General features: G+C 59.4%; 49 protein-coding genes, 8 tRNA genes and 3 pseudogenes. 21 read left to right on the top strand and 39 right to left on the bottom strand.

Going from position 1 to position 56672, the window contains the following annotated elements:
• Nucleotides 1-17 precede the first annotated feature (17 nt).
• Complete coding sequence (locus tag BLU75_RS04530; protein ID WP_084381517.1) at nt 18-671, top strand: HAD family hydrolase; 654 nt, start codon at nt 18-20, stop codon at nt 669-671.
• Between the two features lie 150 nt (nt 672-821).
• Here BLU75_RS04530 and BLU75_RS04525 read toward each other — a convergent pair whose 3' ends face one another.
• The gene (locus tag BLU75_RS04525; protein WP_084381518.1) at nt 822-1784 is read right to left on the bottom strand and encodes a zinc-binding dehydrogenase; all 963 of its coding nucleotides are present in this window, start codon (nt 1782-1784) and stop codon (nt 822-824) included.
• A gap of 138 nt (nt 1785-1922) precedes the next feature.
• Here BLU75_RS04525 and BLU75_RS04520 point away from each other — a divergent pair, with 138 nt between their 5' ends.
• Both BLU75_RS04520 and BLU75_RS04515 read left to right on the top strand, forming a co-directional pair.
• Entirely contained in the window at nt 1923-4004 is a 2082-nt protein-coding gene (locus tag BLU75_RS04520; protein WP_172832062.1) for a carboxy terminal-processing peptidase, read from the top strand.
• Nucleotides 4005-4121: 117 nt separating this feature from the next.
• Nucleotides 4122-5897, top strand: a complete 1776-nt coding sequence (locus BLU75_RS04515) for a bifunctional diguanylate cyclase/phosphodiesterase (RefSeq protein ID WP_084381520.1) — start codon at nt 4122-4124, stop codon at nt 5895-5897.
• Between the two features lie 3 nt (nt 5898-5900).
• On the opposite strand, the gene BLU75_RS04510 is transcribed toward BLU75_RS04515, so the two are convergent.
• The 5 genes from BLU75_RS04510 to BLU75_RS04490 form a co-directional block, all read right to left on the bottom strand.
• Nucleotides 5901-6287 carry a tetratricopeptide repeat protein gene (locus BLU75_RS04510; protein ID WP_084381521.1) on the bottom strand — a complete coding sequence of 129 codons (387 nt, stop codon included), beginning with the start codon at nt 6285-6287 and terminating at the stop codon, nt 5901-5903.
• Between the two features lies 1 nt (nt 6288).
• A complete protein-coding gene (locus BLU75_RS04505; RefSeq protein ID WP_084381522.1) occupies nt 6289-6660 on the bottom strand; it encodes a hypothetical protein in 372 nt (123 codons plus the stop codon).
• Nucleotides 6657-6989 (bottom strand): helix-turn-helix domain-containing protein, encoded by a 333-nt coding sequence (locus BLU75_RS04500; RefSeq protein WP_084381523.1) that lies wholly within the window; start codon nt 6987-6989, stop codon nt 6657-6659. Before BLU75_RS04500 ends, BLU75_RS04505 begins: the two co-directional genes overlap by 4 nt.
• A 97-nt stretch (nt 6990-7086) precedes the next feature.
• Nucleotides 7087-7542 carry a YkvA family protein gene (locus BLU75_RS04495; RefSeq protein ID WP_084381524.1) on the bottom strand — a complete coding sequence of 152 codons (456 nt, stop codon included), beginning with the start codon at nt 7540-7542 and terminating at the stop codon, nt 7087-7089.
• Between the two features lie 369 nt (nt 7543-7911).
• Nucleotides 7912-8658 carry an FKBP-type peptidyl-prolyl cis-trans isomerase gene (locus tag BLU75_RS04490; RefSeq protein ID WP_084381525.1) on the bottom strand — a complete coding sequence of 249 codons (747 nt, stop codon included), beginning with the start codon at nt 8656-8658 and terminating at the stop codon, nt 7912-7914.
• A 257-nt stretch (nt 8659-8915) separates the two neighbouring features.
• Here BLU75_RS04490 and BLU75_RS04485 point away from each other — a divergent pair, with 257 nt between their 5' ends.
• Together BLU75_RS04485 and BLU75_RS04480 are read left to right on the top strand one after the other, a co-directional pair.
• Complete coding sequence (locus BLU75_RS04485; RefSeq protein WP_084381526.1) at nt 8916-10724, top strand: di-heme-cytochrome C peroxidase; 1809 nt, start codon at nt 8916-8918, stop codon at nt 10722-10724.
• A gap of 29 nt (nt 10725-10753) precedes the next feature.
• Nucleotides 10754-11914 carry a catalase family protein gene (locus BLU75_RS04480; protein ID WP_084381527.1) on the top strand — a complete coding sequence of 387 codons (1161 nt, stop codon included), beginning with the start codon at nt 10754-10756 and terminating at the stop codon, nt 11912-11914.
• 74 nt (nt 11915-11988) lie between these two features.
• Here BLU75_RS04480 and BLU75_RS04475 read toward each other — a convergent pair.
• From BLU75_RS04475 to BLU75_RS04460, 4 genes are all read right to left on the bottom strand, one after another.
• Nucleotides 11989-12065: transfer RNA gene (locus tag BLU75_RS04475), tRNA-Asp, on the bottom strand.
• Nucleotides 12066-12084: 19 nt separating this feature from the next.
• Nucleotides 12085-12160: transfer RNA gene (locus BLU75_RS04470), tRNA-Val, on the bottom strand.
• Between the two features lie 180 nt (nt 12161-12340).
• Nucleotides 12341-12417: transfer RNA gene (locus BLU75_RS04465), tRNA-Asp, on the bottom strand.
• A 19-nt stretch (nt 12418-12436) separates the two neighbouring features.
• Nucleotides 12437-12512: transfer RNA gene (locus BLU75_RS04460), tRNA-Val, on the bottom strand.
• Between the two features lie 160 nt (nt 12513-12672).
• On the opposite strand from BLU75_RS04460, the gene rdgC reads away from it, so the two are divergent.
• The 3 genes from rdgC (at nt 12673) to sugE (ending at nt 15086) form a co-directional block, all read left to right on the top strand.
• Nucleotides 12673-13593 (top strand): recombination-associated protein RdgC, encoded by a 921-nt coding sequence (gene rdgC, locus BLU75_RS04455; RefSeq protein WP_084381095.1) that lies wholly within the window; start codon nt 12673-12675, stop codon nt 13591-13593.
• A 93-nt stretch (nt 13594-13686) separates the two neighbouring features.
• Nucleotides 13687-14652: a bile acid:sodium symporter family protein gene (locus BLU75_RS04450; RefSeq protein WP_084381096.1), complete on the top strand. Its 966-nt coding sequence runs from the start codon at nt 13687-13689 to the stop codon at nt 14650-14652.
• Between the two features lie 119 nt (nt 14653-14771).
• On the top strand, nt 14772-15086 hold the full coding sequence (gene sugE, locus BLU75_RS04445; protein ID WP_084381097.1) for a quaternary ammonium compound efflux SMR transporter SugE: 315 nt from the start codon (nt 14772-14774) through the stop codon (nt 15084-15086).
• A gap of 142 nt (nt 15087-15228) precedes the next feature.
• Here the strand turns inward: sugE and BLU75_RS04440 are convergent.
• The 4 genes and pseudogenes from BLU75_RS04440 to BLU75_RS04425 form a co-directional block, all read right to left on the bottom strand.
• Nucleotides 15229-17104 (bottom strand): annotated as a pseudogene (locus tag BLU75_RS04440) (MFS transporter).
• Between the two features lie 67 nt (nt 17105-17171).
• Nucleotides 17172-18326, bottom strand: a complete 1155-nt coding sequence (locus tag BLU75_RS04435; protein ID WP_090221376.1) for a TDT family transporter — start codon at nt 18324-18326, stop codon at nt 17172-17174.
• Nucleotides 18327-18433: 107 nt separating this feature from the next.
• Entirely contained in the window at nt 18434-18745 is a 312-nt protein-coding gene (locus BLU75_RS04430) for a cupin domain-containing protein (protein WP_084381100.1), read from the bottom strand.
• A 45-nt stretch (nt 18746-18790) separates the two neighbouring features.
• A complete protein-coding gene (locus tag BLU75_RS04425; protein WP_084381101.1) occupies nt 18791-19984 on the bottom strand; it encodes an MFS transporter in 1194 nt (397 codons plus the stop codon).
• Nucleotides 19985-20074: 90 nt separating this feature from the next.
• Between BLU75_RS04425 and BLU75_RS04420 the strand changes: the two genes are divergently transcribed.
• Nucleotides 20075-20638, top strand: coding sequence for a TetR/AcrR family transcriptional regulator (locus tag BLU75_RS04420; protein WP_084381102.1), 564 nt, complete (start codon nt 20075-20077; stop codon nt 20636-20638).
• Between the two features lie 272 nt (nt 20639-20910).
• Here BLU75_RS04420 and BLU75_RS04415 read toward each other — a convergent pair whose 3' ends face one another.
• The 4 genes and pseudogenes from BLU75_RS04415 to BLU75_RS04400 all read right to left on the bottom strand — a co-directional run bounded on the left by BLU75_RS04415 (nt 20911) and on the right by BLU75_RS04400 (nt 24082).
• Nucleotides 20911-21690 (bottom strand): ABC transporter permease, encoded by a 780-nt coding sequence (locus BLU75_RS04415; protein WP_084381103.1) that lies wholly within the window; start codon nt 21688-21690, stop codon nt 20911-20913.
• On the bottom strand, nt 21687-22619 hold the full coding sequence (locus BLU75_RS04410; protein WP_084381104.1) for an ABC transporter ATP-binding protein: 933 nt from the start codon (nt 22617-22619) through the stop codon (nt 21687-21689). The genes BLU75_RS04415 and BLU75_RS04410 overlap by 4 nt, the downstream gene beginning before the upstream one ends.
• Nucleotides 22620-22754: 135 nt before the next feature.
• A complete protein-coding gene (locus BLU75_RS04405; RefSeq protein WP_084381105.1) occupies nt 22755-23378 on the bottom strand; it encodes a glutathione S-transferase family protein in 624 nt (207 codons plus the stop codon).
• Between the two features lie 43 nt (nt 23379-23421).
• Nucleotides 23422-24082 (bottom strand): annotated as a pseudogene (locus tag BLU75_RS04400) (transglutaminase-like domain-containing protein).
• 200 nt (nt 24083-24282) lie between these two features.
• Here BLU75_RS04400 and BLU75_RS04395 point away from each other — a divergent pair.
• Nucleotides 24283-26730, top strand: coding sequence for an acyl-CoA dehydrogenase (locus BLU75_RS04395; protein ID WP_084381106.1), 2448 nt, complete (start codon nt 24283-24285; stop codon nt 26728-26730).
• A 74-nt stretch (nt 26731-26804) separates the two neighbouring features.
• Nucleotides 26805-27212, top strand: a complete 408-nt coding sequence (locus BLU75_RS04390; RefSeq protein ID WP_084381107.1) for a PA2817 family protein — start codon at nt 26805-26807, stop codon at nt 27210-27212.
• Nucleotides 27213-27215: 3 nt separating this feature from the next.
• On the opposite strand, the gene BLU75_RS04385 is transcribed toward BLU75_RS04390, so the two are convergent.
• A complete protein-coding gene (locus tag BLU75_RS04385; RefSeq protein ID WP_084381147.1) occupies nt 27216-28175 on the bottom strand; it encodes a LysR family transcriptional regulator in 960 nt (319 codons plus the stop codon).
• 90 nt (nt 28176-28265) lie between these two features.
• On the opposite strand from BLU75_RS04385, the gene BLU75_RS04380 reads away from it, so the two are divergent.
• Both BLU75_RS04380 and BLU75_RS04375 read left to right on the top strand, forming a co-directional pair.
• Entirely contained in the window at nt 28266-28892 is a 627-nt protein-coding gene (locus BLU75_RS04380) for an alanyl-tRNA editing protein (protein WP_084381148.1), read from the top strand.
• 101 nt (nt 28893-28993) lie between these two features.
• A complete protein-coding gene (locus BLU75_RS04375) occupies nt 28994-30733 on the top strand; it encodes a dipeptidase (RefSeq protein WP_084381108.1) in 1740 nt (579 codons plus the stop codon).
• Between the two features lie 101 nt (nt 30734-30834).
• Here BLU75_RS04375 and BLU75_RS04370 read toward each other — a convergent pair.
• The 4 genes from BLU75_RS04370 to BLU75_RS04355 form a co-directional block, all read right to left on the bottom strand.
• A tRNA-Gly gene (locus BLU75_RS04370) sits at nt 30835-30910 on the bottom strand.
• Nucleotides 30911-30913: 3 nt separating this feature from the next.
• Nucleotides 30914-30989, bottom strand: a tRNA-Glu gene (locus tag BLU75_RS04365).
• A 105-nt stretch (nt 30990-31094) separates the two neighbouring features.
• Nucleotides 31095-31170: transfer RNA gene (locus BLU75_RS04360), tRNA-Gly, on the bottom strand.
• A gap of 2 nt (nt 31171-31172) precedes the next feature.
• Nucleotides 31173-31248: transfer RNA gene (locus BLU75_RS04355), tRNA-Glu, on the bottom strand.
• A 366-nt stretch (nt 31249-31614) separates the two neighbouring features.
• Here BLU75_RS04355 and BLU75_RS04350 point away from each other — a divergent pair.
• Both BLU75_RS04350 and BLU75_RS04345 read left to right on the top strand, forming a co-directional pair.
• A complete protein-coding gene (locus tag BLU75_RS04350; RefSeq protein WP_084381109.1) occupies nt 31615-32373 on the top strand; it encodes a hypothetical protein in 759 nt (252 codons plus the stop codon).
• 122 nt (nt 32374-32495) lie between these two features.
• Nucleotides 32496-33308, top strand: coding sequence for an alpha/beta fold hydrolase (locus tag BLU75_RS04345; protein ID WP_084381110.1), 813 nt, complete (start codon nt 32496-32498; stop codon nt 33306-33308).
• A gap of 35 nt (nt 33309-33343) precedes the next feature.
• Here BLU75_RS04345 and BLU75_RS28225 read toward each other — a convergent pair whose 3' ends face one another.
• The 4 genes and pseudogenes from BLU75_RS28225 to BLU75_RS04330 all read right to left on the bottom strand — a co-directional run bounded on the left by BLU75_RS28225 (nt 33344) and on the right by BLU75_RS04330 (nt 37820).
• The gene (locus BLU75_RS28225; protein WP_414860569.1) at nt 33344-34048 is read right to left on the bottom strand and encodes a methyl-accepting chemotaxis protein; all 705 of its coding nucleotides are present in this window, start codon (nt 34046-34048) and stop codon (nt 33344-33346) included.
• Between the two features lie 207 nt (nt 34049-34255).
• A pseudogene (locus BLU75_RS28220) lies at nt 34256-34366 on the bottom strand (HAMP domain-containing protein); the annotation flags it as partial.
• A 1062-nt stretch (nt 34367-35428) separates the two neighbouring features.
• On the bottom strand, nt 35429-36853 hold the full coding sequence (locus BLU75_RS04335; protein ID WP_090221375.1) for an aminotransferase-like domain-containing protein: 1425 nt from the start codon (nt 36851-36853) through the stop codon (nt 35429-35431).
• 205 nt (nt 36854-37058) lie between these two features.
• On the bottom strand, nt 37059-37820 hold the full coding sequence (locus tag BLU75_RS04330) for an SDR family oxidoreductase (protein ID WP_084381113.1): 762 nt from the start codon (nt 37818-37820) through the stop codon (nt 37059-37061).
• Nucleotides 37821-38045: 225 nt separating this feature from the next.
• Between BLU75_RS04330 and BLU75_RS04325 the strand changes: the two genes are divergently transcribed.
• Entirely contained in the window at nt 38046-39053 is a 1008-nt protein-coding gene (locus BLU75_RS04325) for an NADP-dependent oxidoreductase (protein WP_084381114.1), read from the top strand.
• A 35-nt stretch (nt 39054-39088) separates the two neighbouring features.
• Here BLU75_RS04325 and pyrF read toward each other — a convergent pair whose 3' ends face one another.
• The 10 genes from pyrF to BLU75_RS04275 form a co-directional block, all read right to left on the bottom strand.
• Complete coding sequence (gene pyrF, locus BLU75_RS04320) at nt 39089-39787, bottom strand: orotidine-5'-phosphate decarboxylase (RefSeq protein WP_084381115.1); 699 nt, start codon at nt 39785-39787, stop codon at nt 39089-39091.
• Nucleotides 39788-39922: 135 nt separating this feature from the next.
• The gene (locus BLU75_RS04315; protein ID WP_084381116.1) at nt 39923-40990 is read right to left on the bottom strand and encodes an AI-2E family transporter; all 1068 of its coding nucleotides are present in this window, start codon (nt 40988-40990) and stop codon (nt 39923-39925) included.
• Between the two features lie 70 nt (nt 40991-41060).
• Nucleotides 41061-41879 (bottom strand): DUF4892 domain-containing protein, encoded by an 819-nt coding sequence (locus BLU75_RS04310; protein WP_084381117.1) that lies wholly within the window; start codon nt 41877-41879, stop codon nt 41061-41063.
• 102 nt (nt 41880-41981) lie between these two features.
• Nucleotides 41982-42836 carry an alpha/beta hydrolase gene (locus tag BLU75_RS04305; protein WP_084381118.1) on the bottom strand — a complete coding sequence of 285 codons (855 nt, stop codon included), beginning with the start codon at nt 42834-42836 and terminating at the stop codon, nt 41982-41984.
• Complete coding sequence (locus tag BLU75_RS04300; RefSeq protein ID WP_084381119.1) at nt 42833-43636, bottom strand: alpha/beta fold hydrolase; 804 nt, start codon at nt 43634-43636, stop codon at nt 42833-42835. Before BLU75_RS04300 ends, BLU75_RS04305 begins: the two co-directional genes overlap by 4 nt.
• A gap of 97 nt (nt 43637-43733) precedes the next feature.
• Nucleotides 43734-44177 (bottom strand): hotdog fold thioesterase, encoded by a 444-nt coding sequence (locus BLU75_RS04295; RefSeq protein WP_084381120.1) that lies wholly within the window; start codon nt 44175-44177, stop codon nt 43734-43736.
• A gap of 30 nt (nt 44178-44207) precedes the next feature.
• A complete protein-coding gene (locus BLU75_RS04290; protein ID WP_084381121.1) occupies nt 44208-45875 on the bottom strand; it encodes an AMP-binding protein in 1668 nt (555 codons plus the stop codon).
• 104 nt (nt 45876-45979) lie between these two features.
• Nucleotides 45980-46429, bottom strand: a complete 450-nt coding sequence (gene sixA / locus BLU75_RS04285; protein WP_084381122.1) for a phosphohistidine phosphatase SixA — start codon at nt 46427-46429, stop codon at nt 45980-45982.
• A complete protein-coding gene (locus tag BLU75_RS04280) occupies nt 46426-46773 on the bottom strand; it encodes a DUF4389 domain-containing protein (protein ID WP_084381123.1) in 348 nt (115 codons plus the stop codon). The genes sixA and BLU75_RS04280 overlap by 4 nt, the downstream gene beginning before the upstream one ends.
• A gap of 10 nt (nt 46774-46783) precedes the next feature.
• Nucleotides 46784-47809, bottom strand: a complete 1026-nt coding sequence (locus BLU75_RS04275) for an NAD(P)H-dependent glycerol-3-phosphate dehydrogenase (RefSeq protein ID WP_084381124.1) — start codon at nt 47807-47809, stop codon at nt 46784-46786.
• Nucleotides 47810-48005: 196 nt separating this feature from the next.
• On the opposite strand from BLU75_RS04275, the gene BLU75_RS04270 reads away from it, so the two are divergent.
• The 5 genes from BLU75_RS04270 to fabB all read left to right on the top strand — a co-directional run bounded on the left by BLU75_RS04270 (nt 48006) and on the right by fabB (nt 54954).
• Complete coding sequence (locus BLU75_RS04270) at nt 48006-50126, top strand: TonB-dependent receptor plug domain-containing protein (protein WP_084381125.1); 2121 nt, start codon at nt 48006-48008, stop codon at nt 50124-50126.
• Between the two features lie 22 nt (nt 50127-50148).
• Nucleotides 50149-51060 carry an ABC transporter substrate-binding protein gene (locus BLU75_RS04265; RefSeq protein WP_373863669.1) on the top strand — a complete coding sequence of 304 codons (912 nt, stop codon included), beginning with the start codon at nt 50149-50151 and terminating at the stop codon, nt 51058-51060.
• On the top strand, nt 51057-52958 hold the full coding sequence (locus BLU75_RS04260) for an ATP-binding protein (protein ID WP_084381127.1): 1902 nt from the start codon (nt 51057-51059) through the stop codon (nt 52956-52958). Before BLU75_RS04265 ends, BLU75_RS04260 begins: the two co-directional genes overlap by 4 nt.
• A 248-nt stretch (nt 52959-53206) precedes the next feature.
• Nucleotides 53207-53722, top strand: coding sequence for a 3-hydroxyacyl-[acyl-carrier-protein] dehydratase FabA (gene fabA / locus BLU75_RS04255; protein WP_003172830.1), 516 nt, complete (start codon nt 53207-53209; stop codon nt 53720-53722).
• A gap of 11 nt (nt 53723-53733) precedes the next feature.
• Nucleotides 53734-54954, top strand: a complete 1221-nt coding sequence (gene fabB, locus BLU75_RS04250) for a beta-ketoacyl-ACP synthase I (protein ID WP_084381128.1) — start codon at nt 53734-53736, stop codon at nt 54952-54954.
• Nucleotides 54955-55039: 85 nt separating this feature from the next.
• Here fabB and BLU75_RS04245 read toward each other — a convergent pair whose 3' ends face one another.
• Together BLU75_RS04245 and BLU75_RS04240 are read right to left on the bottom strand one after the other, a co-directional pair.
• On the bottom strand, nt 55040-55504 hold the full coding sequence (locus tag BLU75_RS04245) for a DUF3859 domain-containing protein (RefSeq protein WP_084381129.1): 465 nt from the start codon (nt 55502-55504) through the stop codon (nt 55040-55042).
• A gap of 83 nt (nt 55505-55587) precedes the next feature.
• Nucleotides 55588-56637, bottom strand: a complete 1050-nt coding sequence (locus BLU75_RS04240; RefSeq protein ID WP_084381130.1) for an amidohydrolase family protein — start codon at nt 56635-56637, stop codon at nt 55588-55590.
• Nucleotides 56638-56672: the final 35 nt, after the last annotated feature.

Below are 56672 nucleotides of genomic sequence, written 5' to 3'. Positions count from 1 at the left end.
CTAAGGAAGCATGACTGATGGCATTGGTAATTTTTGATCTGGACGACACCTTGATTCACGGCGATTGCGCAAGCCTGTGGTGCGAACAGATGGGACGCTTGGGCTGGGTCGACGCCGAGTCGTTTATGCACCGCAACAATGAGCTGATGGACGCCTACAGTCAGGGCAAACTGGCCATGCAGGACTACATGGACTTCAGCCTCGAGCCAATGATCGGCCGCACGCCGGAAGAAATCGAGCATCTGGTGGAGCCGTGGGTGGAGGACATCATCGAACCGTTGATCTACAGCGACGCCACCAGGACCATCGCCCGGCACCGCGCCGAAGGCGACCGAATACTGGTGATCTCGGCATCGGGCACGCACCTGGTCAAGCCGATTGCGGCGCGGATCGGCATTGATGAAGTGCTGGCGATTGAGCTGGATGTCGTTCACGCGGTGTACAGCGGCAAGACCGTCGGGGTGCTGACGTACCGCGAAGGCAAGATCACCCGCCTGATGGAATGGCTGGCCCAGGAAGATCAAAGTCTGGAGGGCGCGTATTTCTACTCCGACTCACGCAACGACTTGCCGTTGTTGCTCAAGGTCGATCATCCGCAGGTGGTGAATCCTGATCCAGTGCTGCGCGAACATGCGCAAAAAGCCGGCTGGCCGATCCACCAGTGGACCTGACAGCCCTTCTCTGAGTTGACCCCCAATCAAATGTGGGAGCGGGCTTGCTCGCGATCGCGGTGGACCAGTGCCAGGTTGGTTGGCTGACACACCGCAATCGCGAGCAAGCCCGCTCGCACATTCTTGATCCGCTTCAACGTGGGATCGTGATCAGGCCAGCGTCTCGTCGATTACCAGCACCAGCTTGCCGGAAACCTGGTTAGTCGCCAATTCGGCAAAAGCCGCCTCGGCATCCAGGATCGGGAACGTCTTGGCCAACTGCGGGCTCAAGCGACCCTCGCTGAACAATGGCCAGACCTGCTGCCCCAAGTCACTGAGCAGATCGGCCTTGAACTGATCGTCGCGGCTGCGCAGGGTCGAGCCCAGCAGCTGCACTCGCTTGGCCAGCACCTGCGCCAGGTCGAGCTGCGCCTGGCGCCCGCCCATCAAGCCGATCAACACCCAACGGCCATCCTGCGCTATCAGCTTAAGGTTCTGCGTCGCGTAATTGCCGCCTACCGGGTCGAGAATCACGTCGAAGGGTCCAAAATCTCCCAGGACTTCGATGCCCTCAGTCCGCACCACGCCGCCCTGGGCGCCGAGTCCTTCGCAGTACGCCAGACGTTCCACCGAGCCGACACTGACCCAGCACGGGCTGCCGAACGCCTTGCACAACTGGATGGCCGCAGAACCCACGCCACTGGCGCCAGCATGCAACAGCACCTTTTCTCCGGGCTTGAGCGCCGCCAGCTGGAACACGTTCAACCAGGCCGTGCTGTACACCTCGGGCAATGCTGCCGCCTCGGCCAACGACAAACCTTCCGGCACCGGCAGCACGTGACGCGCATCGACTACCACTTCTTCGGCCATGCCGCCGCCTGCCAGCAGCGCGCAAACCCGATCCCCGACCTGCCAGGAAGAACCGGCCCCGACTTCACTGATCACCCCGGAACACTCCAGTCCAAGGACGTGGCTCGCCCCGGCCGGTGGCGGATAGAGCCCCGCACGCTGTAATAAATCGGCCCGATTCAGTCCCGCTGCCGCCACGCGAATGCGAACTTGCCCTACATCACATGTAAGACTTGGCTCTTCAAGCCACTCCACATGACCGTCAACGCCTTGCAATGCTTTCACAGTGCCTCCATAGTGAGTCTGGACTGAGCCCGTTGCTGTTGCGTCGGGCTTTTTGCATTATGCGACCGGCCCTCATGGAACCGGCGACTTCAAAGACGGCCTAATATGCGTTATCAATTGCCCCCGCGTCGAATCAGCATGAAGCATTTGTTCCCCAGCACCGCCCTCGCTCTTTTCATTGGTCTCGGCTTGACGTCGATGTCGACCAATACGTTCGCAGCCAATAGCTGGGACAAACTTCAGCCTGATCGCGATGAGGTGATTGCCAGCCTTAATATCGTCGAGCTGCTCAAGCGTCACCATTACAGCAAACCGCCACTGGACGATGCACGTTCGGTGATTATCTATGAAAGCTACCTAAAGTTGCTGGATCCTTCGCGCAGCTACTTCCTGGCAAGCGATGTCGCCGAGTTCGACAAGTGGAAGACGCAGTTCGACGACCTCCTCAAGAGCGGCGACCTGCAGCCAGGCTTCACCATCTACAAGCGCTATCTGGACCGCGTCAAGGCGCGTCTGGACTTCGCTCTGGCTGAGCTGGACAAAGGTGTCGACAAGCTCGATTTCAACCAGAAGGAAACCTTGCTGGTGGATCGCAAGGACGCGCCGTGGCTGACCAGCACCGCCGCGCTGGATGACCTGTGGCGCAAGCGCGTCAAGGATGAAGTCCTGCGCCTGAAGATTGCCGGCAAAGAGCCAAAGGCGATCCAGGAACTGTTGACCAAGCGCTACAAGAATCAACTCGTGCGTCTGAACCAGACCCGTGCCGAAGATATCTTTCAGGCCTACATCAACACCTTCGCAATGTCTTACGACCCGCACACCAATTATCTGTCGCCAGATAACGCGGAAAATTTCGATATCAATATGAGTCTGTCGCTGGAAGGCATCGGTGCCGTTCTGCAAAGCGACAATGATCAGGTCAAGATCGTGCGCCTGGTGCCGGCAGGCCCGGCGGACAAGACCAAGCAGGTTGCACCGGCCGACAAGATCATCGGTGTGGCTCAAGGCGATAAGGAAATGGTCGACGTGGTCGGCTGGCGCCTGGACGAAGTAGTCAAGCTGATCCGCGGGCCGAAAGGCAGTGTCGTGCGCCTGGAAGTGATTCCGCACACCAACGCACCCAACGATCAGACCAGCAAAGTCGTGTCCATCACCCGTGAAGCGGTGAAGCTGGAAGACCAGGCGGTGAAGAAGTCGGTGCTCAACCTCAAGCAGGATGGCAAGGACTACAAGCTGGGAGTGATTGAAATCCCGGCGTTCTATCTGGACTTCAAGGCGTTCCGTGCCGGTGATCCGGACTACAAGAGCACCACTCGCGACGTCAAGAAGTTGCTGACCGAGTTACAGAAAGAGAAAGTCGACGGCGTGGTCATCGACCTGCGCAACAATGGCGGGGGCTCGTTGCAGGAGGCCACCGAGCTGACCAGCCTGTTTATCGACAAGGGTCCAACCGTGTTGGTACGCAACGCTGACGGTCGCGTGGATGTGCTGGAAGACGAGAACCGCGGCGCCTTCTACAAAGGGCCAATGGCATTGCTGGTCAACCGTCTCTCGGCCTCGGCCTCGGAAATCTTTGCCGGTGCGATGCAGGACTATCACCGCGCGCTGATCGTCGGCGGACAGACCTTCGGCAAAGGCACGGTGCAGACCATTCAACCGCTCAACCATGGCGAATTGAAGCTGACCCTGGCCAAGTTCTACCGGGTTTCCGGCCAGAGCACCCAGCATCAGGGCGTATTGCCGGATATCGACTTCCCCTCGCTCATCGACACCAAGGAAATAGGCGAAAGCGCGTTGCCCGAGGCCATGCCGTGGGACACCATCCGCCCGGCTATCAAGCCCGCGTCGGACCCGTTCAAACCCTATCTGGCGCAGCTCAACAGCGACCACGATATTCGTTCCGCCAAAGATGCCGAGTTCGTGTTTATCCGCGACAAGCTGGCGCTGGCCAAGAAGTTGATGGCCGAAAAAACCGTCAGTCTCAATGAAGTGGAGCGTCGCGCGCAGCATACCGACATCGAAAACCAGCAGCTCGCACTGGAAAATATTCGCCGCAAGGCCAAAGGTGAAGACCCGCTCAAAGAGCTGAAGAAGGAAGACGAAGATGCGTTGCCGACCGAGTCTGAAAAGACCAAGCCGGAAGATGACGCCTACCTGGCCGAAACCGGTCGGATTCTGTTGGACTACCTGAAAATCAGCAAGACGGTAGCCAAGCAGTAAATGATGGCAATTTGATGTGATCACTGATCGGACAGTCATCAAATAGACATCATTCTGTCGTGAAATAAAGGACCGTGCGCCCCAGGCGCCCGGTCCTTTTTTTTGGCAGAGACCACCATGACCATGACCGAACAGCTGAATGCCCTGGGCTCCATTCTCGCCCAAGGCAGTTTGCACAGTCTGTTCCAACCGATTATCTCCATCTCCGAGCGGCGTATCGTCGGCTATGAAGCGCTGAGTCGCGGTCCGTCCAACAGCGCCCTGCACTCGCCTCTCGTACTGTTTTCAGTGGCCCGACACGCCGGACGTCTCAATGAGCTGGAAATGGCTTGCCGTCACAGCGCGTGTCGACGGTTCAGCGAACAAAAGCTGCCGGGCAAACTGTTTATCAACGTCTCTCCGGAGTCGTTGCTGGAGGCCGCCCATCAACCCGGACGAACCCTGCAAATGCTGCATGACGTCGGGATCACCCCCAGTCAGGTAGTGATCGAACTCACCGAGCAAAGTCCGACCGACGACTTTCAACTGCTGCAAACCGCGCTCCATCACTACCGTGCCATGGGTTTTTCGATTGCCCTGGATGACTTGGGTGCGGGCTATTCCAGTCTGCGGCTGTGGTCCGAGCTGCGCCCGGATTACGTGAAAATCGACCGACACTTTATCGACGGCATTCATCAGGACGCGCTTAAACGCGAGTTCGTCGGTTCAATCCTGCAAATTGCCCGGGCATCTCGCGCCCAGGTGATTGCCGAAGGCATCGAGTTGCAGGAGGAACTGGCGGTGCTGACGGAAATGGGTGTCGACCTGATCCAGGGTTATTTGCTCTGCCGGCCTCAAGAGCAACCGCCCCAGGAGGCACGGTTACTGCTGTCCAGACCGGACAACAGTAACGCCACGCTCAACGACGAAGCCAGCGACCTCAGCGCCCTGCTCAATGATCAGCCAGCCGTGGCGCAGGACACTGCCACCGCCCAGGTATTGGAAGCGTTCCGGCGCCAGGCCAATCTCAACTCACTGGCGGTGCTGGATGAGCGCGGCCAGCCCGTTGGCATCGTGCACCGGCATTCGTTGTCCGATGCCTTGCTCAAACCCTTTGCCACCGACCTATTTGCGCGCAAACCCATCAGTCGCTTGATGAGTGATGACTTTCTGGCGGTAGAGTTGAGCCAATCGTTGCAACAAGTCAGCCGCCTGCTCACCAGCCGTGCCCGGCAGCGCATCGAAGAAGACTTCATCATCACCCTCAACGGCAATTATCTGGGATTGGGTCGGGTGATCGACGTGCTCAAGTTGATTACCGAGCTGAAAATCCAGCAGGCCCGCTACGCCAATCCGCTGACCCTGCTGCCGGGGAACGTGCCGATTCAGCAGTGTCTGACACGGCTGTTGCAGCAGCAGCGCGAATCGGTGATTTGTTATGTGGATATCGACAGTTTCAAACCTTTCAACGATATCTACGGTTACGGCCGTGGCGATGAAGTGTTGCTCTGCCTGGCGCAATGCCTGACCGACCGGATAGACCCCAGCCGTGACTTTGTCGGGCACATTGGCGGCGATGATTTTCTGCTGGTGCTGGGCGCCCAGGATTGGCGCAAGCGCCTCAACCAGTTGGTGGATGATTTCCAGACCCAGTGTCGACGCTTCTATCGCAGCGAACACCTGGACGCGGGCTGCTTTGTCGCGCTGAATCGCCAAGGCGTGCGGCAGGAGTTTGCGTTGCTGTCACTGTCCATTGGCGTGGTGCATTTACACCCGCACAGCTGTGGACAACTGGATGCCAGCCAACTGGCCGAACTGGCGTCGCAGGCCAAGCACCACGCGAAGAATGTGGCGGGGTACAGCATCCATGTGATTGACAGCCGACAACGGCAAGCGGATCCCATCGACCTGTAGCGATCAGAGTTGTTCCAGGCGAATTTGCGCGAGCGGGTGTCCTGCCTTGGCCGCGATTTTCCACCAACGTGCGGCTTCTATCGGATCCGGAGCCTTGCCCAGGCTACCCGCCAGGCTCAACACGCCGACCTGATAGGCCGCCTTGCCGTCACCCGCCTGAGCAGCCAGACGCAGCAGGCGCACACCTTCCTCACGCGCCCCGAGGCCTTGACCACGAAAGGTCAGGATGTGCCCGTAAAAGCTCTGCGCTTGCACATTGCCCAGGTTGGCCATGCGCGCGAACTGACCTTCCATCCAGTGCCAGGCACGAGGTTGGCGCATGATCCAGGACCAGTGAAACAATTTGCGCGCCAACCAGTAACTGGCATACGCCCTGAGCTTCCAGAGCATGTCAGGCCTGCGCCGTTTCAGGGTAATCATACTCAAACACTCGGACCACCTCCGAGGCGTGCCATGACGCGGCAGCTACGCCATCGGACGGGCCGCAAAAACGCCCCAGGCGCTCCACACACTCGAAAAAACCCGTACGTGGCAAGCGGCTTGCCCCCTGGCTGATCACCAAGGAACTGCGCAGTGGCTGATCAGCCTTGGCATCCAGAGCCGCCAGGTGCTCCAGCGCCGCTGTCAGGGTCTGCATGGCCGGTGTTGGAAACTGCAGGCGCTCCAGCAACGCACGATAAGTCAAAAGGTGTCGCTGGCGCCGGGCCTGATCGAGTTCGTTGAGCAATCCCTCCCAATGTTGACGGCTGATGCGCAGACTCACACTTCTTCCCTCCAACCGGCGATTCCCAATTCCCAGGCCAGGCTGCGGCGAATGGCAGCGTCCGGCTGGCGCTCGCCACGCTCAATCAACCCCAGGTAAGACGGGCTGATGCCCACGGTGCGGGCCAGGGCTTCAATGGCCAGGCCCTTGGCTTCGCGCAAGCTGCGCAGTTGCGCCAAGGGGCGCAACTCCTGCTCGGCAACGGGACTTGAAGAAGGCTTCGACGCCTGATGATGCAGGCCGGCGGCGTTTAACAGCGCCTCGTACTGAGCCCATGGCAGTACCGCGTATTCGGGCTTGCCATCCCGTGAAATTATTTGAATATCCATGACCGCCCCGTAGGATTACAACACTTACTAAGTAAGTACTTTCCGCATGAGTGTAATCCTAACAGTCCTGAAGGGCGCAGGGGGATAGTTGGCGTCTTCAGTTTTTTTTCGGGCTTTCCGCCTGCAAGAGCTGAGGCGTGGCAGGTAAGCGCTCCACCACCACCAGCTTTTCCGGGCGCTGGCGCTCACGCCAAGCACGGAAAGCGCTCAGTTCGCCATCTAGGGTCTTCATGACCCAGGCCAATACCGCGATGTCGTCCAGCATGCCGAACATCGGCAGAAAGTCCGGAATCGCGTCAATCGGACTGAGGAAGTACATCAGCCCCGCCACCACTGACACCAGCGCCTTGGGACTGATCGCCCGATACTCGCCGCGCCAGTAGGCCAGGCACAGCGCCTGGAGTAATTTGAGATCATCCTTGAGCTTGCCCAACCGGTTACCCTGGCTGGAGCCTTTGGCGGCGACCGCGAACAATAACGTCGGCAAGCGTCCACGGCCGAGGAGGCGGGCGGCCAAGGGCAGGAAACGGGCGAAATTCCAGGGTGCTTTCATCATCACTCCAGTTCCAGTCGAGAGAAAAGGTTATCCACACAACTTGTGGATAACCTTGTGAACAGAGCGCATTTTCACGGCTGAAGGCCCCGATTTACAAGGCTCACAGTCAGATCGGGCGTTTTTTGCGCACATAAAAAAAACCCAAGATTTCATTGACTTGGAGCGCATCTGCGGCTAACCGTGCCCGACTCCTTATCTGACTGCTCTAACACGCGGGCGTTCGTTTGATTTTAAACCGACGCCCGCTGGATAGCACATCCCGTAGCCTCTGCCCTGCAAGGTTCCAGGCGGTATCGACAGAAAACACCGTCCTCCAGAAACCACAACGCCCCGTCGAGACGGGGCGTTGTGTGTTCAACCGCAGACTTACTTGGCAGCCGGTGCCTCGGGAGCTTCGGGTGCATCAGGTGCCTCAGCCTTGGCCGGGTCCTTGATAGCCAGCAGCTCCAGGTCGAACACCAGTACCGAATTGGCTGGAATCGCCGGGCTCGGGCTCTGGGCGCCGTAGGCCAGGTCAGCCGGAATGTACAGTTTGTACTTCTCGCCGACGTGCATCAGTTGCAGGCCTTCGACCCAACCCGGGATCACGCCGCTGACCGGCAGGTCAATCGGGCTACCGCGATCCACAGAGCTGTCAAAGGTGGTGCCGTCAGTCAGCTTACCGGTGTAGTGAACAGTCACTACGTCAGTCGGCTTTGGCTGAGCACCATCGGCTTTCTTCACAACTTCGTACTGCAGGCCGGAAGCAGTGGTGACAACACCGGCTTTCTTGCCGTTTTCCTCGAGGAATTTCTTGCCGGCAGCTGCCGACTCTTCGCTCAACTTGGTCATACGTTCTTCGGCACGCTTTTGCAGTGCGGCGAACGCTTCCACCAGCTCATCATCTTTCAGCTTCTGTTCTTTCTTGCCGACGGCATCTTCAATGCCTTGGGCAACCGCCTTGGAGTCCAGGTCATCCATACCTTCCTGAGCCAGGCTTTTGCCCATGTTCAGGCCGATACCGTAGGAAGCTTTCTGCGCCGGGGTTTTCAGCTCTACGCTGGTTTGCGAATCACAACCCGCAAGTACCAGGCTAACCAGGGCCACCGCCGCCGCCAACCGATGCTGTTTCATGCTATTTCCTTGTTCATGCGCCAAAAGGGCAATCGAATAAAGTCGCGAGCTTATCAGGCGGCCACGACCAATGGCTACCGGCATGAGAGCAGGAAATTTCTGATAAGTTCACGTGTTTAAAAGCATTTTCATCTATTCCAGGGCTCTGCGACGGCCTGCGGGACGGTTGAAACCGACTCAGCACGCCGATCATGGCTACTTGCCGCATACTGCGTTGAATGGCATAAGAACCTGACAATTCGACAAGGATAGTTATCTTGCGCATTTTTCTCCGTGTATTGCTGCTGATCGCGGCGTTGCTGGTACTGATACTGGCCGTGGTGCTCTATTACGTGGTCAATCCAAAACTGCCGGACTATGTGCCCGTGGAGCAAGTGCATTTCCAGGATCAGTGGAGCGCCGCCGACCGCCAGACGTACTATTTCACGCCTCAAGGTACCCAGGTCAAGGGCTTGCGTTATGAGTGGTTCACCGCCTTGGAACTGCCGTTCTCCGAACAGCGTTTTGCGGCGCCCGAGTACCTGGCGCGCTTCGGCTTTCTGGTAGAGCCCGGGCAGCGGGCCACACCCTCGAACCCCGGCAACCTGCCAGTGGGTTTTACCCGGCATCAAAACCCGGGCAGCAACCACGATTTTCTCGACATCACCTGCGCTGCCTGCCACACCGGCGAATTGCGCTTCAACGGCCAGGCCTTGCGCGTCGACGGTGGCGCGGCCCAACACGTGCTGCCTTCCAGTGTGCCGACCTTGCGTGGCGGCAGCTTCGGCCAGGCCCTGGTGGCCAGCCTCGCCTCCACCTATTACAACCCGTGGAAGTTCAAGCGTTTCGCCCACAACGTGCTGGGTGATCAGTACGACGCCCAATACGATCAACTGCGCGAGGACTTCAAGACGTCCCTGGATACGTTCCTCAAAGTCGCCTGGAATGACACGCATCGCGGCCTCTATCCCACCGAAGAAGGACCGGGCCGCACCGACGCGTTCGGCCGTATCGCCAATGCGAGTTTTGGCGATGCCATTTCCCCCGCTAACTACCGTATTGCCAACGCGCCGGTAGATTACCCGCAATTGTGGGACATGTGGACGTTCGACTGGGTGCAATGGAACGGCTCGGCCCAGCAGCCCATGGCCCGCAATATCGGTGAGGCGCTAGGCGTTGGCGCGACCCTGGCCTTTTTCGACAGCGCCGGCCAACCGCTCAAAGGCGACGCGCGCTACCCGTCCAGCGTGCGCGTGCGCGACTTGAACCTGATCGAGGAAACCCTGCAACGACTCAAGCCGCCGACCTGGCCGGAGCAATTGTTCGGTGCCGTTGACAAACCACTGGCCGCCCAAGGCCGCGCCCTGTTCAGCGAAAACTGCGCCGGCTGCCACGTGCCCAGCGTCACGCAGGAAAACGGCCGCCCGGTGCAACGCCTGAAAATGCTCCCGGTGGACGTCATCGGCACCGATCCCGGCACCGCCAACAACATTGCCGATTACCGCTACGACCTCAGCGCCCTGCAGTGGGATACGAGCGAGCTGGCGCAGTTGAACGTGGAACTGCATCCGACGCCCACGGAACCCTTGGACCTGCGCAACCTGTCGGTGGCCAAGGGCCTGGCATATGTCACAGCGTTTGTCGGAGAACATGCCTACCGCGCAGCAGGTGTGACGCCTGAAGAACGTCCGCGCCTGGACGGCTACGGTTTGCCGATTGGCGTGCGTGAACTGCGGGCCTACAAGGCTCGTCCGCTAGCCGGGGTCTGGGCCACCCCGCCGTTCCTGCACAACGGCTCGGTGCCAACGATCTACCAATTGCTCTCCCCTCAGGACGAGCGCAGCCGCACCTTCTATAAAGGCACCTTCGATTACGACCCGCGCCATTTGGGCTATCGTACCGAAGCCTTTAAAAACGCATTCCTGTTCGATACCGCAATCACCGGCAACCACAACAGCGGCCACGAGTTCCGTGCCGGCAAGCGTGGCAACGGGGTCATCGGTCGAGCGCTTGCGCCGCAGGAGCGCTGGGCGTTGCTGGAATACCTGAAAGTGCTGGGCGGCCCGCTGGAACAACAACTGCCATGACCTCCCCTCTTCGCCATAAGGATCGCCCAATGCTCGCTCGACTGTGGTTGCGTCTCGGCGCATTTCTCGGCAAAACCCTGTTGTGGCTGGTCGGCCTTGGTTTGCTCGGCTGGTTGCTCTCCACACTGTGGTTTGCCTGGCAGCACAGCGGCCCGGTGTCGCCGGACGAACAGATTCCCCCAGGGGAAGCCGCGATGACCCAAGGCATCATTCAGACCGCGGTACGCATCGTCGATCAGCACCGTGAAGGCACCCGCTACCTGCGTGATGCCCATGCCAAGGCCCACGGCTGCGTCAAGGCGCAAGTCAGTGTGCTGGCGGACCTCGACCCGGCACTGCGCCAGGGCGTATTCGCCGAACCGGGCAAGACCTGGCAGGCCATGATGCGCCTGTCGAATGGCAACGCGCATCCGCAGTTCGACAGCATCCGTGATGCGCGTGGCATGGCAATCAAGTTATTCGAGGTGCCAGGCAAACAACTGCTGGCCGATCAACAAGCGCGCACGGAACAGGATTTCGTGATGTTCAGTCATCCGAACTTCTTTGTCAGTGATGTGGCGGAATATGCGCAAAACGTCGGCGCCCAGGCCGATGGCAAAAAAGTCATGGCATTCTTCCCGAGCATCGATCCGCGCAGTTGGCAGATACGCCATCTGTTTATCGCCCTCGCGACCCTGGCACCCGCACCGGCCAGCCCGACGCAGACAACCTACTTTTCGGTATCGCCCTACAAATTCGGCACCGCCAACGCCAAGTTTCGCGTCGCCCCGGATCCGCAGAGCTGCCCGCGCTATGACCTGCCAAAACAGAATCAGGCCCTGCCGAATTTCTTGCGCAGCGCCTTGCACCAGCAGCTCTCCACCGACCGCATGGACGCGTGCTTCGTGTTGCAGATCCAGCGCCAGAATCCGCAAAAATACATGCCCATCGAAGACACTAGCATCGAGTGGAAGGAAAGCGATGCGCCCTACGAGACGGTCGCCAAGGTCCGCATCCCGGCTCAGGATTTTGATACACCCGCGCAGAACCTGGCCTGCGACAACCAGTCATTCAATCCCTGGTTCGGCCTGGAGGAACACCGGCCGATCGGCGGAATCAATCGCTTGCGCAAAGCGGTGTACGAAGCCGTCAGCGATTACCGGCATAGCCGCAATTCGCCTCCGCTATCCGACCGCGCGATGACGCAATGACAGGCACAAAAAAGCCCGCGATTAAGCGGGCTTTGCGTGGTGACCTGGCGTTCAGCGTTCCAGGTAACCGAATATGGCGCAGCGGACGGGACTCGAACCCGCGACCCCCGGCGTGACAGGCCGGTATTCTAACCGACTGAACTACCGCTGCGCGTAACACTGCAAGCGAATGGTGGGTGATGACGGGATCGAACCGCCGACCCTCTGCTTGTAAGGCAGATGCTCTCCCAGCTGAGCTAATCACCCTTCACTTTCGGTGTGGGCCGCATCATATACCAAAAAATCGTAATATGTTGATTTAAATGCAGTTTATTCAAAAAAACTTCAGAAGCCGACTGTTTGCTATTCCCCAGACAGCAAAAAGCCCGCGATTAAGCGGGCTTTCCGTGTGGTGACCTGGCGTTCAGCGTTCCAGGTAACCGAATATGGCGCAGCGGACGGGACTCGAACCCGCGACCCCCGGCGTGACAGGCCGGTATTCTAACCGACTGAACTACCGCTGCGCGTAACACTTGAAGCGAATGGTGGGTGATGACGGGATCGAACCGCCGACCCTCTGCTTGTAAGGCAGATGCTCTCCCAGCTGAGCTAATCACCCTTCACTTTCGGTGTGGCGCGCATTCTACGGAGCGCCCCAGACTCTGGCAAGCACTTTCTTTAATATTTTTTTCCATGCCTTCCAATGGCTTACGCGGGGTTGGCCTCGGGCGCTGCGAGGAGAATAATGCCCCCCTTTGTATAGAGGAGAGACTCACCCCATGTGGTTCAAGAACCTGCTTATCTATCGCCTGACCCAAGATCTGCCTGTTGATGCCGAGGCGTTGGAAACTGCACTGGCCACCAAACTGGCGCGCCCTTGTGCAAGCCAGGAGTTGACCACTTACGGTTTCGTCGCCCCGTTCGGTAAAGGCGAAGACGCACCGCTGGTACACGTCAGCGGCGACTTCCTGCTGATCGCCGCTCGCAAGGAAGAACGTATCCTGCCGGGTAGCGTCGTGCGTGACGCGGTGAAGGAAAAGGTCGAGGAGATCGAGGCCGAGCAAATGCGCAAGGTCTATAAAAAGGAACGCGACCAGATCAAGGATGAAATTATCCAGGCCTTCCTGCCACGCGCGTTTATTCGTCGTTCGTCGACCTTCGCCGCCATTGCGCCCAAACAAGGCCTGATCCTGGTCAACTCGGCCAGCCCGAAACGCGCCGAGGACTTGCTATCGACCCTGCGTGAAGTGATCGGCACACTGCCGGTACGTCCACTGACCGTGAAAACCGCACCGACGGCGATCATGACTGACTGGGTGACCACGCAGAAACCGGCCGATGACTTCTTTGTGCTCGACGAATGCGAACTGCGCGATACCCACGAAGACGGCGGTATTGTGCGCTGCAAGCGCCAGGACCTGACCGGTGAGGAAATCCAGCTGCACCTGACCACCGGCAAAGTCGTGACCCAGCTGTCACTGGCCTGGCAGGACAAGCTGTCGTTCATGCTCGATGACAAGATGACGGTCAAACGTCTGAAGTTCGAAGACCTGCTGCAAGACCAGGCGGAACAGGACGGCGGCGAAGAGGCCCTGGGGCAACTGGACGCCAGCTTTACCTTGATGATGCTGACGTTCGGCGACTTCTTGCCGGCATTGATCGAAGCGTTGGGCGGCGAAGAGACCCCGCAAGGCATTTAAGACTGGTGAAGATCAAAAGGAGGGAGCAGGCTTGCTTCCACCTTTTGATCCGATTTGCAGCCCGACTACCTCTCTAATAACAAGGATCTCCCCATGCGCGCACTCGCGGCCTTAAGTCGCTTCGTCGGCAATACCTTCGCCTACTGGGTGTTGATTTTCGCCGTGGTTGCCTTCCTGCAACCCAGCTGGTTTATCGGCCTGAAAGGCGCCATCGTCCCGCTGCTGGGGCTGGTGATGTTTGGCATGGGGCTGACCCTCAAGCTTGCGGATTTCGCTGAGGTTGCCCGTCATCCGGGGCGGGTGGCCCTGGGCGTGATTGCGCAATTTGTGATCATGCCCAGCGTGGCCTGGCTGTTGTGCCAGGTCTTCAACCTGCCAGCGGAAATCGCCGTCGGGGTGATTCTGGTCGGTTGCTGCCCAAGTGGCACCTCTTCCAACGTCATGACCTGGCTGGGCCGTGGCGACCTGGCACTGTCAGTGGCCATCTCTTCGATCACCACCCTCCTCGCCCCACTGCTGACGCCTGCATTGATCTGGCTGCTGGCCTCGGCGTGGTTGCCGGTGTCGTTCATGGAGTTGTTCTGGTCAATCCTGCAAATGGTGTTGCTGCCCATCGTGCTGGGTGTATTGGCCCAGCGTCTGCTGGGTGAGCGCGTGCGCCATGCGGTGGAGGTGTTGCCGCTGATCTCTGTGGTCAGCATCGTGATCATCGTCGCTGCCGTGGTGGCTGCGAGCCAGGCAAAGATTGCCGAGTCGGGCCTGTTGATCATGGCGATAGTGATGCTGCACAACAGCTTTGGTTACCTGCTGGGCTACCTTACTGCCCGCGCATTCAGACTATCGCTGCCGCAACGCAAGTCATTGGCACTGGAAGTGGGCATGCAGAACTCGGGGCTGGGGGCAGCCCTCGCGAGCGCGCATTTTTCGCCGCTGGCGGCGGTTCCCAGTGCGCTGTTCAGCGTCTGGCACAATATTTCCGGGGCGTTGCTGTCGACGTACTTCCGCCGCATGAGTGAGAAGGAAGACCGCGACCTGCTGGCGCAATCACGCCCGGACTGACGACGGAAACTTGATCGCCCGATGATTTTTCGGCACTCTGACGAGCTTCGCGGGGACGACCTCGCGGCTCATTCGAGTGCTCTATCCGGGGACGACCCCATCTACCGATGGAGACCATCATGTCCTGGATCATTCTGTTTTTTGCCGGTCTGTTTGAAGTCGGCTGGGCTGTCGGCCTGAAATACACCGACGGTTTCAGCAAGCCTCTGCCAACACTCCTGACCATTGTCGCCATGGCTATCAGTCTTGGCCTGTTGGGGTTGGCGATGAAGGAGCTGCCGTTAGGTACGGCCTATGCCATCTGGACTGGAGTCGGTGCGGTGGGCACTGTGATTGCCGGGATCATTCTGTTCGGGGAGTCCATGGCGCTGTTCCGCCTGGCCAGCGTGGCGTTGATCATTTGCGGATTGGTTGGACTGAAGATCAGCGCTTAGGCTGTTTTCCCTCGCTCTGCGTGTTGTATGTGTAGGAGCGAGCTTGCTCGCGAAAAACCTGAGATCGCCTCGGCGCTCCAGGTGTTGCGCGTCATCGTTAACGACCTTCGCGAGCAAGCTCGCTCCTACAGATCCCTCGCAGCTACCGCAGATCGCCGCGCAACATCCCCACCGCTGCCTGCAACTGCACAGGTGTCGCGGCCTCGAGCGCCACCGGCTCGCCTGCCACCAGCGTCACCCGCGACCAGATGCGGTGAAAGAACCCCTTGTTCGGATCCCGACTGAAAAAACTCCCCCACAGTCCCTGCAACGCCATCGGAATCACCGGCACCGGCGTCTCTTCGAGGATGCGCGTGACGCCCCCCCCGGAACTCGTTGATCTCACCATCGGCGGTCAGTTTGCCTTCCGGGAAAATGCACACCAGTTCGCCTTCCTTCAGGTATTCGGCGATTCGGGTGAAAGCCTGTTCATAAATCTGGATATCTTCATTGCGCCCGGCAATCGGAATGGTGCCAGCGGTACGGAAGATAAAGTTGAGCACCGGTAAACGGTAGATTTTGTAGTACATCACAAAACGAATGGGCCGACGCACCGCACCGCCAATCAACAGCGCATCGACGAACGACACGTGGTTACACACCAACAACGCCGCACCTTCGTCCGGAATGTTTTGCAGGTTGCGGTGCTGTACGCGATACATGGAATGGCTGAGCAGCCAGATCATGAAGCGCATGGTGAACTCGGGAACGATCCTGAAGATGTAGGTATTGACCGCAATATTGAGCAGCGACACCACCAGGAACAACTCGGGGATCGACAGTTTGACCACGCTCAGCAGCACAATCGTGACAATCGCCGAGACCACCATGAACAGCGCGTTGAGAATGTTATTCGCGGCAATCACCCGCGCCCGTTCGTTTTCGGCGGTGCGCGACTGGATCAAGGCATACAGCGGCACAATGTAGAAACCACCAAACACACCCAGCCCCAGGATATCGATCAACACCCACCAGGCCTGGCCGGAACGCAAAATCGCGAGCCAGTCGTTGGCCTGGATATTCTGCGGGAAACCGCCGGAATGCCACCACAGCAACAGGCCGAACACGGTCAAGCCGAATGAGCCAAACGGCACCAGGCCGATTTCCACTTTACGCCCGGACAGCTTTTCGCAGAGCATCGAGCCGAGGGCGATGCCCACCGAGAACACCGTGAGGATCAAGGTGACCACGGTCTCATCGCCGTACAACCAATCCTTGGCATACGCCGGGATTTGCGTCAGGTAGATCGCACCGACAAACCAGAACCATGAGTTGCCGACAATCGAGCGCGACACCGCCGGCGTTTGCCCCAGGCCCAGACGCAACGTGGCCCAGGACTGGCTGAAGATATTCCAGTTCAGGCGTATTTGGGGGCTGGAGGCTGCCGCGCGGGGAATGGCGCGACTGGCCAGATACCCCAACACCGCGAGACCGATAACTGCAATGGCCACCACCGATGCGTAATGCGTGGAAGACATTATGATCCCGGCGCCAATGGTTCCGGCCAGGATTGCCAGGAAGGTCCCCATTTCCACCAGGCCATTGCCGCCGACCAATTCATCTTCATGCAAGGCCTGCGGCATGATCGAGTACTTCACCGGGCCAAACAGCGCCGACTGGGTGCCCATGGCAAACAGCGCCAGCAACATCAGCCCCAGATGGTTGGACATAAAACCCACGGCGCCCACGCCCATGATCACGATCTCGCCGAACTTGATCGCGCGAATCAAGGCGTCCTTGTTGAATTTCTCGCCAAATTGCCCGGCCAGGGCCGAGAACAGAAAGAACGGCAGGATAAACAGCAAGGCGCACAAGTTGACCCAGATCGAACGATCACCGTCGATGTTCAGCTTGTAGAGGATGGCCAGGATCAACGATTGCTTGAAGATATTGTCGTTGAACGCGCCCAGTGCCTGGGTAATGAAAAACGGCAGGAAACGCCGTTTGCGCAGCAAGGTGAATTGCGAAGGGTGGCTCATCGTCCGTGTTCCTGCGTGGCCTGAAGGTTGTTATAGATTTTCAGGCCACGACTTTACCTAATCCTGGTTACTTATTCCCTAAACCTGCAATACAGGGTGAGACAAACAGCTCACCCTTATACGCACCCTGCACCGTGCGTTTGGCAACCACCAGCCACATCAGGACCAGAGCGGCGACCAGCGCGCTGCCGGCCACGCTGAAAAATGCCAGGTGCAGGCTGCTTCCCAGTTTCAAGGTGGTCAGCGCATACACTCCCAACGGAAAGGTGAACCCCCACCAGCCCAGATTGAAGGGAATGCCGGCCCGCAAGTAGCGCAGGGTGATCAGGATCGCGATCAACATCCACCACAGGCCCAGCCCCCAAGGAGTGATACCGGCGACCAGTCCCAGCCCCTGGGCAATCTCACCGATGCCGACAAACCCGTTGGCGCTGAAGATCGCCGGTGCGTCATCGCCCAACAGCAACATACCAAGGGCACCCGTGCCAATCGGACCTAAGGCCAGCCAGCTCGATGCGGCCATATTGGCGTGGGGCAGTTTATGCAGGGCCATGCGCAGCATCAGAATGGTCAGGATGCTGAACGCCACCGGCAGGGAAAACGCCCACAGTACGTAGCTGGTGACCAACATCACCAGTTGCGCAGGCGCGTCGGCCAGATGCGGCGCGAGCAATCCCCCGCTGGCGGCGGCGACTTCGGCGGCCACCACCGGCAACAGCCAGACGGCGGTCATCTGGTCGATGCTGTGCTCCTGGCGGGTAAACATCAGGAACGGGATCAATACCCCGCACGCCAGCGCCATGGCCACGTCCAGCCACCACACGGCTTCGGCCAGTTGCACCACGCCATCGCCCCAGCGCGGCAGGCCGAACAGCAGCAATCCATTGAGGATGGTCGCCAGGCCCATGGGAATAGTGCCGAAAAACATCGAAACCGTGGAGTGCCCGAAAATCTGCCGCGCCTCGTGGAAAAACATCACCCAGCGCGCGGCGTACAACGCGCTGAATAACACAAACAAAAAGATTGTCATCCACCACAGCCCCTCGGCGATGGCGTGTACGCCCGCCAGCGTAATGGGCAGTTGCGCCAGGGCAAGTGCCAGCACGCCAGTGCCCATGGTGACGGCAAACCAATTGGGGGTGAATTGACGAATGACTTCCCTGGGGCTGACCAGGTGACTGAACGGTTTGTAGCTGCTGGTGATGCTATTGGGGCACGTCATGGCTAACTCCTCTTCCTCGTATGGAAGTTGAGGCCATGATAGAAACAAATGGAATATCTATATAACGGGTAATTTCTCTATATATTATCTGTTTTACCTATATGAGATTATTCACTGCCTTCCGATTCAATCACCAAAATTCGCGCCGCGCCCTGCGGATGCGCGACATGCTCGGTGCCTGCACTGGCATAGAAAATGTCGCCGACGTTCAGTTCCGCGATGTGCTCGACACCCTTTTCACGGTAGTGCATCTGCACTCGCCCATCGAGCACCACGAACACCTCTTGCCCGTCGTTGACGTGCCAGCGATACGGCTGGTCAGTCCAGTGCAAACGCGTGGTAATGCCGTTCATATTGGCAATATCCAGCGCCTCCCAGGCACGGCTGCCGGTGAATTCCGTGCTGCGGATTATCTTCATGGGTGAATCTCGATCAGGCCCGACAAGGTGTTGGATAGTACTGATTCAGCCGCCCGACGTCGCCCTGATCCTGGCCGCATCCTGCAAGATCAGGCCGATCAACGCACCGAGCGCCAATACAATCAGCACCGCGCCATAACCGTCAGTGGTGGCAATCAGGCCGAAGCTACGCGTCAGGTTGCCCGCCAACAGCGTCGGCAAGCAAAACGCCAGGTAACTCAGTACATAAAACGCCGACATCAAACCGGCGCGCTCATGGGGCAACGCCAGCGGCACAACGCTGCGCAAGGCACCGAGAAACCCCGCGCCGAAACCGCTGCCGGCTACCAGCGTCGCCAAGAAAAACAGCGGCAAACTGCCCATGTGAGTGGCGCCGAGAATCAACGCGACACCGACTGCCAACAGACTCGCTCCCAGACGTAGCACCTTATCCGCCGCATGCTTGCGCACACTGAAAATCATCAACGCGCCACTCAACGTCAGCACCGCGACCAGGCCGCCACCAATCAGATTGGAGGTCGAACCGGTCACCGCCCGCACCAGCGATGGTGCCAGAGACAGATAAAAGCCGCCCACGGCCCATACCGCGACATCCACCGGCAACGACAACCACAGGGCGCGACGCGCCTGAGGCGGTACGTGCAAAGTCGGGCGCAGTGACGCCAGCGCACCGGGGACAGGACTCACGCTTTCCGGTAGACGCCACACCAAAAGGCCTTGCAACACCAACAGCGCGAGCAACGTCCAATAGATCAACTGGGTGGGCAGCGGCGCAAACTCCACCAGCAAACTGCTGCCCATCGCGCCGCACGCCATGCCCAGCAGCGGCGTGATGCTATTGACCAGCGGCCCCTGCTGGCGGTCGATATCGAGTAACGCGGCGCCCAGTACGGCAGTCGCCATGCCCGTGGCGAAGCCCTGCAGAGTCCGGGCGGCGATCAGCCAGGCGACACTGTCTGCGTTGATAAACAGCAGCATGGCCGCCATCTCCAGCACCAGCGCGACAAAAATCACCGGCTTGCGCCCCAAGTGATCCGACAATGAACCGACGGTCAGCAACGCCGCCAGCAGGCTCAAGGCGTACACACCAAAGATCAGCGTGAGGGTGCCGGAGGAAAAGTGCAGGCCTTCTTGATAAAGGTGATACAACGGCGTCGGCGCACTGGAGGCCGCGAGAAATGTCAGCAAGGTGATCGCCAGGAACACCAGGCCGAAGCGGTGAGAGATAACGCTGGACATGGGCATGCTCCACTAAAGCTAATATTTTGCTTTTGTGGAGTGTGCTACTGACGCCAGCTTAAAGCAAATTCTTTGTGTTAAGGTCGCAACATGGCAATAAAAGAAGGCCTTCGCCCGGGGGGCCGCAGCGCCCGGGTCCAAGAATCAGTGCACACGGCGGTACGCGAGCTGCTGCAGGAGCAAGAGCGCGCCAGTATCACCGTGCCGCAAATCGCCACGCGCGCGGGGGTCACGCCGTCCACGATTTACCGACGCTGGGGCGACCTTGCCGCCCTGCTCGCGGACGTCGCGCTGGCGCGTATGCGTCCCGACAGTGCCCCGGCCGAGACCGGCAGCCTGCGAGGTGATCTGCAAGCCTGGGCCGAGCAATACCTGGACGAGATGAGTTCGGAGCCGGGGCGCAACATGATGCGTGATGTGCAGTGCAGCCAGACGCCGGGCTATTGCGTGACGATCCTCGGTGGGCAGTTGCAAGTCATCCTGGATCGCTACGCCGACCGCGCCGAGCCGCTGCCCAGCGTCGATCGGCTGATCAATCTGCTGGCGGCGCCGACAGTGTTCAGGATTCTGTTTGCGAGTGCGCCGCTGCGCGTGGAAGAGTTGCACCAACTTATAGATCTGGCACTGGCAACTCCCGCCGCAGCCGACGAGTAGGACGTCGCTGGGGCCCGACAGTGGCCACACCATAAGGAAGGCTTGTCCTCTGGTTCAGTTAAGCAAGTGATGCACCTGATACCGCTTTTGTGGCGAGGGGGCTTGTCCCCCGTTGGGCTGCGCAGCAGCCCCAAAAAAGCCTCCCCCGTCCTTCAGTCCAAACTGGGGTGACAGGTTTGGGGGCTGCTGCGCAGCCCAACGGGGGACAAGCCCCCTCGCCACAGACAAGCCCTCTTGCCACAGGAAAAGTCCCTCTCGTCACAGGACAGGATTCAGGTACGCATCCCGCGCCCACTCACCAGTAACCGCGCACAACCGAAGTACAACACCACGGTCGCCACAATCATAAAGGTGATCGCCACACTGATCTTGATATCCGATACCCCAAGAATCCCGTAACGGAACGCATTGACCATGTGCAATACCGGGTTGGCCAGCGAAACGGTCTGCCAGAATGGCGGCAGCAGGGTGATGGAGTAGAACACCCCGCCCAGGTAGGTCAGCGGCGTCAGCACAAAGGTCGGAATGATGGAGATGTCATCGAAGTTGCGCGCAAACACCGCGTTGATAAACCCCAGCAGCGAAAAGATCGTCGCTGTCAGCACCACCACCAAAACAGTCACGCCCAGGTGATGCACCTGCAGGTGGGTGAAGAACATCGACAGGATCGTCACGATCACCCCGACCATCAGCCCGCGCAGCACGCCGCCCAAGGTATAGCCGATCAGAATGGTATGGGGCGATACGGGTGACACCATCAATTCCTCGATGGAGCGCTGGAACTTGCTGCCGAAGAAACTCGACACCACGTTGCCGTAGGAGTTGGTAATCACCGACATCATGATCAAACCCGGCACGATGTATTCCATATAGGTGAAACCACCCATATCGCCGATCTGCCGACCAATCAGATTACCGAAAATCACGAAGTACAGAACCATAGTGATCGCCGGCGGCAGCAGGGTTTGCGGCCAGATCCGGGTAAAGCGCTTCACTTCGCGGTAGACAATGGTTTGCAGCGCGACGAGGTTGGGTTGCAGTTCGGAACTCATACCGCCACCTTCGCCAGATTTTTCTCCACCAGGGACACGAACAACTCCTCCAGGCGATTGGTTTTGTTGCGCAAGCTCAGCACTTCGATGTTCTGGGTCGCCAATTGCGCGAACAGCGCGGTGATGCCGACCGCTTTATCCACCTGGACCTCCAGGGTGTGGTTATCCACCAGGCGGCTCGGGTAACCGAGCAAGTGCGGCGGCGCCGACATGTTGTGCTTGAGGTCCAGCAGGAACGTCTCGACATGCAACTGGCCGAGCAAGTTGCGCATGCTGGTATTTTCGACAATGGTGCCGTGGTCGATGATGCCAATGTTGCGGCACAACTGCTCAGCCTCTTCCAGGTAGTGAGTGGTGAGGATGATGGTGATGCCTTTTTCATTCAGCTCGGTGAGGAAGCTCCACATCGAACGACGCAGTTCGATATCCACGCCCGCGGTCGGTTCGTCGAGGATCAGCAAGCGTGGCTCATGCACCAGGGCGCGGGCAATCATCAGCCGACGCTTCATGCCGCCAGACAGCGAGCGTGAAGGCACGTCGCGCTTGTCCCACAGGCCCAGTTGCGTGAGGTATTGCTCGGCCCGTTCCTTGGCGACTTTGGGCGGGATGCCGTAATAACCCGCCTGAGTCACCACGATGTCGAAGGTCTTTTCAAACTGGTTGAAATTGAATTCCTGGGGCACCACGCCAATGCTGCGCTTGAGCGCGGCCGGGGATTTATCCAGATCGTGGCCAAAGATATTCACGCTGCCGCTGGTCTTGTTGACCAGGGTCGAGAGAATGCCGATGGTGGTGGATTTGCCGGCACCGTTGAGGCCGAGCAAGGCGAAAAAGTCACCTTCGGCGACGTCCAGATCGATACCACTCAGGGCCTGGAAACCGTTGCCGTAGGTTTTGGTTAGCTGCCGGATGGACAGAGCGGAACTCATATCGGATTACGCACCAAGAAGAAGGGAGACAGGAAATAGATAAGGGCGCGCCGTACTAAATGCAACGGCGACGCAGGACACGCATGGTGCTTGCCCGCGTCGCACAAGTACAGTCACCTGTATTAATAGTCAGTATTAAGTCAACGCGGTCATGACCGCTTTGCGATAGGCTGGACGTTGCTGCAAGCGCTGGTACCAGCCCTCTAGCGCGGGCATCGCTGGTCGCTCGATGGGCATCTCGAACCAGGCGTAGATAAAGCAGCCCAAGGGAATATCGCCCATGCCGATCTCGGCACCCGACAAATACGGTTGCCTGGTCAAGGCTCGCTCAACGGTCTGCAATACGTCGATGCAGGCCTGGCGACCGGCATGGATGGTGTCCCAGTTCTGCTTCTCGGCGGGGGTGCGCAACACGCCCCAGAACACGCTCTTGAACGGTTCAGCGAAGGTCGCGGTGGTCCAGTCCATCCACTTTTCAGCGTTGGCCCGCGCCTGCACGTCCCCGGGATACCAGGCGGAGTCGGCAACATGCTTGGCGCAGAGGTAACGCACGATGGTATTGGATTCCCACAACACAAAGTCGCCGTCCTCAATCACCGGTACCCGGCCATTCGGGTTCAACGCACGGTAGTGTGGGGTATCGACCACACCAAAAGCCCCACCCGCATCGATCGCCTCATAGTCCAGGCCAAGTTCTTCGGCGCACCACAGTGCTTTCCTGACATTTGACGAATTTTTCCGTCCCCAGATCTTCAGCATGACCGCCTCCCAATGGATGAATGCCGAGGCAGCATACGCCGGTTCAGCCGCGGCTTAAATCGCCCTGGATGTCGCCCAGCAGTGGCGGCATCTGCTCGCCAAACAGGTGGGGGGTAACATGTCTCCAGGTGGGTAAAAAAGAAGTCCTCAGGCACATCGGCAAACTGTCCATGATCCACCACGTATTCCATGGCGCGCTGCCCCTGGCGGTTGTACGGGTGGAAAACACTGTCGTTGATTCCGTCGAAATCCAGTGGCGGTACATCGAACAATTCGCACAGTTGCTGGTTGAACGCCGGCGTGGCCTTGACCCAATGCCCGTGCAAATACAGCTCGGTGTAACCGTGCATGGCGAACACGTCACTTTTGAGCAACTCGATCAAGCGCGGGGTCGACAGGTGATTTCGCACATCGGCCAGGCCGATGCGAGCCGGTATGCCGCAATGCCGCGCACAGGCCGCCAACAGGGTGGCCTTGGGCACGCAATAACTCTGACCTGCGGCCAGCGCGTAACTGCCGCTGAGGGTTTGCGGATCACGACTGAAGGTGTAAGGGTTGTAGCGCACCGCCTCACGCACGGCGTAGTAGAGACTGACTGCCTGGTCACGGGGATCAAGGCTCGAACCGCGATGTTTTTCAGCGAACTCCACCACCGCAGGGTGGTCACTATCGATGAAGCGGCTGGGACTCAAGTACGCATTCATGGGAATTTTCTCCGAGGCGAACCTGAAGTCTAACCACAGGTCCGGCCCAGGGATAACGACGATTCGGCCAAATGTCGGCGCTTCACGCCTGTGTCTGAATCGTACTGCCTGGCACAACACGTAACACCCTCGACGCACGCTTTTTCGGACACCGACTAAGCTCTGAGGGTGTTTTGCCCTGGTTTCACGGAGGATTGAATATGCTGTTGTTGTGGATACTGGTTCTGGTGCTCGGGATTGCCTATCTGGCACACCGTCGCACCGCGCCCCTGCCCGCCCTGGGCGTGGTAGCCGTCTACCTGTTGGCGATGGGCGCCTTCAGTCATGCGCCAGGCTGGTTGCTGCTGATCTTCTGGGTGTTGCTCGCGGTGGTGGCCGCGCCGTTGTTGCTGCCGGACCTGCGTCGTCGCTACTTCACCGCCCCGCTGTTCAGTTGGTTTCAGAAAGTCTTGCCGCCGATGTCCGAGACCGAACGCGATGCCATTGATGCCGGTACCGTGTGGTGGGACGGCGAGCTATTCAGTGGTCGCCCCGATTGGGACAAATTGCTGGCCTATCCCAAGGCGCAACTGACAGAGGAAGAGCAGGCGTTTATCGACGGCCCCACCGAAGATCTGTGCGCCATGGTCACCGACTGGGAGATCGGCCAGGCCATGGACCTGCCGGCCGCCGCCTGGGAACACATCAAGCAACACGGTTTCTTTGCCCTGATCATTCCCAAGGAGTTCGGCGGCAAGGGTTTCTCCGCCTACGCCCACTCCCAGGTCGCGATGAAGCTGGCGACCCGCAGTGGCGACCTCGCGTCTACCGTGATGGTCCCCAACTCCCTGGGCCCCGCCGAACTGCTGCTGCACTACGGCACCGATGAACAACGTAATCACTATCTGCCACGCCTGGCCCGTGGCGACGATATCCCGTGTTTTGCCCTGACCGGCCCGCTAGCGGGTTCCGACGCCGGCGCCATGCCCGATACCGGGGTGATCTGCAAGGGAGAATGGGAAGGCAAGGAAACCCTCGGCCTGCGCCTGAACTGGGAAAAACGCTATATCACCCTGGGCCCTGTAGCGACCTTGCTGGGCCTGGCCTTCAAGGCCTACGACCCGGATCATCTGCTGGGCGAGGAAGAAGACCTGGGTATCAGCCTGGCACTGATTCCCACCGATACTCCCGGCGTGGAAATCGGCCGACGTCATCTGCCATTGGGGGCGGCGTTCATGAACGGCCCCAACTCGGGCAAGGATGTATTCATTCCGCTGGACTTCCTGATCGGCGGCCAGGACATGCTCGGCAAGGGCTGGATGATGTTGATGAACTGCCTGTCGGTCGGCCGTTCGATTTCCCTGCCCGCGGTGGGCACTGGCGCGGCCAAGTTCACCAGCCTGGTGACTGGCCAATACGCCCAGGTACGCGAACAGTTCAACGTGCCGCTGTCGGCATTCGAAGGTATTCAGGAGGCGCTGGCGCGCATTGGCGGCAACGCCTGGTTGATGGACAGTGCACGGATACTGACCGCCAACGCTGTCGACCTGGGGGAAAAACCCTCGGTGCTGTCGGCGATCCTCAAGTACCACCTGACCGAACGCGGCCGTGAGTGCATCAGCCACGCCATGGACGTACACGGCGGCAAGGGCATCATCATGGGCCCCAACAACTACCTGGGTCGCAGTTGGCAAGGGGCGCCGATTTTCATCACCGTGGAAGGTGCGAACATCCTGTCGCGCAACCTGATGATCTTTGGCCAGGGCGCAATTCGTTGCCATCCTTTTGTACTCAAGGAGATGGCGCTGGCGGGTCGCGAAGACCATGCCCAGGCGCTCAAGGAGTTCGATGGCCTGCTGTTGCAACATATCGGTTTCGCCGTCAGCAACGCCGCCAGCACCCTGGTCTTGAACCTCGGCCTGGGACACTTCGAAAAAGCCCCGGGCAATCGCCTGAGCCAGGGTTACTTCCGTGCCCTTAACCGTCAGGCCGCTGCATTTGCCTTGCTGGCCGACCTGAGCATGATGCTGCTCGGTGGCGAACTGAAACGTCGCGAACGCCTGTCGGCACGACTGGGTGATGTGCTGAGCCACATGTACCTGGCCTCGGCGGCGCTCAAGCGCTACCACGACCTCGACTCCCCCGGGCATTTGGAGCCGTTGTTTGCCTGGGCCATGGAAGAAAGCCTCGGGCAGTCGGAACGGGCACTGGATAAACTGCTCGACAACTTCCCGAATAAAATCCTCGGCTGCCTGTTGCGAGTGATTGTGTTCCCGTTCGGTCGTCGCCACAAAGGCCCTTCCGATGCGCTGGATGCCGAAGTGGCAGCGGTGATCGGCCGTGCCAAGGGTGATCCGACCCTCGAAGCGTTGTTGGCCGGTTGCTATCGTCCACAATCGGCCGAGGATCCGGTGGGCGCATTGCAGCATGCCTACGACCTGCTCGACGCCAGCCATCCGCTGCAGAAAAAACTCCACAGTGCGCTCAAAAGCGGTCAGCTCAAACCGATCGCCGGGGAAAATGCCATCGACGCCGCGTTGCAGGCAGGCGTGCTGCAAGCGGCCGAGGCGCAGACGCTGCATGATGCCGAGGCGGCGCGACGCAAGGTGATCGATGTGGATGACTTCAGCAAAGAGGAACTGGCGCAAGCGCCAGGTCGGGTGCGCTAACCCAACGGTCATATAAAAACGGGCGCGGGAGCTATATACTCCCGCGCCCGTTTTTGCTTTTGAGGACTTATCTCGTGTCCAACGTCGTTGCCGATCATCTCGTCTTGCTCGACCACCTGCGCAGCATTCTGGTTGCCGTCGGCGAAGCCGAGCAGGTTCCAGAGGAAAGCCACGCGCTGTTCCTGGAACGCTTCGATGAGCTGCGCGCCCTATTGCCTATCGATCCCATCGAAAGCCAGTATCTGGGCCAGGACCTGATGAGTCAGGTCATCCTGCGCTACCCGCAAATCGCTCATCTGGTTCCACGCGACCTGCTATGGTTCTTTGGCGGTGATTGCCTGCATTTTATGCCCGACGACGAACTCGACCTCTACCAGGCACTGGAAGAACGCCGTTATGAAGCCGAGCAGAACGACGAACCGTTCGACTGGAACCAGGAAAAGCAGTTGCTGGCCATGCCCGACGACCAGTCCAAGCACTGACTTTCATGGGGGAGCTGGCTTGCCGGCTCCTGCCTTCCGGCGCAATGTCGGCTCTTTCGCCATACACGCCACCAGATAATCGATAAACACCCGCAACTTCGGCGGCAGGTACCGCGTAGGCGAATGCAACAACCAGGCATCACCGTGGTATGACGCAATAAAGTCCCACTCCGGCAACACCTGCACCAACCTTCCCGCCTCCAACGCATGTCGCGCCGTGAAGTACGGCAAGCTGCCAATCCCCACATCCTGCAACACCGCCTCCAGCCGGACGCCGGTATGGTTGGCCGCATAGCGCCCGCGCACGCCAACCGTCACCGCCTTGGCGCCCTGACGAAATTTCCAGCGTGCATCGCCCGGTGTTTCCCCCAGATAAATGCAGCTGTGTTGCAACAGATCATGAGGATGCGTCGGTGTACCGTGCCCATCCAGGTAGTGCGGCGTGGCGCAAAGCAGGTGTTCGATGGGCAGCAACTGACGCCCCACCAATCCCGGCGGCGGACTGTCGGTGATACGAATGCTCAGGTCGACATTGTCATCGATCAAATCCACATGCCGATCTTCCAGGATCAGTTGTACATCCACCTTGGGGTAGCGTCGCAAAAACTCCGGCATATGCGGATGCACGACAAACCGCCCGACCGCTTTCGGCACGCTAACCCGCACCAGCCCTTCGGCTTCATGGGTGTACTGGCCGCTGATTTCCATCACCGAGCGCGCTGCATCGAGCATCTCCTGACAGCGCTTGAAGACTTCTTCACCGCCTTCGCTCAGACGCAGCTTGCGGGTGGTGCGTTGCAGCAGGCGGGTGGCCAGGGTCTTCTCCAGGCGCGAGATACTACGGCTCACGGCGGACGGCGAGACGCCCAACTGACGCGCCGCCTCGGAGAAGCTGCCGGTCTCGACCACCTTGACGAAAATCGCCATATCGCTCAACAACGGCAAAGGCAGATTGATGCTCATCAGGCACAAGTCCATTGAATTTTCAGCGGATTATCACCTATTAACGCACTATTTATACTGCCAGACAGAACCCAGATGCGGATGCAGATGATGACCGAACGCCTGTTTTTTACCCACGACCACCTGATTGCCGATGTCGAGGTGCTGGAATGCACACCCCGAGAACAGCAGTTTGCAGTGGTTCTGCACTCAACCCCCTTCCACCCCCAGGGCGGCGGTCAGCCTTTCGACACCGGCTGGCTGGGGGATAGCCGAGTGTTGAAGGTGGTACAGGAAGCGGAGCACATTGTGCATTATGTCGACCAGCCGCTCGAACTCGGCATCACGCAAGCGCGGGTCGACGCAGAACGTCGCGTCTTGCATACACGCCTGCATTCCGCCGGGCATTTGATCGGCAACGCAGGTGAAAACCTGGGTTGGATGCCGATCAAGGCCCATCACTGGCCTGGCGAAGGCAAGATCACATTTATACCTGGCGAGTCGGCGCACGCCATAGACGCCGGTGCATTGCAACAGCAAGTCAATCAATGGATCAACGCGGACTTGCCCCGCCATATGCTGCTGGAAGGCGACACGCGAGCAGTCGGCTTCGGTGAACTGCCGGTCTATGCCTGTGGCGGTACCCACGTGCAAACACTGGGGCAAGTAGGCCAAGTGAAAATTCTGTCGCTGTCAGAAAAAAAAGGGACGCTGTCGGTCCGCTACACCCTTGATTAAGCCCTTCCTCTCCTTGCCGACTGGTGATAATGTGTGGAGATGTTTCTGACCTATAAATCAGAAATCTCCCACACACCAACCACAAAGGAATGCCAACAAACATGGATTTTTCGCTCAAGCACCTGGCCGCCGCTACCTTGATGGTCGCCGGCCTGTCGTCGTTCGCCACCCCGACCTTCGCCAACATTACGCCGCAACAAAGTGCGAGCATTCTCAAGACCTTCGATGAAGCGTCGGACAAGGATTTCCGCACGTTCCTAGGTAGCCTGGCCAAGAGCGATGCGGCTAAGACCGCCAACCTCGGCGCGGCGATCAAGACCTTCCTCGATAACAAAACGCTTTCAGCCGAACAACAGAACGAAATCCATCGCCTGCTGGGTCTCTACGCACGCGCGAAGTATGGGGCTGCAGCCACCGAAACCTTGCGCGAACTGGTTGCGATCCCGACCTTCCAGGTTGAAGGCGTCGCCCAACACGACAATCCTGAATTCCTCAAGATCGCCGACAAAATCAAGCACCTCGCGCAGTCCTTTGACCTGAATTTTCGCAACGTCGATAACCGCGTCTATGAAGTCTCCCTGGAAGGCACGGGTGATGAAGTAGTGGGCATTCACGCCCATGCCGACGTGGTTCCGGTGACGCCCGAAAACTGGGTGCTGGCGGATGGCACCAGGCTTGATCCTTTCAAGGTCACCTTGATCGGCGACCGCATGTATGGCCGCGGCACCGAGGATGACAAGAATGGCATCGTGGTGACGCTCTATGCCATGAAAGTCATCAAGGAAGAAAAGCTGCCACTGGCGAGAAACTTCAAATTGCTGGTGGATACCACCGAAGAAACCACCGGCGACGCCATTCCCTATTACTTTGAACGCAACCCCACGCCGAACTACAACCTGGCGCTGGATGGCGGCTATCCAGTGGTGATCGCCGAGAAAGGCTATGGCACTGTCATGGCGACTTTTGCCAAGCGCCAGGCAGAAGGCAACGGTGGCGAAATCATCTCGATGACCGGCGGTCTGGCGACCAACCAGATTCCGTCGGCTTCAGTGGCTACGCTGCGCAGTGACAAACCCGTCGAATTGGCTGCCAGTCTGCAACAGGCCGGCATGGCTTATGCCAAGGCGAATGGTGCCGATTTCCAGATAGACGCCAAGGTGGTCGGCAACGACGTCAAGCTGACAGTGACCGGTGTTTCCGCCCACTCATCTGAACCCGAGTCCGGCGTCAATCCGGTGGCGAGGATGCTTGACTTCATCAATAGCCTGAATGGCAAGGTGGCGCTCAAGCACAACGAAATGACCGACGCCGCCCGCTACGCTGCCGACAACTGGGGCCTGGATTATCTCGGTGGCAAACTGGGCGTGGGCTTTTCCGATGCGTTCATGGGACCGCTGACCGCCTCCCCGACGTTTATTGGCATGGATGAAAAAACCTTCAAGCTCGCCGTCAATCTGCGGGTACCAAAAGGTAAATCCCCGGAAGCGCTCAAGAAGGAAATTGCCGACAAGCTCACAGCGTGGAGCAACCAGACCCGTATCACACCGACCTTCGATTACTCGATCGCCAAGCCGATGTACCGCAACCCCGAAGGCGAGTGGGTCAAGGCGCTACTGGCAGTCGCCAGCGAAAACCTCGGCATGCAACACACTTTCGGCACCTCGGCCGGCGCAACGTCGGTACATGAACTGCCCAACGGTGTGCAATTCGGCCTGGCACGGCCCGAAGCCAAATACACCGGGCACACCGACAATGAGTTCAAGACCGTCGAGCAATTCCTGCTGGACCTGCAGATCGTGACCGAGATGATGGGCCGTATCGGGCAATTGCCGAAGCTCTGATCAGCCACGTGGACCTGCTATGTCGGCAGGTCCATTTACCGGCGCTGTATCGCACACAAACAAAAACGCCGCTCATTGCTGAGCGGCGTTTTTATTGAATATGGAGCGGGAAACGAGACTCGAACTCGCGACCCCGACCTTGGCAAGGTCGTGCTCTACCAACTGAGCTATTCCCGCAAATGGCGTCCCCTAGGGGACTCGAACCCCTGTTACCGCCGTGAAAGGGCGGTGTCCTAGGCCACTAGACGAAGGGGACACGCTAACTGAAACACATGGTGTGTATTCCAGTGCCCAGACCCTAGCCCTAAGACTTGGTCCTGGTTTCACTCAGTGCCGCCCTGGAGCCACACTGCTTAAAAATTGGAGCGGGAAACGAGACTCGAACTCGCGACCCCGACCTTGGCAAGGTCGTGCTCTACCAACTGAGCTATTCCCGCAATGGCGTCCCCTAGGGGACTCGAACCCCTGTTACCGCCGTGAAAGGGCGGTGTCCTAGGCCACTAGACGAAGGGGACACACGTACAACATTCACTGCTTATCGCGTTTCGCTGTGTGCTTTACGCTGTAAGTGGCGCGCATTCTATGGATGGATTGAAAGGTCGTCAACCCCCATGGATAAATTTATTTAAATCAATGACTTCGCCTTGCTTTACCAGCACCGGCGGAGTTTCTCGCCGTCCGCGGTTTGACGCCTATATTCTGGCACCCCACAAGGCGCTATAGTTCGCATCAGTAGATGATGGCAATCTGCACCCATGTAAGCCGCTTCCTATATAAGGAAAAGACGGATTCAACTCGTCGAACAGTTCTATCCGCCACACGCCGCAATCACTACACTTCAACGTACATCCCATAAAGAGGTCGCACCGGTGACACCAATCATGATCACCCTGCTGGTAATAGCCGGGATCGTAGTACTGATCGCCATTGGCTATATGAACCATGTGGTGGAAAACACCAAACTGGAAAAGGCCCGGGCTCAGATTGAACTCAACGACCGGTTGCGGCGCTGTGGCGAGATCACCGAAACCTTCCCGGGCCAATTGATGACTCCGGCGCTCAAGCTGCTGTTGACTCGCCTGGAACTGAACGTCAACCAGCGCCTGCTAACCCTCAACAAATCCAGCGCTGCCCTCAAGTCACGTATCAAGGAACTTGAGGCGCTGATCGGCCAGGGTGAATCGATCCCGGTGAACAACCCACCCTCCCCGATCCAGACCGAAGCCAAGGCCAAAGACGTGCGTTTTCTGCTGGAAGCACTCCACGGCCAAGTCACCCGCGCGGCTCAGGACGGCTTTTTACCCACCAATGAAGCCAAGCATTGGATCAGGGAAATCCGCCACATCCTGGTGTTGCTGCATATCGAGTTCTTCAACCACCTCGGCCAGCACGCCCTGCAACAGGAACAGCCCGGCCAAGCGCGCCTGGCGTTCGAACGTGGTGTGCAATACCTGCGCAAACAGCCTGAACCGGCGACCTACAGCCAACAGTTGCAGGTTTTGGAAAATCAGCTGGCACGCGCCAACTCCATGGTATTGAGCAACAGTCAGCCGGTCGCTGACGAGGTCAATGAGTTGACCGAAGGTTTGAAAGTCGTGGATGCAGACGCCGAGTGGAAAAAGAAGGCGATTTACGACTGACCCTCACCGCCGACCCCGTGGGCGCAGAGGGTTTGCGCCCGTGCCATCACTCTGCATCTATCCTCCTTCGCGCAACTCGCGTACAAAAGTGGGCTTCCTTCTCTTAACAAATGAGGCCCGCTATGCCCGTCGTCGTCGTTGATGGTCAACCGCTGCACTATCTGGATCAAGGCAGCGGTCCCGTGGTTTTGCTTGGCTCAAGTTACCTGTGGGACCGCACCATGTGGGCACCGCAGATAACCGCCCTGTCGCAAAAATACCGAGTGATCGTTCCCGAGCTATGGGGCCATGGCGAATCGGGCCCGCTACCCGCGCCCACACAATCCCTTGACGACCTCGCACGCCAGACCCTGGCCTTGCTGGACCAGTTGGACATCGCTCAAGTCAATCTGGTGGGTTTATCGGTCGGTGGCATGTGGGGCGCACGCCTGGCGTTGCAAGCGCCCGAGCGGGTCAACAGCCTGGTGCTGATGGACACTTACTTGGGTGCGGAGCCCGAAGCGACCCGCGCGTATTACTTCTCGTTGTTCAAGATGATTGAGGACGTGGGCGCTATCCCTGAGCCACTGCTGGATGTGATCGCGCCGATTTTCTTCCGCCCTGGCATCGACCGGGAATCGGCGCTGTACCAGAGTTTTCGCCAGTCACTGACGACGTACCCCAAAGACCGCCTGCTGCACAGCATCGTGCCCCTGGGCCGCTTGATCTTCGGGCGCGACGATCTGCTGGAGCAACTGCCGCGCCTGAACGCCGAGACCTGCCTGGTGATGTGTGGAGAGCAAGACACCCCGCGCCCACCCGCCGAATCCAGGGAAATGGCCGAGTTGATCGGCTGCGACCTGACGCTGATCGCGGACGCCGGACATATCTCCAGCCTGGAAAACCCTGACATCGTCAACGAGACCTTGCTCACCTTCCTCGCCAATCATACCTGACCACTCAGCCTTTGATCGCCGCGGCCTCGCGGTGATCAAAGACGAAAGTGCCCCACCATTCCTTTAAGCTCAGCCCCCAACTGCGCCAGCTCAATGCTCGACGCCGCGCTACCCTGCATGCTCAACGCCGATTGATCGGCGCTGGCGCGAATACTGGTGACGCTGCGATTGATTTCTTCGGCCACCGAACTCTGCTCCTCGGCCGCCGCCGCGATCTGCTGATTCATCTGTTGGATCAGCGATACCGCCGCGGCAATGCTGCCCAAGGCACTTTCGGTTTCCAATGCATCGCTGACCGCCAGCTTCACCAGCTCGCCACTCTGCTTGATCTCCTGCACCGACGATTGCGCCGCGCTGCGTAAGGTACTCACCAATCGCTCGATTTCTTCGGTTGATTGCTGGGTACGTCGAGCCAGCGCCCGGACTTCATCGGCCACCACCGCAAACCCACGCCCCTGCTCACCCGCCCGTGCCGCTTCGATAGCCGCGTTCAGCGCCAACAAATTGGTCTGCTCCGCCACACTCTTGATCACCTCCAGAACGCTCCCGATATTCTGGATTTCCGCGCTCAGCCTCTCGATGCTGGTGCTGGCGCTCATCGCGGAACTGGCCAGCAACTCGATGCGCTGCAAGCTCTGGCGCACCACCCGCTGGCCACCGTCGACCTTGGCATCAGCAGTCTGCGCGGCCTGTGCCGCTTCTTCGGCGTTGCGGGCCACATCGTGGACCGTGGCGGTCATCTGGTTCATTGCGGTAGCGACTTGCTCGGTTTCCTCTTTCTGGCTGCTGACTTCAATATTGGTCTGCTCGGTCACACTGGATAACGAGTGGGCGGAGCTGGCCAGTTGCTCGATACCCGCCTGCAGACCGCTGACCATGCTACTCAGGCCGCTCCCCATCTGCTGCATGGCCAGCATCAACTGCCCCATCTCGTCACGTCGGGTTACCTCCATTCGACCACTGAGATCGCCGGCGGCAATTTTCTGCGCAACCCCGATCACACTGCGCAATGGCGTGACGATCAACCGGGTGATGACCCACGCGGCAATCAATCCCATCAATAAAGCCAGGGCCGAGGAAACGATGATCAGCCAAGCACTTTCATGCAATTGCTCCTGCATCGAACGGTACTGCGCGTCGTAAGCCTGATTGACCTGCGAGACCACCTGGTCCGCGCGGTCATGCAATTGCTGGTAGACGATCTTTTCCTGAGCCAGCAAGCCGGTGTACTCATCAAGTTTCTCGCTGAACGCGGCAATGTGCCCGGCCACTTCATTCAATACAGTTTGATAGCCCGGATCCTTGACTGTGGTTTTCAGTTGTTCAGCCTGGACCAGGGCTTGCTCGGCCTGCTCGATTTTGCCTTGCCCGGCACTCTCTTCATCGTCGCCCTTGCGACTTTGATCCAGACGCACCCGCGCTTCGTTCATGGCCTGCAGCATCAGGCGCGAAACCTGCCCCACCTGCCCGGCCTGCTCGATAAGCTCAGCACCCTCCCTGCCCTGGCTTTCCTTGAGTTCGTAAGCACCGTCATCCGCCAGACCGGCCTGCAACACATCGAGGTTATTGGCAACGCTGGAAACCGACCAACTGGCCATTTCCAACGCCAGGTCCTTGGACTGGGTCAGCTCTACGAACTCGTCGAAGGCCTGGCGATAGGCAGTCAGGGCCTGCTCCACCGCCGTCATTGCCGGCTCGTTGGCTGCAGACAAAGCTTTGAGTGCCTGCGCTTCAGCCACCAGGCCATCCACGCCTTCATTCAAGGCATCCACGGACTCGGAATCGGAGCGCAATGCGTAGTTCTGCTCGATCAAGCGCACCTTCAACAAACCATTGTTGAGGGAGGACATACCTTTGAGTCCTTCGAATCGAGAGCCGATGGTTTGCAGGGACCACACGCCAATCGCAGCCACCGCCGCCGTCAGCAGAAGAACCAGGAAGAACCCCAGCGCCAGTTTTTTCGCCATTCCAAGGTTGGAAAAACGTCGTTGCATGCCCGAAATCATTGCGTTTGAGTCCTCTTGGCAAGGCGAATACCACAACCTCGGTATCCATGCGGGGAGATTCGCAACGACAAGCCCCGGAACACAAGATGCCAGCACGAGAATAATGGCAAAAAGCTACATCTTCGTCGTTTTCAGACTCGTGGAGGTCGATCCGGACGGGCCCATGGCCTTGAACAGCGCCTGCGCCCGCCGGTCACCTGCATAGGCCACATTGATACGTTGCCAGTCACTGTGCTCGCCCGTCGGGCTGAACAAGGAGCCCGACGATAGTAGGACCCCGCAGCGACGAGCCTGTGCCGGCAATTGTGATCTATCCCCCACCCCCGGCCTCGCCCAAAGAAACATACCGCCCGCTGGCACGGCGAAAACCTCCCACTCCTCATCTTCCAGCACTTGCAGGGTCGCGGCCATTTCTGCACTCAATCGCCGACGCAAACGTTGGACCCATTTGCGATAGGTACCGTTGGCCAAAAGCGTGGCCACTACGGCCTCGGCAAAACGCGAGGTTCCCATGCCCGTCAGCGTCTTGACCTTGACCAACTGCGCGATAATGGCTGCGCTGGCCGTGAGATAGCCGACTCGCAGCGCACTACTCAAGGTTTTGGAAAAACTCGCGACGTAGATCACCCTTTCGTCATGGGATAAAGCCGCCAGCCGGGTACACGAGGCGTGTTGCAGGTCGCCATAGACGTCCTCCTCGATAATCAGGAAATCCCGGGTACGCGCCAGATGCAACAGGCGCTCGGCCACCGCCAAGGAAAGACTGGTGCCTGTCGGGTTATGGTAGAGGCTATTGATGAACAAGCACCGGGGATGATGAATCGCCAGCAACGCTTCGAGGGCCTGGAGGTCCGGGCCACTGCGCGTCCTGGGAACCTCCAGCAACTTGACGCCATGAAAGGCCAGCAAGCGATAGAGATTGGCATAGCCCGGGCTTTCAATCACGACCGTGTCACCGGCCTTGAGCAGCGTGCGTATCAACAAGTCGTGGGCATGACTGGCGCCCTGGGTCGTCAGGATACGGTCGGCGCTGGCGGCCACTTGAATCTGGGTCAGGCGCTTGAACAACTGCTCACGCAATACCGGTAAGCCAAGGGGCGTACTGTAGTTGAAAACCCCGGCGATATCGGTGCGGGTGATTTCACGAATCGCATAGCTGATGTCATCGTTCTCGCGCCATGAGTCCGGCAGCCAACCGCATCCCAGCTTTAACTCGCCCAACGGGCCATCGGTAAAGGCGCCCCAGTCCTGTTCTGCCCCCTCATGCCATTGGCATTCAGTGGCAGGGCTGTCGGCAGGCGGTTGCGCCGCGACGAAAAAAACCGAACCGTGCCTTGAGGCCAACAGGCCGTCGGCCACCATTCGTTCGAATGCCTCGATCACGCTGGATTGACTGAGCAGGTTGTCATGAGCCAGTTGCCGGATGGAAGGCAGGCGAGTGCCAGGACTCACCCCGCTTTCCCGAATCCACTCGGCCACTGCGCTGACGATCTGCTGAACCACCGGTATCAAGGCTTGTCGATTGATCTCTAAATCCATGCGCCACCTGCTTAATCTGTTTGTCATTTAACCCAAACCAGTTAAGCACAGAAGGTCCACCACACTTCGTCCATAAGTTTATTAAAGCTTTGATTTTACTGGGTTATTTACCTATTGAAACATAATGGATCGAGGCATCTAGCCATCGCCGGAAAAGTCTCACAGCGCTCCAAAGGTCTTTCTGAATACCCCACGGCATCAGGTCCTAAATGGCCGTCGCGCCGCCATCTACGGCCAGTGCGTGACCGGTGGTGAATGCCGCACCATCGCTGCACAAGTAAAGGACCGCGCTGGCGATTTCCTCGACCTTACCGATACGCCCTACCGGGTGCATGGCGGCTGCAAACTCGGCTTTACGCGGGTCGGCTTCATAGGCGCGACGAAACATGTCTGTGTCGATCACCGCCGGGCAAACGGCATTGACGCGGATTTTCTTTTTCGCGTACTCAATCGCCGCCGACTTGGTCAGACCAATCACTGCATGCTTGGAGGCGGCATAAATACTCATTTTTGGCGCCGCACCCAACCCAGCGACCGAGGCAGTGTTGACGATGGCGCCACCGCCTTGGGCCAACAGCAACGGCAGTTGGTGTTTCATGCACAACCACACGCCCTTGACGTTGACGCCCATGATGGCGTCGAACTCGTCCAGGGTACCCTCCGCCAGCCGGCCTTTTTCGATCTCGATGCCCGCATTGTTGAAGGCGTAGTCCAGCCGGCCATACGCAACGATCACCTGTTGCATCAGGTGCTGCACATCCGCTTCCTCGGTGACATTACAGCGCACAAAAACCGCTTCACCACCTGCTGCATAGATCAGTTCAACCGTGCCCTCGCCGCCCGCCACATCCAGGTCTGCGACCACTACCTTCAAACCTTCGGCAGCGAATGCCAGTGCCGTAGCACGGCCAATGCCTGCGGCTGCACCCGTCACCAGGGCGACCTGACCGGAAAACGTCATACTCATGCTTCTGTCCTTGGGTATCGATTCGTCGGCCCAGCATAGCCAGTGCCCACGCCTGTACGTCAGCACTATCAGAAGGCCGGTTAAGGATCCATGAGTGACAGTGATAAGTCCTCAGGCCGCACTATCAATCCAGCCTATCGACGGGCATTCGCACCCATCGGGCAAGCTTGCCTCTCCTAACGGGAGGGTCTATCACTCTAGGCTCATTTATCCAGAGTCTCTGCCATGACTGCCCAGACCAATCGCCAATTTCTACTCGCCACACGCCCGGTCGGCGCGGCCACGCGGGATACCTTCACTTATCAGGAACTCCCGCTGGGTACCCTTCAGGAGGGTCAGATCCTGGTACGCAACGAGTACTTGTCCCTGGATCCCGCCATGCGTGGCTGGATGAACGAAGGCAAGTCCTACATTCCGCCAGTGGCTATCGGCGAAGTCATGCGGGCGCTCGGCGTTGGGCAGGTCATTGCATCAAATAACCCGAAGTTCAGCGTGGGCGATTACGTCAACGGCGCGCTGGGTGTACAGGACTATTTTCTCGGCGAACCTCGCGGTTTCTATAAGGTCGATCCGACGCTCGCACCGCTGCCGGTGTATCTGTCGGCCCTGGGCATGACCGGCATGACAGCCTATTTCGCCCTGCTCGACACCGGGGCACCCAAAGCCGGAGAAACCGTGGTAATTTCCGGTGCGGCGGGTGCGGTGGGCAGCATCGCCGGGCAGATTGCCAAAATCAAAGGCTGTCGTGTAGTGGGCATTGCCGGTGGGGCCGACAAATGCAGATTCCTGGTGGATGAACTGGGTTTTGACGCGGCCATCGATTACAAGCACGAAGACGTGGCGGCAGGCCTTAAACGTGAGTGCCCAAAAGGCGTGGACGTGTATTTCGATAACGTCGGCGGCGATATTCTCGACGCCGTACTCAGCCGCCTGGCCATGAAAGCGCGGGTGGTGATCTGCGGTGCTATCAGCCAGTACAACAACAAGGAAGCCGTGAAAGGGCCGTCCAACTATCTGTCATTGCTGGTCAACCGGGCGCGCATGGAAGGGTTCGTAGTGATGGACCACGCGGCGAACTTTGCCGCAGCCGGGCAGGAAATGGCCGGCTGGATGGCGCAGGGCAAGCTCAAGAGCAAGGAGGATATTGTCGAAGGCCTGGAGACGTTCCCGGAGACGCTGATGAAACTGTTCAACGGCGAGAACTTTGGCAAGTTGGTGCTGAAAGTCAGCTAAGCCTGTGGGGGCCGGTAAACCGGCCCCACAACAGATCAGGCGATCTCGGCCACGACGGCCGCCAAGGCCTTGGCTGGATCAGCCGCCTGGCTGATCGGGCGACCGATAACCAGATAATCGGAGCCCGCATCCAGCGCCTGGCGAGGCGTCAGAATTCGACGCTGATCATCCTGGGCGCTACCCGCCGGACGAATCCCCGGTGTCACCAACTGCAGCGACGGGTGGGCGCTTTTCAACGCCTGGGCTTCCAGTGCCGAACAGACCAGCCCATCCAGGCCGGCCTTCTGTGCCAAAGCTGCCAGACGCAACACTTGTTCCTGTGGTTCGATATCCAGGCCGATCCCGGCCAGGTCTTCACGTTCCATGCTGGTCAGCACGGTCACGCCGATCAGCAATGGCTTGGGACCGCCGCGTTGTTCCAGCACTTCACGGCAGGCCGTCATCATGCGCAAGCCGCCTGAGCAATGCACATTGACCATCCACACACCCATCTCCGCTGCGGCTTTGACCGCCATTGCCGTGGTGTTGGGGATGTCGTGGAATTTCAGGTCGAGGAACACCTCGAAGCCTTTGTCACGCAGGGTGCCGACAATTTCCGCGGCGCAACTGGTGAAGAGTTCCTTACCGACCTTGACCCGGCAAAACTTGGGGTCCAACTGGTCAGCCAGCTTCAGCGCGGCGTCACGGGTAGGGTAATCCAGGGCGACGATGATAGGAGTCTGGCAGACGGGCATTGGTATGGGCTCTCAGGCAAGTCGAAATCGGCGCGGATTGTAGCGCAAGCCGCGCCTTTGCGGGGCCCGATGATCGGTAAATCCTCCTTCGCAGACACTCAGCTTAGCCGAGCGTCGCTGTAGGAGAGAAAACCTCTACCCTACCTCATCTTTCCGCAGTGCCTGAGCCTGAGTCTGACTGGCACTCCAATCCGTCAACAGGCTGTAAGCCACCGCCAGCAACGTCGGCCCGATAAACAGCCCGATAAAGCCAAACGCAATCAATCCGCCAAACACCCCAAGCAACACAATCACCAACGGCAAGTTACCGCCACGGCTGATCAAGTACGGCTTGAGCACGTTATCCACGCCGCTGATGATGAAAGTCCCCCACACCCCCAGGAACACCGCATAGGTGTAATCGCCCTGCCACGCCAACCAGGCCGTGGCCGGGATCCACACCAGCGGCGGTCCCATGGGAATCAGGCTCAGCAGGAAAGTCACAATCCCCAGCACCAGCGCCCCCGGCACGCCGGCGATCAGGAAGCCGATCAATGCCAGTAGCGCCTGGGCCGCCGCTGTACCGATCACGCCGTTGACCACCCGCTGCACGGTACCGGCGACCAGTTCGATGTAGTATCCGGCGCGGTCGCCAATCAAACGCTCCAGCAACCGGTGGACGAACATCGCCAGGCGCGGCCCGTCCCGGTAGAAAAAGAACACGAACACCAGGCTCAGGGTCAGTTCCAGGATCCCGCCGCCAATCTGTGCGCTGCGGGCCAGCAGCCAGTTGCCGACCTGCCCCAGATACGGCTTGAGCGTGGCCATCAAGGCCGCGCCCTGCTGATCAATGCTGTCCCACATACCGACCAGCCGCTCGCCGATAAAAGGAAAGGAACCCAGCCAGGTGGGCGCCTCAGGAAAGCCATCGACCTGGATATTCTTGATCAGCGCCACGGCGTCGCGCACATGGTCCGCGAGGTTGAAACCCAGCCACACCAACGGCACCGCCACCAACAGCATCCAGCCCAACGTCAGGACTCCCGCCGCCAGGGATTCACGGCCACCCAGCGTGCGGGTCAGCAGACGCATCAACGGCCAACTGGCAAACGCCAGCACCGCGCCCCAGAACAGCGCCGACCAGAACGGCGCCATCACCCAAAAGCTGGCACCAAACAGCACCAGGAGCAGGATCTGCACCAGCAGGCGATCGTTGTTGAGCATGTAGTTTCTCGAAAAAAGTTGTCAGGACGTGAGTTTAGGCGAACGGCACCGATCCGTTCGCCCTGACCGGTCAGCGGATTACTTGCAGGTGCAGGCCCTTGGTCTCGGCAGTCCCGGTTTCCAGGCGCGCCTCACGCACGCCCTTCCCCACCAAGCCCTTGCGCCAGGCCTCGGCATCTGCCCCGCTCACACTGACCCTCAAGCTGGTATCCAGGTTCAATCCTCGAGAGATCAAGGTCAGCCAGACAGGATCGGGCTCGCCACTCAGTTCCGGAAAATCCAGCGTGTCGGTACTTTTTAACACACGCAGCAATGTCGCCGAGGTCGGTCGCACGTCCGCCAATGGCGTGCTCGCATCCAGTTGCTCGACATGCAGATAAGCCCGGCGATTACCACGAGTAATCCCGTACAGCGCCACCAACGAGTTATCCTGCGGTGCGGCGAGGCGTGACAGGAGGAACTCCTGCTGGACATCTGCGCCCACCAGCTTGGCGTTGCCCAGCACGTCATTGGCCCACAGGCTGCTTTCGCCGCAGTCACGTGCCTTGCACCAGAACAACAATTGCGCGCCCTGCTTTTGCAGCGCTTCACGCGCGGCCTTGAAGGCGTCGCTGGAGCTGTGTTCGGCGGGCAGTTCGTAGGTAAGTCCTGTGACCGGGCCACGAGCGGTGGCCTGGCCGTCGTAACGCAATTTTCCGCTGATCTTGCGGATCGCCCCCATGGGGTAAATGCGTTCCTTGTTTTCGGCCGGACGGTAATCGACGATTTTGGCATCGATCGGGCGCTCCACGGCCTCTAGATCCTGGCTTCCCGGCACGTCGGCGGCGAACACCAAGGGGCTCAAACAGCACAGCCCCAGAGTACGGATAACGTCTTTCGGCCTACTCATCGGATGGGCGCGCCTTGGCCGTTGGATGCCTTCAAGGTGTTCAGATTGCTCATGGTTGACTCCCTTTCAATCCGCCCAGCCTCGGCAGTTGACCGCATCAAGTCAAGGCGCGGTGAAGAACCGATTGAAACAGTCTGCAACAAGAGTAGCGCCCGACTCGTCGTTAAGGTGCAAATGATGGCCACCAGGAAGCCTTGTGACCGAGAAAGGCAGCTGAGAAAGCAATTCAGAATGTTTCGCCAACATGCCGTCTTCCGCGACCACCAATTGTGCCGGGCAGGTGACCCGTCGTACGAAAGCCATGGCCTGTTCTTCTGTCAGACGTATCGGCGAGGCCAGGGTCAAACGACTGTCACTACGCCAGGTATAACCGCCGGGCACCGGCATCAGACCCCGCTGGGCCAGCAGTTCAGCAGCTTCACGACTGACCGCCACCACCCCTTTCATCCGTGCCTGGACGGCACGGTCAAGGGTGCCGTACACCGGTTTGCGTTTATCTTGCAGACTCATTTGCGCCTGCAACGCCATGCCCAAGCGCTCGGCGGCGTTCTCGCCGGTGGCGGTCGGAGGGATCACACCATCGATCAACCCCAGGTGCGTCACACGCTCAGGCAAGGCACCGGCCAGCACCAGCGAGACAATCGCGCCGAGTGAATGGCCAAGTAATGCAAAACGTTTCAACCCCAGCTGTTCAGCGACTTGCAGTACATCGTGGACATAATCCCACAGGGCATAACCCGCTCCAGCGGGACGATGGGCCGAGTGCCCGTGGCCGGCCATGTCCAGGGCGATAATACGCACGCCGTGCAGTTTCGGCGCCAGCCGCGCGAAGCTGTTGGCATTGTCCAGCCAGCCATGCAGGGCGATCACCGGCAAGCCAGACTCGGGCCCGAACAGATGGGCGGCCAATTCAATGTGCGGCAGGCTGAGACGCACTTCTTCGACGGGACTGGTCATGCGCAACTACGCTCACGCGCTTCCCAGCGGCTGAACAGGCGCTTGATCAACGTCGCGGTGTCTTGCGGGCGCTCAAGGGGAAACATGTGGCCGCCGGGCATGGTCAGCATTTCGCCCATGGGCAGACGCGCGACGCCGCTGGCGTGGTGACGCATCACCACCCGGCTCTGTCGGCCACGCACCACCGCCAGCGGCACTTTCAATTGTCGGGCATGACCGGGACTGATGTGCGGTACGCCGCGATAGATGCTGATTTCGGTCGCCGGGTCAAAACGCAGGCGCAGACGGTCGCCGACCTGTTGCAAGCCATGTTGCAGGTAGGCTTCAAGGCAGTCCGGATCAAAGCCACGAAACAGCGTTTTGGCGGAAAAGTAGTGGCGTGCGGCGTCCATGTCGATGAACTCTTCACGCCGCCCCAAGGTACGACCGGCGGGCGTCAGGCGATCGATGAAACCAAAGCGCTTGGCGGCGCGAATCACCCAGCGGTCAGCCAGCGTCAGCAGCGGGGAGTCGAGCATGACGACCCCGCGATACAGCTGCGGACAACGCAAGGCCGCGTGCAAATGCAACACGCCGCCCAATGAGTGACCGACGCCCCATACCGGCGCGGGCTGCTGTTCAAGGTGGTGAATCAGTTCATCCACCAGGTTCTGCCAGTTGTCATCCACCGGAAACCGCGGATCGTGACCATGCAGCGGCAGATGCGCCACCGCATATTCGGGGGCGAGCGCATCGAATAACTTGCCGTAGGTCGCCGAGGGAAACCCATTGGCGTGCGTGAAAAACACCTGTTGCGACATAACCTGTCCATCATCAAAGGCAGAAGTGGATTGTCCCCACACCTGGCCGCCACAGCAATGACTGTAACTGCCAGGAATGATGACACTCACGCCACGCCTATCGCGCCGGCGGCTGTTCACCCAACGGCACCACCGCCATGGTCAGGCGCGATATGCAGCTGGCCTTGCCTTCGTCGCTGGTCAGGCGAATGTCCCAGACATGCGTCGTGCGCCCGATATGGACCGGCCTGGCCGTCGCCGCCACACGCCCGGAACGCAAGCCCCGCAAATGGTTGGCGTTGATTTCGAGGCCCACACAATAGAATTTGCTGGCGTCGATGCACAGGTAGCTGGCCATGGAACCGACGGTTTCCGCCAATACCACCGAGGCGCCGCCATGTAACAAGCCGTAAGGCTGATGCGTGCGGTGGTCGATGACCATGCTGGCTGTCAGCGACTCGCCGTCAAACGCTTCAAAACGAATATCCAGCACCTCGCCAATGGTGTTTTTCTGCAGGGCATTCAATTGCTCGATATTGGGAACGGTACGCCACACGCTCATTGCAGTGTCCTTATTGATTTCATCGGGTGCTCAATCCTGCCACAGCACAGCTTCGGCGCGCTCGCTCCAGGCTTGAAAGCGGGGACCATAGTTGGATTCGATCACATTGCGCTTGATCTTCAACGTCGGGGTCAGGAAGCCGTTTTCCACTGCCCAACTGTCCTTCACCACCACCAATTGGCGCAAGCGCTCATGTTTGTCCAGCGCTTGATTGACCTCCTCCAGCAAGCGCTCCAGACTGCCGTGCAATGCCGGACGAGCGGCACCGTCGGCTTCTTGCATCCCTACCGCGGAAAGCACACACAGGGCCATCGGGGCGCTCAAGCCGTCACCGACCACGCACACCTGCTCGATACGAGCGTGTTCCGCCAAACGATTTTCGATGGGGGCCGGCGCAACATACTTGCCCTTGCTGGTCTTGAATATTTCCTTGATACGTCCGGTCAGCCGCAGGCGGCCATCGGCATCCTGCTCGCCCTTGTCGCCGGTACGCAGGAAGCCATCTGCGGTAATCGCCTCAGCGGTTTTCTGCGGATCCTTGAAGTAGCCAAGCATGGTCGCACCGCTGCGCACCTGGACTTCGCCGGACGGGTCAATGCGAACCTCAACCTGCGGACACGGCAGGCCGATCCAGCCGATGGTCTGTTGGCCAGGCCGACACACATGGGAGTAGCCGCAGTTTTCCGTCATGCCGTACACCTCCAGCACATCCAGGCCCAGGCGCAGATACCAGCGCACTAGCGCTTCGGGTACCGGTGCCGCTCCGCAAAGGGCCACGCGCACTGCATCCAGCCCCAACCCTGCAAGTACTTTGTGTCCGACACGTTTGCCGATGAATGGCAGGCGCAATAAGGTGTCCAGGCGTTTTTCCGGGATTTTGCCGTAGACCCCCATCTGGAACCTGGTCCAGATCCGCGGCACGCCAAACAACGCGGTCGGTCGTGCCCGTTGCAGGTCGGTGAGGAAGGTGTCGAGACTTTCGGCAAAAAACACGGTTTGCCCGGTGTAGATCGAGGCCATTTCGACAAACATTCGTTCGGCTACATGGCACAGCGGCAAGTAGGACAATAGCCGATCACCTTCGCCCAGCCCGAACAGCTCCGTGCCACGCGTGGCCGCGAACGCCAGGGCGCCAAAGCTGTGCATCACGCCTTTGGGCAGGCCGGTGGTGCCCGAGGTGTAGATGATGGTCGCGAGGTCCGAAGCGGCGGGCGCGGGGTCGTCCTGGATCGGGGAGCAGGCTTGCACCTCGGCCCAGGTGAAGTCGAACCGCCCTTCTGGACACAGTGGCAGGCTGACGGTTGGCAATCCGGTTTTTACTCCAGGCGCCATGGCCGGCCAATCGTCGAGTTTGCCGACGAACACCAAAGCCGCCTCGGAATGCTCCAACACGCGGGCCACCGACTCGGCGGTGAGATTGGGATACAGCGGCACGGAAACATGCCCGGCCATCCAGATCGCCAGATCGGCGATGATCCAATGGGCGCAGTTCTTCGAGATCAGGGCAATGTGCGAGCCTTGGGGCAGTTCCTGCGCCCGCAACCAATGGGCGGCACAGCGGACCTGGTGACCGACGTCGCCCCATGTCAGGGTTTGCACCAAACCGCCGGCCATCGGTTGCACCAGAAATCGCTGGCGCGGGTGCCGCGCTTCACGCTCGAAGAAAACCTGCAACGGCAAACGAAAAGCGACAGACATGGGACGCGCTCCTGTGCGTGCTGAGGATAGCCAACCAAGCACTTGCTCGGGTGAATATATAGCACACGTCACTGAAGCCTCACCCACAGTTACTACGGGAGTGGTTAGGGGTTCTTGACGTGGTTGAGGTGCATCAACCCCGCCAACGGAAAATCCCCTTCCAACTCCGCCAGGCTGGCGGTGTGCATCGGTTGCGGCTGGCGCTGATGGCCATGCTGCAAAAAGCTGATCAAGCTACCCACTAACGGCTGATGGCTGACCAGCAGCACATTGTCATCGGTGTCGAGCTTCTCCAGCACCTGCAACGGATTTCCGTCAGGTGTCAACCACGGCACCGTGCGAATCTCCGGCTCGAACCCCAACACCTCGCGCACCAGTTGCGCGGTCTGCTGGGCCCGCACATAAGGGCTGGCGATGATCGCACTGATCGGTTGGCCAATCAGCTCGGCGGCGCTGCGCAACACTTCAGCGCGGCCATGCTCGGTGAGATTGCGCTCGGCGTCCGTGCGGGCATGCCCCTCGGCCTCACCGTGGCGCAACACCCAGACTTTCATAGCTTCGGCTCTTCATCACGCGCCGGATGCGGCGCGGCTGGCACGCTGTGCGCGGCTTCACCTTCCGGCGCACGCGGGGTTGGCCAGTCCGCGAAAGGCCAGGGTTTCTGTTCGCTGTGGAAGCTGCCGAAGCGACCAATCTGCGCCAGGAACTGGCTAAGGCTGTCGCCAAAGTTCATCAGCCCCAGATTCGGTGCGGCATAAATCAGGCGGTAAATCAGTTGCACCACCACCAATGCGCCGAGCATAAACTGCGCCACCTGCCACACCAGGACAAACACCAGCATCCACAGGACGCGCAGGAGAATGGATTCATATTTGGGTGCTGCTTTCGGATCGTTCATCGCGCGTTCCTCAATTGAAACCACTGGTGGAGATAAAATCGACATCGGTTTTCGGCTCGGCCCGCATCAAGACCTCGATGACCTGATTCAAGGTGCGCCCTTCAAACAGAATCGCATGCAGACCGGCGACCAACGGCATATACACGCCCACTTCCAGGGCCTTGGCCTTGAGCACTTTCAGCGTATTGACGCCCTCGGCCACTTCTCCCAGGCGAGTGACGGCGTCTTCCAGACTCAAGCCCTGGCCCAGGGCAAAGCCGACCTGATAGTTGCGGCTTTTCGGCGACGAGCAGGTGACGATCAGATCGCCCACGCCCGCCAAGCCGAGGAAGGTCATCGGGTTAGCGCCCTGGTTGACGGCGAAGCGGGTCATTTCCGCCAAGGCCCGGGTGATCAACATGCTCTTGGTGTTTTCCCCCATGCCCAGCGCCACAGCCATCCCGGCGATGATCGCGTAGACGTTTTTCAGCGCCCCGCCCAGCTCCACGCCAAAACGGTCGGCACTGGCGTAGACGCGAAAAGTGCGACCGTGCAGCACGGCCTGGACCTGCTCGCACAGCGCTTCGTCTTCACTGGCCACCACCGTGGCGGTCAAGGCGTGCTCGGCCACTTCGCGCGCCAGATTCGGCCCCGAGAGCACGCCGATGCGCGCCAACGGAGCGATCTCCTGGAGAATTTCGCTCATCAGTTTGAACGTCTGGGCCTCGATGCCTTTGGTCAGGCTGACCAGCAACTTGCCCGCCAGGCGCTCGGCGTGGGGCGCCAGCACCGAACGCAGGGCGCTGGACGGCAATGCGACAAAGCACAAGTCGCACGCCTCCAGGGTGGCCCGCAAATCAGTGACCGGCGAGACCGCCGCGTGAACCTTGATGCCTTTGAGGTAACGCGGGTTTTCCCGGTTGACCCGAATGGCCTCGGCCTGTTCGGGATCACGCATCCACTGACGCACCTGATGGCCGTTTTCAGCCAGCAGGTTAGCCACGGCGGTACCAAAACTTCCGCCTCCCAGGACCGCAATTGGGCGCTGCTCAGTCATATGCAATCCGTTAATCCATACCAGTGGCGATGGCGGCATTATACGGGCCGACCTGACGGCGGCCAGCCCCCGTGTGATTTCCCACGTTTTGTCGGAAAATGGCCGACCAGGCCACAGCAATTACGCGCTTACCGACTGGCAAAAGCGCGTACCTCAGTTAACATGGGCGGCTATCCGCAATTATCAAGGCCGAACCGTGTATTGGGGCCCTCCTCCTCGCTCATCCCTGTTGCTGGCGCTGCTGGCCAGTAACCCGTTGCTGGCCGATGATCTGTTCCTCGACAGCCAGCCGCTGCCGCAAGTCCTGACGGCGACCCGACTCAAGCAGTCGGCCGCCGCCGTGCCCGGTAGCATGACGGTGATCGACAGCGAACTGATCAAGGCCAGCGGTGCACGGGACATTGCCGAACTGCTGCGGCTGGTGCCGGGGATGATGGTCGGTTACACCACGGGAAACCAGGCCGCCGTCAACTATCACGGCACCAGTGCCAGCGAAGCCCGGCGCATGCAAGTGCTGATCGACGGACGCTCGGTGTACCGCGCTGGGCTGGCGACCGTGGACTGGAGCGACATTCCGGTCGCCATGGAAGATATCGAGCGCATCGAGGTGTTTCGCGGCCCCAATACCGTCAGCTACGGCGCCAATGCCCTGATGGCCGTGGTCAACATCCTCACGCGCTCGCCCGCCAACAGCCTAGGCACACGGATGAAAATCACCCGCGGCGAACGCGGAACCAACGACTGGTATGCCAGCCAGGGCCTGGGCTGGGACACCGGCAATTTGCGCCTGTCGTTTTCCGGGCAACAGGATGACGGCTTTGACAGCGACCGTTTCGGTGCCGACTACCGTGACGGCCGGCGTCTTAGCCGTTTCAGCCTGGCGGTCAGCCAGACGCTCAATCAGCAACAGAGCGTCGACTGGCAACTGAGCGCCAAGGAAGGGACTAACCAACGACCTTATACCTACAAACCGGTGTTCGACGGGATTACCGACAGCGGGACTGATTCCGATGTCAGCGCCAAGGACTACGCCGCCTCCCTGCGCTGGAATTTCGATTTCAATCCGGAGCACAGCCTGTATATCCAGGGCTCGGCCCAGCAATGGGATCGACGACAGGTCTGGAAAGCCTGTGATGCCAAGGTCTCGTTCAGCCCCGAATTGACCCGACTCTGGCAGCTCAACCCTAACTATGCCGAGCGTCTGGCGCGGCATATGCAGCGTTATGAAAACGGCACCCCACCATCGGGCTCCGCCGCCGAGCAGGCGCTGGCACAGCAGGTCTTGCAACAATGGAATAACGGGGGCAAAGAGAGCGTCTGCGGCAACATCGACCAGAGCACCAAGGAAAGTCGCTACGACCTGGAAGTGCAGGACACGCTGAGCCTGTCCGACAGCCTGCGCCTGGTCAGCGGCATGAACTACCGCTATGACCGCGCCGATTCGGAAACCTATTTCAATGGCACCCTGGACGACACCACCTGGCGCCTGTTCGGCCATCTGGAATGGCGGGCCAGCGAACACTGGCTGTTACAGGGCGGTGCCATGTACGAGCACACCCACCTGAGCGGCAACTCGCTCACGCCGAGGGTTGCAGTCAACTACCTGATCAATCCGCGCCACGGCCTGCGGGCGGTGTATTCCGAGGCCATCCGTTCGCCGGACATGTTCGAGAACAACGTCAATTGGAGTTACCGGGTTACCCAACTCAGCTCCCCGGTCTACGGGCAGACTTCCGGCCAGTATTTCGTCAAGACCCGCGGCCCGGGCAACCTCGACAAGGAGCTGATGCGCTCTCGAGAACTGGGTTACAACGGCTTTTTTGCCGATTTCGGGCTGAATCTCGACGTCAAGCTGTTCTATGACGAGATCACCGGCATGATCAGCGAGCCGCTGCGCAATAACCAGTACATTGCCAGCAACAGCAACCGCTCGCGCTTCATCGGCACCGAAACCCAACTGGACTGGCACCTGAGTACGGCTGACCGGTTGCGCGTGACTTATGCCTATGTCGACGCCAGCGCCAGTAACCCGCTGGACCAGCAGCAAACGGCGCGCAACAGTGGCTCGGCGGGCTGGTTGCGTGAATGGGGTCACGGCTGGTCCAGTGCGCTGTTCTATTATGGCAACGACGCACTCAACCAATACCGTTTTGAACGGGTCGACCTGCGCATTGCCAAGCGCATCCCCGTGGGCAAGGCCAATCTGGAGTTGGCCGGCATGCTGCAGCAGCGGCTCGATCACCAACCCACCACCTGGCCCGACAACAACTACGACCAGCGCCATGTGCTCTACTTCAGTGCGGAGTTAGAGTTCTGATATGAACCCTGCTCAGTCACGGATGACCACGCTCCGGTGCACCAGGTTCTGGCGCCGCAGCCTGCTGCTCGTCAGCTTGATATTCAGCATGCCCGCCTGGAGTGCGGAAATCCTGCTGACTGCTGCCGAAGACAGCGCGGGAGTGCAAGCGTTTGCTCAAGCCCTCGCGCAACAGCGTCCCAAGGACAACGTCGTCTTCAAACCGCTCAAGGATCTACCCGCGCCAGGCCGCTTACCGGCTGGCATTCGCCTGGTTCTCCTGGATCCGCCAAGCCTCGACTGGCGCCTGCGAGACAGCCAGGGCCCAGCGACGCTGGTGCTGCGCATCAGCCGCCTGCAAGCCCACCAGCGCCTGGGCGATCGCTGGCCAGACAAGATCAGCCTGCTGTGGAGCGACCCGCCACCGGATCGGCAATTGCGCCTGATCGCCAATATCTTGCCGCAGTACCGGCGCATCGGTGTGCTGTATGGCAAGGACAGCGAATTCCTGCTCCGGGAACTGCGCCAGTACGCCGCTCCCCTGGGGCTGGAAATTGTGGCGCAGTACTGGGAAGACACGAGTGACAGCCGCGCGTTGCAGGCCTTGTTCAAACACAGCGATGTATTGCTCGGGTTGGATGACCCTCAACTGTACAACCCGAAAACCGTGAAAAACCTGTTATTGAGCAGCTACGCCCGCCAACTGCCGCTGATCGGACCCAACGCCGGCTTCGTCAGGGCCGGCAGCCTGGCCAGTACCTACAGCGACCAGAACGACTGGCTGAAGGTCCTCGACCGTTTGCTGGATCAGCCGCCCGCCCATTGGCCACGATCGCTGTACCCGGAACATTTCAAAGTCGTGGGCAACCCGCAAGTGGCGCGCTCGCTGGGAATAGAACAGGTGGATGAGAACACCGTCGCGACCCGATTGGCCGAAGGGGAGAAACGCCCATGACCTTGCGTCGCCGCTGGGACATCAATACGCGTACCCAAATCATCACCCTGGGCCCGGCACTTCTGTTGACGTTGCTGTTGATCAGTTTCTTTACCTTTGTGCGAATCCAGGACCTGCGCCAGGAACTGGATCACACCGGCCAACTGATTGCCAACCAATTGGCCCCCGCCACCGAATACGGGGTAATTTCCGGCAACAACGACGTACTCGAAAGCCTGTTGCGGGCGACCCTGGCCACACCGCATGTGCGCTTCCTGGAAATCCAGGACGCCACGGAAAATATCCTGGTGTATGTCGAGCAGTCCTCGGAAAAACAAGACCGTTCGCTATCGGTAAAGGTCTTTCAAGCGCCGATTCGCTTGCAGCATATCCAGCTGGGCAACGACTTTTTCCAGGACAGCAGCGAGCCCCCCAAGGCACCACGGCCTGATTATCTGGGGCGAGTGATCGTCGGCATGTCCAACGATGCCTTCAGCCAGCGCCAACAGGAAATCCTCTTCAAGGCCGCGGTCCTCGCGCTGTTCGCCCTGCTGTTCACCTTCATTCTGGCCCGGCGCCTGGCCGCCAGTCTGTCGCAACCGATCAGCGCCATGGGCAATGCGGTCAAGGCGATCCAGCAAGGCGACTACAAGACGCAGTTGCCCATCGTGGATGACTCCGAGTTGGGGGACCTGTCGCGCCACATCAATAATCTCGCTGAAGGCCTGCACCAGGCCAGTCGCGAACAACAACAGGCCATGGCCCAGCTGATCCAGACCCGTGAAGAGGCCGAGCGGGCCAACAGCGCCAAGTCCGACTTCCTGGCCATGATGAGCCACGAACTGCGTACGCCGATGAACGGCGTACTGGGCATGCTGCAACTGCTCGAAACCACGTCCATGACCGACGAGCAAACCGAGTACGCCGCACTGGCATCGGAATCCACCGAACACTTGCTCAAAGTCATCAACGACATCCTCGACTTCTCGCGTATCGAACGGTCGGCCCTGGAACTGGAACACATCCCGTTCAACCTGCTGGAACTGATCCAGAGCTGTACCCAGTCCTTCCAGCACAGCGCCATACAACGCGGCCTGGTGCTGGAGTCCTCGATTCCGCCGGGCATGGACACCTTGCAGGTCCAGGGCGACCCGACGCGGATCCGTCAGATTCTGGTCAACTTGATCGGCAACGCACTGAAATTCACCGAACACGGCTCCGTCAGCGTCGAACCCCATTGGCAAACCCTCGACCATGAATTGCTGTGGTTCACATGCACGGTGCGTGACAGCGGGATTGGCATCTCGGCCGAGCGTCTGGAATTGATGTTCAATGCCTTCCAACAAGCCGACAGCTCGATTTCTCGGCGCTACGGCGGTACCGGCCTGGGCCTGCCCATTGCCCGCACGCTGGCAGAACGCATGGGTGGCACCTTGCGCGCCCAGAGTGAAGAAGGCCAGGGCTCGGTGTTCACCCTGGAAATCCCTTTGGCGATCCAGCAGCAACGCCTTCCGGTAATTGCCCCGGACGCCCAAGGCAAGGTTGGCGCGGGTGAGGGACGCACGGTATTGCTGGTAGAGGACAACCCGGTCAATCGCACGGTGGTCGAGGCGATGTTGCGCAGCCTGGGGTTCGAGGTGAGCATTGCGACGGATGGTGCCGAAGCCATTCGCAGTGCCGAAAGTCTGGTTTTTACCGCGATCCTGATGGATTGCCGCCTGCCGTTGATTGATGGCTACGAGGCCACGCGACAGATTCGCCGTTTGCCCGGTTGCGCCGATCTACCGATCATCGCTTTGACGGCCAACGCCCTGCAAGGTGACCGTGAAGCCTGCCTGGCCGCCGGAATGAACGATTACCTGGCCAAGCCGTTCAAACGCACGGACTTGCAGCAAATCCTGCAACGCTGGGTGCATTAGATGGGCACCATCAGCCAACTGCGACTGGCGTGAAAGACGAAAGTGCGGCAGTCTTAGGCACCCGGACGGGCCTGTAAACAGGCCAGGTTTAAATTTTCAGTGCACAAGTGTACATTCATGTCCTTGATGCTGTGACTTTCACTACAACGCAATAGTCTACGTGTAGGCTGCCGACGTGAGGCAAGCACGCTTCAGTCGGTCGGGAAGATTTGCCCTACCCTGCCGCATGGGATTATTGAGGAGCTCGCATGACCAAACAAAACGCCTTTACTCGGGAAGACCTGCTGCGCTGCAGTCGCGGTGAGCTGTTCGGCCCAGGTAACGCGCAACTGCCCGCCCCGAACATGCTGATGGTGGATCGCATCACCCATATCAGCGAAGAGGGTGGCAAGTACGGCAAAGGTGAATTGGTCGCCGAGCTGGATATCAACCCGGACCTGTGGTTCTTCGCCTGCCATTTCGAAGGTGATCCGGTCATGCCGGGCTGCCTGGGCCTTGATGCGATGTGGCAGCTGGTTGGCTTCTTCCTCGGCTGGCAGGGTCTGCCGGGCCGTGGCCGTGCCCTGGGTTCGGGCGAAGTGAAGTTCTTTGGCCAGGTCTTGCCGACCGCCAAGAAAGTCACCTACAACATTCAAATCAAGCGCGTCCTCAAGGGCAAGCTGAACCTGGCCATCGCCGATGGTTCGGTGAGCGTCGACGGTCGCGAGATCTACACCGCCGAAGGCCTTCGGGTCGGCGTGTTTACTTCCACTGACAACTTTTAAGGGTTATCCGCATGCGCCGCGTCGTTATCACTGGTCTGGGCATCGTTTCGTGCTTGGGCAATGACAAAGAGACCGTCTCCGCTAACCTGCGTGCAAGTCGCCCTGGCATCCGCTTCAACCCGGAATATGCCGAAATGGGTCTGCGTAGCCAGGTTTCCGGCTCCATTGACCTGCCCCTCGAAGAACTGATCGATCGCAAGATCTATCGCTTCGTCGGCCATGCCGCGGCCTATGCCTACCTGGCCATGAAGGACGCGATCGCCGATTCCGGCCTGAGCGACGACCAGGTGTCTAACGTGCGTACCGGCCTGATCGCCGGCTCCGGCGGCGCGTCAACCTTGAACCAGATGGAAGCGCTGGACATCCTGCGTGAAAAAGGTGTCAAGCGCGTCGGTCCGTACCGCGTCACGCGGACCATGGGCAGCACCGTTTCCGCGTGCCTGGCCACCCCCTTCCAGATCAAGGGCGTGAACTACTCGATCTCCTCCGCTTGCGCCACCAGTGCTCACTGCATCGGTACCGCAGTCGAGCAGATCCAACTGGGCAAACAGGACATCGTCTTCGCCGGTGGCGGTGAAGAAGAACATTGGAGCCAGTCGTTCCTGTTCGATGCCATGGGCGCGCTGTCGACCCAATACAACGAAACCCCGGAAAAAGCCTCGCGTGCCTACGACGCCAAGCGTGACGGTTTCGTCATCGCCGGCGGTGGTGGCATGGTGGTGGTCGAGGAGCTGGAACACGCCCTCGCCCGCGGCGCGAAGATCTACGCGGAAATCGTCGGCTACGGCGCCACGTCCGACGGCTACGACATGGTTGCGCCAAGCGGCGAAGGCGCCATCCGCTGCATGCAGATGGCCATGTCCACCGTTGATACCCCGATCGACTACCTGAACACCCACGGCACCTCGACTCCGGTAGGTGACGCCAAGGAAATGGAAGGTGTGCGCGCGGTGTTCGGTGACAAGGCTCCGGCCATCAGCTCTACCAAGAGCCTGTCCGGTCACTCCCTGGGCGCCGCCGGCGTTCACGAAGCGATCTACTGCCTGCTGATGATGGAAGGTAACTTCATGGCGGGTTCTGCCAACATCGACGAGCTGGATCCGGCCGTTGCTGACATGCCGATCCTGACCAAAACCCGTGAAGATGCCAGCATCAATACCGTGATGAGCAACAGCTTCGGCTTCGGTGGCACCAACGCTACCTTGGTACTGAAACGCTGGCAGGGCAAGTAAGCCTCGCAGGTTGATCATGTGAAAACGCCCCGATTTCGGGGCGTTTTTTTTTGCGGCCGGAAAGCTTGAGCCCTCCCGGGATGCCTCAACGAACGGTAAAACTCTTCTGTGTCAGCAGTCGATCGCCCTGGAACACCATGAAACGCCACTCACCCGGCACCACTTCGTGGTTTTCCGTGAATTCATACGCCATCACATCCTGGGGCGCACCGGGTACCAGTTTCTGGGTCACTTCAAATTTGTCGTGACGCTGGCCATCCGGGGTTCGGATCCCCGGAGTGAAATAGAGCAACGTCAGCGGTGTGTCTTCAGCGACCTTACCAAGCAATTGATAACGCAGACCGAATTTGGTGCCCAGCTTCGCAGGCACCTGCGTGGTGGGCTCGATCTGTTCATTGCTGCGACGCAGCACGCGCTCCCCCGCTTGCAGTTCGGCCTGGGGGCCTTCAAACACTCCATATTCCACCGGGCCTTCGATACGGACTTCGGCGCTGGCCAGGCCGCTGATCATCATCAGCGCCGCCAGGGCGCTTAAACGGGTGAGGTGCATAGTGCGCTCCTTGGTTGAGATGGCGGGAGCTTATGACGTTGGTGTGACGGGACGATGACAAAACCATGCGCGCCTCTCGCGCCTTAAAGAGCTTTAGGCAGAATCGCCAAGAAATTGTCCCGTGCGACCTTTTGCGCGACGTCTTCAGGCAAGGCATCAAGGAAGGGATCAAAGCTGTGCATTTTCTCTCCCAGCTTATTGAAGCGTCCGACCACATCCGAACCAATCATGAAGCGCTCAGGGAAGCGTTCTACCAGCTTTACCCACTCAGGTCGGGGTTTGCCCGCTTCATCCTGCAAATACGGCGTGAGCACGCTCCAGGACAGGTCGATATACAAGTTGGGATAGGCTTCCAGCATCCGGTTCAGGGTCGGCAACAGAAACTCCAGCTGCGTCTGATGGCGATGAATCTCCATGCTCGTGCCGGCATGTGCCCAAATAAACCGGGTGTGCGGATGATTGCGCAGCGGCTCCTCGATTTCGGGCAGGTACAGCGGATTGCGCTCGCGCTTGGAGGTGATGTTGGAATGCAGCATCACCGGCAGGTCGTTCTCGGCAGCCAAGTGATAAATCCGGGTCATGGCCTCATTGTTGGCCCGCGGGGTGTCGCCGGAGGTCAGCGCGGTCAGGTCGTCGTGGCGCGTGAAGACCTCGCCGATGCCCTGCCACAGGCCGGGATTGAGGTCGAGCATGCGCTGGATATGCGCGGCGGAATTCTTGTCGTTGGGGTTGAACCCCGACAGAAAAGGATGAAAGCGTTGGCGCTGCTCGGGGGCCAGTTTGTTGACCGCTGCCGCGACGATCACGTCGGTGGCGCTATACCAATAGGCGTCAGCGTCATCACCGGCGTAATAGCGCGGGCGCTTGGGTTCGTCCTCATGCCATTTTTTCGCCACCGGGACGCCGGAAATCATTACATGCTCGATGCGATTGTCAGCCATGGCCTTGAGCAGCTTGTCCATGCCCGCCGTCTCCTGGAAAAAGTCGACGTAATGCAGGTGTACATCACTGTAGGCATAGTCGCGAGCCAGGACAGCGCAACTGGTGGCGGCGAATAACAGGGCAACACTCAAGCGGGTCCAGGGCACGGGAAACTCTCGAACTAAGGCGGGTAAATGTAGACCGCGCGGCATCCTTCGGGGTTCAGCGAGGAAAAACATGGAACACC

The organism is Pseudomonas mucidolens (assembly GCF_900106045.1).
Lineage (GTDB): Bacteria > Pseudomonadota > Gammaproteobacteria > Pseudomonadales > Pseudomonadaceae > Aquipseudomonas > Aquipseudomonas mucidolens.
Note: the sequence above shows the minus strand (reverse complement) of the source record. Positions and strands in the feature narration are given on the sequence as shown.

What these genes read in the sequence shown, in the direction of transcription:
- BLU75_RS04330 (WP_084381113.1), bottom strand. Translation starts at nt 37,820, where the DNA reads ATGAGTATGACGTTTTCCGGTCAGGTCGCCCTGGTGACGGGTGCAGCC.
- BLU75_RS04395 (WP_084381106.1), top strand. Translation starts at nt 24,283, where the DNA reads ATGCTGTTGTTGTGGATACTGGTTCTGGTGCTCGGGATTGCCTATCTG.
- BLU75_RS04305 (WP_084381118.1), bottom strand. Translation starts at nt 42,836, where the DNA reads ATGACCAGTCCCGTCGAAGAAGTGCGTCTCAGCCTGCCGCACATTGAA.
- BLU75_RS04435 (WP_090221376.1), bottom strand. Translation starts at nt 18,326, where the DNA reads ATGACGTGCCCCAATAGCATCACCAGCAGCTACAAACCGTTCAGTCAC.
- BLU75_RS04240 (WP_084381130.1), bottom strand. Translation starts at nt 56,637, where the DNA reads ATGCCGCGCGGTCTACATTTACCCGCCTTAGTTCGAGAGTTTCCCGTG.
- BLU75_RS04350 (WP_084381109.1), top strand. Translation starts at nt 31,615, where the DNA reads ATGATCACCCTGCTGGTAATAGCCGGGATCGTAGTACTGATCGCCATT.
- BLU75_RS04420 (WP_084381102.1), top strand. Translation starts at nt 20,075, where the DNA reads ATGGCAATAAAAGAAGGCCTTCGCCCGGGGGGCCGCAGCGCCCGGGTC.
- rdgC (WP_084381095.1), top strand. Translation starts at nt 12,673, where the DNA reads ATGTGGTTCAAGAACCTGCTTATCTATCGCCTGACCCAAGATCTGCCT.
- BLU75_RS04415 (WP_084381103.1), bottom strand. Translation starts at nt 21,690, where the DNA reads ATGAGTTCCGAACTGCAACCCAACCTCGTCGCGCTGCAAACCATTGTC.
- BLU75_RS04425 (WP_084381101.1), bottom strand. Translation starts at nt 19,984, where the DNA reads ATGTCCAGCGTTATCTCTCACCGCTTCGGCCTGGTGTTCCTGGCGATC.
- BLU75_RS04265 (WP_373863669.1), top strand. Translation starts at nt 50,149, where the DNA reads ATGACCACGCTCCGGTGCACCAGGTTCTGGCGCCGCAGCCTGCTGCTC.
- BLU75_RS04430 (WP_084381100.1), bottom strand. Translation starts at nt 18,745, where the DNA reads ATGAAGATAATCCGCAGCACGGAATTCACCGGCAGCCGTGCCTGGGAG.
- BLU75_RS04405 (WP_084381105.1), bottom strand. Translation starts at nt 23,378, where the DNA reads ATGCTGAAGATCTGGGGACGGAAAAATTCGTCAAATGTCAGGAAAGCA.
- BLU75_RS04315 (WP_084381116.1), bottom strand. Translation starts at nt 40,990, where the DNA reads ATGCTCAACAACGATCGCCTGCTGGTGCAGATCCTGCTCCTGGTGCTG.
- BLU75_RS04310 (WP_084381117.1), bottom strand. Translation starts at nt 41,879, where the DNA reads ATGAGTAGGCCGAAAGACGTTATCCGTACTCTGGGGCTGTGCTGTTTG.
- BLU75_RS04530 (WP_084381517.1), top strand. Translation starts at nt 18, where the DNA reads ATGGCATTGGTAATTTTTGATCTGGACGACACCTTGATTCACGGCGAT.
- pyrF (WP_084381115.1), bottom strand. Translation starts at nt 39,787, where the DNA reads ATGCCCGTCTGCCAGACTCCTATCATCGTCGCCCTGGATTACCCTACC.
- BLU75_RS04290 (WP_084381121.1), bottom strand. Translation starts at nt 45,875, where the DNA reads ATGTCTGTCGCTTTTCGTTTGCCGTTGCAGGTTTTCTTCGAGCGTGAA.
- BLU75_RS04450 (WP_084381096.1), top strand. Translation starts at nt 13,687, where the DNA reads ATGCGCGCACTCGCGGCCTTAAGTCGCTTCGTCGGCAATACCTTCGCC.
- BLU75_RS04410 (WP_084381104.1), bottom strand. Translation starts at nt 22,619, where the DNA reads ATGAGTTCCGCTCTGTCCATCCGGCAGCTAACCAAAACCTACGGCAAC.
- fabB (WP_084381128.1), top strand. Translation starts at nt 53,734, where the DNA reads ATGCGCCGCGTCGTTATCACTGGTCTGGGCATCGTTTCGTGCTTGGGC.
- BLU75_RS04280 (WP_084381123.1), bottom strand. Translation starts at nt 46,773, where the DNA reads ATGAACGATCCGAAAGCAGCACCCAAATATGAATCCATTCTCCTGCGC.
- sugE (WP_084381097.1), top strand. Translation starts at nt 14,772, where the DNA reads ATGTCCTGGATCATTCTGTTTTTTGCCGGTCTGTTTGAAGTCGGCTGG.
- BLU75_RS04520 (WP_172832062.1), top strand. Translation starts at nt 1,923, where the DNA reads ATGAAGCATTTGTTCCCCAGCACCGCCCTCGCTCTTTTCATTGGTCTC.
- BLU75_RS04245 (WP_084381129.1), bottom strand. Translation starts at nt 55,504, where the DNA reads ATGCACCTCACCCGTTTAAGCGCCCTGGCGGCGCTGATGATGATCAGC.
- BLU75_RS28225 (WP_414860569.1), bottom strand. Translation starts at nt 34,048, where the DNA reads ATGACCGCCACGGTCCACGATGTGGCCCGCAACGCCGAAGAAGCGGCA.
- BLU75_RS04500 (WP_084381523.1), bottom strand. Translation starts at nt 6,989, where the DNA reads ATGGATATTCAAATAATTTCACGGGATGGCAAGCCCGAATACGCGGTA.
- BLU75_RS04345 (WP_084381110.1), top strand. Translation starts at nt 32,496, where the DNA reads ATGCCCGTCGTCGTCGTTGATGGTCAACCGCTGCACTATCTGGATCAA.
- BLU75_RS04375 (WP_084381108.1), top strand. Translation starts at nt 28,994, where the DNA reads ATGGATTTTTCGCTCAAGCACCTGGCCGCCGCTACCTTGATGGTCGCC.
- BLU75_RS04325 (WP_084381114.1), top strand. Translation starts at nt 38,046, where the DNA reads ATGACTGCCCAGACCAATCGCCAATTTCTACTCGCCACACGCCCGGTC.
- fabA (WP_003172830.1), top strand. Translation starts at nt 53,207, where the DNA reads ATGACCAAACAAAACGCCTTTACTCGGGAAGACCTGCTGCGCTGCAGT.
- BLU75_RS04510 (WP_084381521.1), bottom strand. Translation starts at nt 6,287, where the DNA reads ATGCTCTGGAAGCTCAGGGCGTATGCCAGTTACTGGTTGGCGCGCAAA.
- BLU75_RS04300 (WP_084381119.1), bottom strand. Translation starts at nt 43,636, where the DNA reads ATGTCGCAACAGGTGTTTTTCACGCACGCCAATGGGTTTCCCTCGGCG.
- BLU75_RS04515 (WP_084381520.1), top strand. Translation starts at nt 4,122, where the DNA reads ATGACCATGACCGAACAGCTGAATGCCCTGGGCTCCATTCTCGCCCAA.
- BLU75_RS04260 (WP_084381127.1), top strand. Translation starts at nt 51,057, where the DNA reads ATGACCTTGCGTCGCCGCTGGGACATCAATACGCGTACCCAAATCATC.
- BLU75_RS04335 (WP_090221375.1), bottom strand. Translation starts at nt 36,853, where the DNA reads ATGGATTTAGAGATCAATCGACAAGCCTTGATACCGGTGGTTCAGCAG.
- BLU75_RS04385 (WP_084381147.1), bottom strand. Translation starts at nt 28,175, where the DNA reads ATGAGCATCAATCTGCCTTTGCCGTTGTTGAGCGATATGGCGATTTTC.
- BLU75_RS04495 (WP_084381524.1), bottom strand. Translation starts at nt 7,542, where the DNA reads ATGAAAGCACCCTGGAATTTCGCCCGTTTCCTGCCCTTGGCCGCCCGC.
- BLU75_RS04380 (WP_084381148.1), top strand. Translation starts at nt 28,266, where the DNA reads ATGACCGAACGCCTGTTTTTTACCCACGACCACCTGATTGCCGATGTC.
- sixA (WP_084381122.1), bottom strand. Translation starts at nt 46,429, where the DNA reads ATGAAAGTCTGGGTGTTGCGCCACGGTGAGGCCGAGGGGCATGCCCGC.
- BLU75_RS04275 (WP_084381124.1), bottom strand. Translation starts at nt 47,809, where the DNA reads ATGACTGAGCAGCGCCCAATTGCGGTCCTGGGAGGCGGAAGTTTTGGT.
- BLU75_RS04480 (WP_084381527.1), top strand. Translation starts at nt 10,754, where the DNA reads ATGCTCGCTCGACTGTGGTTGCGTCTCGGCGCATTTCTCGGCAAAACC.
- BLU75_RS04490 (WP_084381525.1), bottom strand. Translation starts at nt 8,658, where the DNA reads ATGAAACAGCATCGGTTGGCGGCGGCGGTGGCCCTGGTTAGCCTGGTA.
- BLU75_RS04295 (WP_084381120.1), bottom strand. Translation starts at nt 44,177, where the DNA reads ATGAGCGTGTGGCGTACCGTTCCCAATATCGAGCAATTGAATGCCCTG.